Raw genomic sequence first — 53645 nt, forward strand, 5'->3', positions numbered from 1 at the left:
CATGGCGATCACCACCGCCGTCGTCAGCGCCACCATGCGCCATTCCCAAACACTGGAAGAGGCGCGAGACACCATCAAGAGGCGCATCGCCGCCCTCGGTAACGCCCAGAACTTCATGCATGCTTCCGGCAAGGGCACCGGCATCACCAGCCTCGTCTGCGATTCCGTTTATCCGCATCTCGATGACCGGGCGCGGGTGACGATTTCCGGCCCGGAGATGGACATCGCTCCGCAGCAGGCGCTCGGCCTGTCGCTCGCGGTCTACGAACTCGCCACCAATGCCCTGAAATATGGCGCGCTTTCCAATGAAAACGGCAGGGTCGAAATCGCCTGGATGCTGGGTGAGAATAACCGTTTCGAATTGCGCTGGCGCGAAACCGGCGGACCGCCCGTCCGGCCGCCGACACGCACGGGTTTCGGCTCGCGCCTCACCAACCAGATCGTCGCGGCTTATTTTTCCGGTGAGGGCCGCACCTTCTACCATCCGGGCGGGCTGGTGTTCGAGCTGGACGGCAAATACGAAACGGCGGCACGGGAACAGGCCGGCGGTTGAACTTTCTTTCGTCCCATTCGTTGCGTTTTCTGAACCAGAATAGCCGCAACGAAAGGAACGGGAATGACCGTCGTTGAAGCCATAAGCGCCGAGCCGGAAAGCGCCATCCGCACCCTCCACACCGACCTGCCGGTCAACGCCACCTTCCATGTGTGGCTGAAGGCAAAAAAAGACGCCGAACCCGGCGCCGTCTCCTTCTCCAACCAGAACGGAAAATTCGCCGAAGTTTCAAGCGTCAACACCGAAGAGTTCAGTTTTCGAATCTATCAGGTCTTCGGCGGCGGCCATGTGGAGCTGAGCTACGACACGGTGACCACCGCCGTTTCCGTCATCTACTGGTTCACCGCTTCGGATGTGCTGGAAACCGGCATCACCGTCGTCCATACCAAGCCCGACAATGCCGCACCCGAATTGCCGGGCAGCTATCACTTCCGCCCACCCTTCGGCTGGATGAACGACCCGAACGGTTTTGGCCGTTTCGAGGGCCGGCCGCATCTGTTCTATCAGCATTATTCACACGGGCTGCGCTGGAACACCATGCATTGGGGCCATGCGGTCTCTTCGGATTATCTGCGCTGGCGGCATCTGCCGATTTTCCTCTTCCCCTCCGAGGATCTGACGACGCGGCCGGACAAGCGCGGTGGCGCCTATTCCGGCTCGACCATTCCGCTGGTGGAGGGTTCCGGCATCCGCGTCTTTTTCACCGAACAGGTGCAGGACCGCATTCCCGAAGCACAGATTCAGCTCACCGCCACCTCCTCCGATCTCATCATGGCCGGGCAGGCCGAGGTTATTCTGGGCCAGCGCCCGGACGGACAGGGGCTGACGCCCGATTTTCGCGATCCGCATGTCTTTCGTGGTCCTGACGGCTTGTGGAAGATGGTGCTTGGCAGCCAGAGCGATGGCGGCGGCGTCATCCTGCTTTACGAAACGCTGGACCCCACCGCCGCCTCTGGCTGGACCTATGTGGGCAAGCTGTGGGTGGAAACGCGCTACAGGACGACCGCCATCGAATGCCCCTGTCTGTTGCCGCTCGATGGCCCTGCCAATGCCCGCTCCACCCGCTGGGTGCTGATCTACGGGCTGATGCATTCGGAAGACCCGGAGACCGGCCGCAAGAACCTGACCATGGCCGATGTCGGCTGGTTCGACGGCAAGGTCTTCACCAGGGAATTTGGCCAGGAACTGGATTTCGGCACCGACAATTACGCCTTTCAGGCCTTTCTCGATGGCGACAGCATCGTCGGCATCGGCTGGTTGGCAAACTGGGCGGATGCCAATCCCGAAATCGATTTCCCCACCTCCATGACCCTGCCGCGCCGGATTCACTACGCCAATGGCGAACTCCTGACCCCACCGATCGGCGCGGCGGAAAGCCTGCGCAGCCATATTCTCGACCGAACGCGGCTGGCCGCCGGCGAGCGCGTCACCTTCATCAACGGTGCGGTGGAAATATTGATCGAGCTTGCCTCACCCGGCGCCGCGTTCGAGCTGGCGCTCGATCATCCGACGGTCAGGCTCGGTCTCGTTTCCGATGAAACCGGCCTGTGGATCCGCCACGAGGATGGGCGCGAAGGCCCCTCGCCGCACTATATCGCCAGGGGCGCGAGGGCATCCCGCATCCGCATCTTCCTGGATTACGGCTCGCTTGAGGTCTTCGCCGATCGCGGCCGTTATGTCGGCACGAAACGCATCGAAGGTTTCGAACCGGTGCGCTCGGCGCTCCTCAGGGCAGCTCCCGGCGCGGTGGTGCATGCCACCGGCTGGGCGCTGAAACCGTGAGGAACCTTTTGACGGACTGGGCGGTTGATAGACCGAAACCGCCCAATCCACGGATAAGGAGAAACGGCATGACCAAAATCCGCGATACCAGCGATCCGATCCTGTTTCCGACCGAAGCCAACGAAAACAAGGCGGAAAAGAAACGCGCCGGCAAGGGCATCATCGTCATTATCGGCGCGATCGCCATCATGGCCTTCGTCGTTTATCTGGCGGCGATCACCATCGCCACCACCCAATCGTGACGGCGCGGGCGAGCGGCCTATCGGCGCGCGCCCCGCAAGCCCCTCGCGGTGATGATCGCCAGCAGCGACACGGCGGCACCCAGCCCATAAAGATAAAGCATTGGCATCGTCACATCCGCACGATCGATCTGCACGACAAGATCGGTCGCGGCGGCGACGGTGCCGCTGGCACCCGCACCCGCCGCAGCACCGAGGGTCGCGACCGTGGGCAGCAATGCGCCGGTCATCTTGCGCTCCTCTTCCGGGGCAGCTTCCATGGCCGCCTGGCTGATGCCGGCCCAGGACATGCCGAAGGCAGACCCTATCAGGATTTGCCCAAGCAGCATCTCTCCCCAGTTGCCCGTCGCAAGCCCGAGCCCAAGCAGGACGCAGCCCGGCACCATCTGGTAGGGGCCGTAATGCAGGCAGATTTCCCGCAGGCGGTTTGAGCGCAGGCTGCCGATCAGCATCGCCACGAAGCTCCAGGCGAGCGGCATGGTGACGACGATGAAACCGGCAAAGGTCGGTTCATGCTGCCAGAGATTGATGGCGACATAAGCAAGATAGACACTACCCAGTGCATGGGCATAGGACATCAGGAACAGCACCCAGAAGCCGCTGCCGAGCACCGTTTTCAGCCGGAAGGAATCCTTCGGGAACAGGCCGGAGGCAGGCTGGATACCTGCCCGCAGGGAAGCCCATAACAACGCCGCACCCGCCAGCAGGGAGATCGCCCGCAGGCTCGCATCCTCAAAGGCCGAAGGCGCGGAAAAGGCCAGTGCGCCGACAAGGCAGAGCAGCAGCGGCACCAGCGGCTTGCGCGTGGCCGCCACCGGCCGCTCGGCGGAAACGGCAACCACCGTATAGACCAGCAGCAGCAGGATCAGCGGCGCCGAGAGCAGGAAGGTGGCGCGCCAGGAGATGTGCTGGGTGGCGAAACCGCCGGTCAGCGGGCCGATGAAGGAAGCCACCGCCCAGATCGCCGCCTCGATGGCAAAGACCTTCGGCAACAGGCCGGAGCGGAAGCCTGCGGGAATGAGGCTGTAACACACCGCCACGATCAGCCCGTCAGCCACCCCCTGCAAAGCCCGGCCGACGACGACCCATAAAAAATCGCCGGCAATTGCCGAGAGAACCGAGCCGAAGGAAAAGATGAGGCAGCACAGAAGCAGGACGGCGCGGGCACCAAAGCGTTCACGAAACAGCACGGCGGTGACGCCGCCGGCCACGGAACCGACGAAATAGAGACTATAGGCCCAGCTATAAAAACCCGCACCGCCGATTTCATTGACGGCGACGGGCAATGCCGTCACCACCGCGAACTGATTAAAGGCGTGCAGACCTATGCCGGAGGAGATGACGGTCAGAAGCGAGAGGTTAGCCCCGCTCAGCAATTCGCCCCAGCCGTTTTTCTCCACCATTTCCATACTCGACAAAGCCGTATCCTTTCCATTTTTGCGATACGGCGGGCAAACTAGAACCTCAAGTGCCATTGAGGTCAAGCGGGCTTTTTCATCCGATCCGGACTGAATGAATGAGCGGCGGCAGGAACCCTCTGCCTTACCGACCGTTTGCCGGGTGAACCGATAGAAAGGATACCGCCATGGACGAAGATCTGCTCGATCTCGACATCGACGCCCTTCCCGATGACGCGGAGGAGCGAGTGATCAACCGCAATCCCTCGCGCGAGGGTGGAGCGTTCGACGAGGTTTAACCGCTTGGCTGGCCGGATACGAGGCGCTTCAGCATATGCCGCTGATGATCCTGCCCACCGAAGAAGACGGCGAGAATGCGCAACGTTTTCTCGCCTTCAACAACATCGAAATAAAAGATCGCCTGATTTTTTGTGACCCGACGAAGGCCGGGCAACAATTCGGGCATCAATGTACCCTGAAACGGCGCTTTGCCGAGGGTTAGCATATCCGCTTCGATGGCGCCGATGCGCAGGACGGCCCGCTCGAAAGCGTCCGGCAGGGTGTCGCCAAGATCGCGATAGGATTGAACGAGATGGTCGAGAATAAGGCCAAGGTCCTGATCCGTCTGCGCCGAACGCAGGACCTTAAAGGCCATAGCTGGCCTTCCTGGCTGCTATCATCGCCGCAGTTCTATCCTTGCCGTCCTTGAGCGACAAGAACTCCCCCTCACCACGCTCGGCCAGCAGGTCACGAAGCGCGGCAAGCTCCGCATCCTTTACTTCGGTTTCCTGACGAAGCAGATCCAGACCGCGCTGCACAACAGCGCTGAGACTGGCATAACGCCCTTCCTCCACCAGCCTGCGGGCGAAGCTGTCCTGCTGATCGGAAATGGACACTGATGCCTTGACGGACATTGGGGGCTCTGCCTTCGAAGGAAAGATAATGCTACTCAGTAGCACATCTTTCCTCCTCATTCCAGCGACGAGATGCGTCAGCCCGCCCGTTCCGGCGAATAACCAGCTTCGCGGATCGCCTCCTCCGCGGTTGCGGCATCACCCGTTACCGTGAGCCTGTGGGTGGAAAGGTCGATATTGACGGCGGCGTCCGGGAGCACGTCGGCGAGAGCGCCGCGCAGGGTCTTTTCGCAATGGCCGCAGGTCATGTCCGGGATCAGGAAGGTGGTTGCACTCATGGTTTTCTCCTTTTGGCCGACGCCGCTATTTTCGCGCCGGCTGTCAATGAATTCAGTGGGTTCTGGCGGGCTTGCCGTCTGTCTTGTCGGCACCCGCGAGATCATCGAGGATGGGGCAATCGGGCCGGTGGTCGCCGCCGCAACAATGAGCGAGATGGGAGAGCGTCTTCACCATGCTCTTCATCTCGGCGATCTTCTGCTCAAGATCGGCGATGTGGACGAGCGCGATTTCCTTCACCGCCGAACTCTCGCGGCTCTTGTCCTGCCAGAGCTTCAGCAGCGTCTCGGTTTCCTCCAATGAGAAACCGAGGGTGCGCGCCCGCTTGATGAAGCGCAGATTGTGCACATCCTGCTCGCCATAGACCCGATAATTATTGCCGGTGCGGGCGGCAGGCGTGATGAGGCCGATCTGCTCGTAATACCGGATCATCTTGGCGGAAACGCCCGATGCTTCCGATGCCTGGCCGATATTCACGACGTCACCTCCCGATGGGCCACCTTCGCCCGTTTCAACCGCAGCGCATTGGCGAGAACGAAGACGCTGGAGAGCGCCATGGCGCCCGCGCCGATCATCGGCGACAGTGTGATGCCGAAGGCGGGATAGAGCACACCCGCCGCAACCGGTATCAGCGCCACGTTATAACCGAAAGCCCAGAACAGGTTTTCCTTGATGTTGCGAATGGTCGCACGGCTCATCTCGATGGCGTTGACCGCACCCAGAAGATCGCCGCCGACCAGCACCACATCGGCGCTTTCGATGGCGACATCCGTGCCGGTGCCGACAGCAATACCGATATCGGCCTCGGCCAGCGCCGGCGCGTCATTGATGCCGTCACCCACAAAGGCCAGCACCTTGCCGCCTGCACGCATCTCGTGGATCGCCTTCACCTTGCCCTCGGGCAGCACTTCGGCCACCACGCGGGAAATGCCAACCTGCCGGGCAATGGCGTTCGCCGTGCGTTCATTGTCGCCCGTCACCATCGCTACTTCGATACCCATCGCCTGCAGCGCCTTGATGGCGGTGACACTCGAAGGTTTCAGCGGATCGGCAACGGCAATCGCAGCCGCCAGCCTGCCGTCAATGGCGGCATAAAGCGGCGTCTTGCCTTCGTCTCCCAGCCTTGCGGCGGCTTCAGCGAAGATGCCCACGGAATGGCCGAGTTTGGCCATGTAACGATCCGCGCCGACCTCGACCTTGCGGCCATTGACGGTTGCGGCGATGCCGTAACCCGTCACGCTTTCGAAGCTTTCGACAATCGCAGGTTCGAGTCCTGCAGGGGTCGCCACATTCCTTTCTTCCGCAGCCCGGACTATAGCCTCCGCGATCGGATGTTCCGAACGGCCTTCGATAGCGGCAACCAGCGCCAGAACCTCATTATCGGCAAACCCTTCCGCAACCACCAGATCGGTCAATTCCGGGCGGCCCTTGGTCACCGTGCCGGTCTTGTCGACCACGACGATCTGGGCCGAGCGCAGTTCCTGCAGGGCCTGTCCCTTGCGGAACAGCACGCCCAGCTCCGCCGCCCTTCCGGTGCCGACCATGATCGAGGTCGGCGTGGCGAGACCCATGGCACAGGGGCAGGCGATGATGAGCACCGCGACCGCATTGACCAGCGCGAATGTATAGGCAGGCTCGGGGCCGAAGATCGCCCAGACGATGAAGGTCAGCACCGCAATCGCGATGACGACGGGTACAAAGAGCGCGGTAACGCGATCCACCAAAAGCTGGATCGGCAGCTTGGAGCCTTGCGCCTCTTCCACCATGCGGATGATCTGTGACAGCATGGTATCCGCGCCGACCTTGGTTGCCTTGAACTTGAAGGCGCCGGTCTTGTTGATGGTGCCGCCGACAACGGTTGCGCCGACCATCTTTTCCACCGGCACGGGTTCGCCCGATATCATCGATTCATCGACATAGGACGAGCCCTCGACGACTTCGCCATCCACCGCCAGCCTTTCGCCGGGACGGATGACGACGATATCGCCGGCCACCAGATCATCGGGGGAAATATCGATGGTGGCGCCGTCGCGCTCCACCCGGGCGGTCTTCGCCTGCAGGCTCATCAGCTTGCGGATGGCGTCTCCCGTGCGGCCGCTGGCGCGGGCTTCAAGAAGCCGCCCGGTCAGGATCAGCGTCACGATGACGGTTGCCGCTTCATAATAGACGAACTGCGCTTCTTCCGGCAGCAGGCCAGGCGCGAAGGTCGCCACGACGGAATAGAGATAGGCGGCCGTGACACCCAGCGCCACCAGCGAGTTCATTTCCGGCGCGCCGCGCAAGAGTGCCGGAAAACCGGTCTTGAGGAAGCGCAGGCCCGGTCCGAAAATCACCGCGGTCGCCAGCGCGAAATAGATGTAATAGAGGTTCTGGGTCTCGATGATGCCCATCAGCCAGTGATGCATCGGCTCATAGAGATGGCCGCCCATTTCCAGCACGAAAAGCGGCGCCGTCAGGATGGCGGCAATCGTCAGGTCACGCTTCAGCGCACCCTCCTCACCGGCATGCTGCATATGGTCATGGCCGCCACTTTCACCGGCCGGCATCTGGCCGTGGCCCTGATGGTGGCCATGGTGCTGGCTGTGATCGTGATGGGCGGAGTGGTCGTGCGGTTTCGGTGTCTTCAACGCAAAGCCGGCGAGCTTCGCCGTTTCCACCAGCGCATCCCGCTCACGCCGGCCACCGATGGTTTCGACCGCGACCTTGCCGGCTGCAGCGTCGACCTTCACGTCGACGGTGGTGGCGACGGCTTCCAGAACGGCCTTCAACCGCGCGGCCTCCGCCTCACCCTGCAAACCGTCGACTGCGAATTCCTGCCGCTCCGGCGCGATATCGTAACCGACCTTCTTGATGGCGGCGCCGAGCGTTCTCGCTGAGAATCCTTCGGCCGGCTCGACGGTAAGCTTCTTCGTGGCGAAGTTCACGGAGCTCGAAGCAACACCCGGCACCTTGGCCGCGGCGGTTTCCACACGACGCACGCAGGAGGCGCAGGTCATGCCCTCGACGGGCACGGAAACCGGTTGATTTGAATGGGCGTGTCTGACTGTCTCGTTCATGGGAAATCCCCTTTCGAGACCTTATGTAGGGCTTCCCATGATGGGAAGGTCAAGGTACGGCAAGTTTTTTGTTGAACACGGAATCGTGAGCATAGGCATCGACCATAAAAGCAGGAATTTGCACGTCTTATCGCTGCGATCGGACGACCGCGCGGTCGCTTTTCAGGCCGCCACTCGTCTGGCGAGATAAACCGTCGCCCCACCGCATTGCGGATCGTTGACGATGTGATCGAGGAGCCGGAAACCGTGTGCGGCCAGCAGGCTTTCATAGTCTTCGCGCGCAAGGCTGGCGTGATAAAGCGGCCTGCCCTGAAAGGTGCCGATTGCTTCGCCTCGCCCCGGCCCGGCGGTGAACATCAGGGCCGCACCCTCATTGGCATGCTGGCGAAAGATACCGAACATCCGGTGCTGGTCCTCGGGGCTCAGGTGGAAAAAACTGTGCCAGGCAATCAGGCCGTCGAAGCGGCGGCCAAGGGCCAGTTCGCGCATATCCGCGACCGCCCAGAGATTTTCCGGAAACCGGCTGCGGCAAAGTTGGATCAACGGCAGCGAGGCATCGATACCCGTGACGTCATAACCGTTGGCGATGAAATAGCCGGCAATCGGCTCGCCTGAACCGCAGCCGATATCGAGTATGGAGCCGCGGTCGGGCAAAAGCGAGGTGAACCTGTCCAGCCAGGGTCTTTCGGCAAGGGAACGACCGCGCTCCCTGTCGAAATCGGCGCCGTGGTCCGTATAGAGCCCGATGACATCGCGGGAGGCGTTCGACATATCCCGACATCCTTTTCCGGGTTCAAGGCGCTCCGGCCGCGCGGTTCTTTACCGATGCACCGCCAGCCGCGGAATATCGCGCAGGAAGGCGTCGCGCACCGCCGGTCCGAGCGGCTCGTTCGATGGCTTGTCGGAGACGCGCAGCCTTGCGAAGACGATATGCTGACCTTCTCTTTCCGCCCAGCCAACGAACCAGCCGAAGGGGCGGTTGCGGTCGGGATTGCCCTTTTCGTCGCGCATGTAGCCGGTGCCTGTCTTGCCATGCACGCTCCAGCTTTCCGGCGCATCGAAGACAGGCACGATCGCCCTTGTCTTGGCCTGTGCATCGCGCGAGACCGGCAGATTGCCGGCCAGAAGGCGGCGGAGGAAGCCGACCTGCTCCACCGGCGAAACCGTGAGCGACGAGCCGAGCCAGGAATGGGTGAGCCCGTTATTCTTGCCCGGCTCACCGGACACATCGGCATTGCCATAACCGAGGCGCTTCACATAGGCCGCGAATTTTTCCGGGCCGAGGCGGCGGGTGATTTCGCGGGAATACCAAAGCACCGAATCCTGTTCCCATATCGAGGGATCGACCGTCTTGCGGTCCGAGGCGCGGGCTTCCGTGCCCGGCTTCCAGTCCCAGGCGGGCGACTTCTCATCCAGAAGTATGCCGGCATCGTAACCGATCAGCGCCAGCGGTACCTTGAAGGTGGAGGCCGGTGCCACGCGCTGGTCGCAGGCGCCCTGCTGGTTGATGATCGCCCCCGTTTCGATGGAGGTGACCAGCGTGCACTCGAAGGCCTGCGGTTGTTGCTGGGCAAAAGCGGAAAACGGCAGGAGGCCCGGAAGGGCAAGGCACGAAAGAACGATGGCGGGCAGCCGGTAGCGCATGCGTTTTGATGTCCCTTGTCCACATTTTGCGGATCATTTGCCGGAATGGTGAGAGCGGTTTAGGTAACGGATGGGGCAGGAATAGGACCAAAACGAAAATTGCCGCTTTCCGTCAGGTCCGCTCCTTTTCGCCCGCCTTCTCACCCACTGTCAGGGGCCAGTCGACCACATAATCCTCGAAGTCGTCAACATCCACGTCGGCCTCGCTGACGGTGCGCCCGCGCGCCGAAATGCCGGCCTGATGCACCGTCTGCGTATCGCCGGAAACGAGATAATGCCACCAGTAGAGGTCTCTTCCGTCACGCACCAGCGCATAGGCGCAGGTGGGCGGCAGCCAGCCGATCTCATGCACCTTCTTCAGGTCGAGCTGGATACAGTCCGGCACGGTGGCGCGGCGGTTTTCATAATCGGAGCATCGACAGCTTTCGCCATCCAGCAACACGCAGCGCACCGAAGTGAAGGCCACTTCGCCGGTGTCCCAGTCCTCCAGCTTGTTGAGACAGCACAGGCCGCAGCCGTCGCACAGGCTTTCCCATTCCTCGCCGGTCATCTCCGCGAGTGATTTGGTTTTCCAGAACGGCGCGTCATTCATCGTTAACATTTCCGTTTCATTTTGATCTCTTGGACGGGAGTATTTAACCGGTCCCTAATCCTTTATATCGTATCGCCAAGGGCTGGTTTGTACGATATTTTATGAAGATTGGCGGACGGCAGAGGGTCATTGGCCCGCAAGAAGCCGCCGCGTCAAGCAATTCCGACACAAGCATGCCATGGTTTTGCGTCGGGAATGGGTTGAAACGCAGAAATACCGACGTCCGCGTTGCGTTGAACAGGAAAACATCGCCAGGTGCAGGAAGAAAAAGACGATAAAAAAGGCCGTAAAAAACGGCATATCCTGCTCCGGATCGATAGCTTCATCGACTCCGGTCTGTGGACGGCTGCGGCACGGCTGGTGGATTTCTGGGAAGACGTCACCATCGCTTCACGCAAGCTGCATGTGCGCGGCTGGAGAAAGCTTCTCGTCAACCTCACCTGCGACGCGCTGACCTTCGGAACGGCGGGTTCCGTCGTGCTTCTGGCGCTCGCCATGCCGGCTTTCGAGGAAACCAAGAAGGACTGGCGTTACCGCGGCGATTTCGCCGTCACCTTCCTTGATCGTTACGGCAACACCATCGGCCACCGCGGCATCATTCATGAAGATTCCGTACCGATCGACCAGATGCCGGATCATTTCATCAAGGCGGTGCTGGCGACTGAAGACCGGCGTTTCTTCGACCATTTCGGCATCGATTTCATCGGCCTTGCCCGCGCCATGAGCGAAAACGCCCGCGCCGGCGGCGTGGTACAGGGCGGCTCGACGCTGACGCAGCAGCTCGCCAAGAACCTGTTCCTCACCAATGAGCGCTCGCTGGAGCGCAAGATCAAGGAAGCCTTCCTCGCGCTGTGGCTCGAGACCAACATGTCGAAGAAGGAAATCCTCAGCCTTTATCTCGACCGCGCCTATATGGGCGGCGGCACCTTCGGCGCGGCGGCGGCGGCGCAGTTTTATTTCGGCAAGAACCTGACCGATGTGACGCTGGCCGAATCCGCCATTCTGGCCGGCCTGTTCAAGGCGCCGGCCAAATATGCGCCACATGTGAACCTGCCGGCGGCCCGCGCCCGTGCCAACACCGTGCTTTCCAACCTGGTGCAGAGCGGGCTGATGACCGAGGGCCAGGTGATCGGTGCGCGGCGCAACCCGGCCACCGTCATCGACCGCGCCGATGTGAAGGCGCCGGATTATTTCCTCGACTGGGCTTTCGACGAAGTGCAGCGGCTGGCCGCCGAGGGCAAATTCAAGGACCACACCGTCGTCGTGCGCACCACCATCGATACCGGCCTGCAGCAGGCAGCCGAACAGGCGATGGAAATGGGCCTGCGCGAATATGGCGAAGGTTACCGCGTCAAGCAGGGCGCGATGGTGATGATCGAAAATGGCGGCGGCGTGCGCGCCATGGTCGGCGGGCGCGACTATGGCGAAAGCCAGTTCAACCGCGCCACGGCGGCGCTTCGCCAGCCGGGTTCCTCCTTCAAGGTCTATACCTACTCGGCCGCCATGGAAAAGGGCATGAAGCCCGAGACACTGATCTCCGACGCGCCGGTGACATGGCGCGGCTGGTCGCCGCAGAACTACGGCCGTTCCTATGCCGGCAAGGTGACGCTGCAGATGGCGCTCGCCAAATCCTACAATACCGTGCCGGTCCGGCTCGCCAAGGATGTGCTCGGCACGCAGGTGATCGTCGATACCGCCAAGGCGATGGGTGTCGCCACGCCGCTGCGCAGCGACAAGACCATTCCGCTCGGCACATCGGAAGTGACCGTGCTCGATCAGGCGACGGCCTATGCCGTATTCCCGGCCGACGGCATGCAGTCACGCCGCCACGGCATCGAGCAGGTGCTGGATTACGAGGGCAATGTTCTCTACGATTTCAGCCACAACGAGCCGCCCGCCAAACGGGTGCTTTCCGAAGAAGCCAATTCCAAGATGAACCAGATGCTGGTGACCATTCCCGTCATGGGCACGGCCCGGCGCGGCGCGCTGGAAAACGGCATCGTCTCCGGCGGCAAGACCGGCACTTCGCAGGCCTATCGCGACGCCTGGTATGTGGGCTTCACCGGCAACTACACGACCGCGGTCTGGTTCGGCAACGACGAATTCACGCCGATGAACAACATGACCGGCGGCGCGCTTCCCGCCATGACCTTCAAGCGGCTGATGGATTATGCCCATCAGGGCATGGAGCTGCGCCCCATCCCCGGCATCCAGAACCCGCTGCCGACGGGCGCCCGCCCGCAGCCTTCGGCGGAAGTGGCGGCCGCCTCCGCCAACACACCCGCCATGCCGGCGCTGACCCGTCCGCGCTCGCTTTCCGCCGAGGCGACGCGTGTGATCCGCTCGATCGGGCGGAAGATGAAGGAAGCCACGGCGTTGAGTGTGACGACGCAGAAGGTGGCGGATGCGACGTTGCGGGACGGCAAGGAGGATGCGGCTTGGCGGTGAAGTTGGGCCGCTTAAGAGGTTGCTTTCGGAGTGTGAGGCTTACCCCCCTCTGCCCTGCCGGGCATCTCCCCCACAAGGAGGGAGATCGGCAAGCGGCTTGCTCACCATGTTTGAAATCCGCCTAAGCCCCGTTGAGACGGCTGCGCGGGACTGAGGCAGAAGCCCCACCCGATCTCCCCCCTTGTGGGAGAGATGTCCGGCAGGACAGAGGGGGGTGAGCCACTTGCTCTACGGCTCCCGTCTCTCCAAATCGCAAAAACGTAATCCAGCGCGAGACGCCTCACCGCAACAACACCGCCCTCGCCGTTTCCACCATATGCGATGTCAGCGCGCCGAGGCGGTCGGCGGCCAAACGGTTCACCTGCCAATAAAGCGGAATATCGAGCGGCATGCCGGGTATCAGCTCAACCAGCCGTCCGCCGGCCAGATACTCGCCCACCAGCTGCACCGGATTGAGCCCCCAACCCATGCCGGCGAGGCTTGCCTTTACGAAACCATCGGTCGAAGGCAACCAGTGGGTGGGATAGGAGACATCCTCGCCCAGCGCCTGCCGGATCCAGCCCGCCTGCAACCGGTCTTTCTGGTTGAAGGTAAGCCCCGGCGCGCGGGCAAGCGCGGCGGGCGTCACGCCATCGGCAAAATGGCGGGCCATGAAATCAGGGCTGGCGGTGGCGTGATAGCGCAGCACGCCGAGCGGCGTCACCCGGCAGCCCTGCACCGGCTTGTCATGGGCGGTGACGGCGGCGAGTACCCTGCCGCCGCGCAGCCATTCCACCGTGTGATCCTGGTCGTCCACCGCGATATTGACGAGATAATCGCTGCCGCCGGTGAATTTCGACACCGCATCCAGAAACCAGGTGCCGAGGCTGTCGGCATTGGTGGCGATGTTGAGCGTCACCCGCTCCTGTGCCGATCCCGCTTCCGCCAATGCCGGAAGCTGGCGGAACAATTCGCTTTCCAGCATGCCGACATGGTCCATGTGCCGGCAGAGCCACTCACCCTTCTCCGTCGCCACGCAGGGGTTGCCGCGCACGATCAGCACCACGCCCAGCCGCTCCTCCAGCTGCTTGATGCGCTGGGAGACGGCGGACGGCGTGACGCACAACACCTGCGCCGCCTTTTCGAAACTGCCGGTCTGGGCGACGAGCGCCACGGCGCGCATGGAGGGGTAGTCGAGCATTACGGTACCGAATAATGAGGTTGGGGGGCGGTGAAGGTGGAGCGGAGGCAATGGCTCACGAGTTTCGTCTCTCGAATAGAGTTGCACTGTCGCGCATTAGCTTAGCTTATCCGAACTGAGTTTATTTAATTGGATTAAACCATCTTGGCGAAATATCCAAGCACTCGATCCGCAAGCAACGGCGTCCGCCATTCCGCATGGACAGAGACAAGAGGCCACCGACCCGCATGGACATCCAGATTTTCTTCACCGGTCTCACCATGGGCCTAAGCCTCATCGTCGCCATCGGCGCGCAGAATGCCTTCGTGCTGAAACAGGGGCTGGCGCGTTCGCATGTCTTTGCCGTCTGCGCCACCTGCGCCATTTCCGATGCGCTGCTGATCACCGTCGGCGTATTCGGTTTTCAGCGGATCAGCGCCATCATGCCGGCGCTCGATCCGATCATGCGATATGCGGGCGCCGCCTTCCTCATCTGGTATGGGGCCAAAAGCCTGCATTCGGCGCTGCGCTCATCCGAGGCGCTTTCGGTGGCCGAACGGCGGGAGGCAAGCCTGTGGCAGACGCTCGCCATCTGTCTCGCGCTGACCTTTCTCAATCCGCATGTCTATCTCGATACCGTCGTGCTGCTCGGCACCATTTCCACGCAGTTTCCCGGTTTCGAAAAGACCTTTGCGGCGGGTGCGGCCACCGGCTCGCTGCTGTTTTTCTTTTCGCTGGGTTATGGCGCGCGCTGGCTGCGGCCGATTTTCGAAAAGCCTTCCGCCTGGCGCATTCTCGAAGGTGTCATCGCCGTCACCATGTGGGCGATTGCCTTCAAGCTGGTGGCGGGCGCGTGAGCAACGGAATTAAAGCATCCGATCATTTTCACCAAGACTAAACAAGGCGCGCCATTTTCCAAATGGGGAATCAGTGATAGTCCTCGACCTGATCATAAACGGGAAAACAGCGTGTTCCGAGTTCCATTCCTTGTCGGCATCGCCCTTCTGGTCGCCTTTGGCGGCGGTATTGCCGTAACGCTCGCAGCGCTTGAGGCGACATCCGGCTTCGGCTCGATCCGCATCGGCTCGTGGGATGCCTTTCCCGAGGCGCAGACCATCGAAGCCGACCCCTACGCCAAATCGCACCGCGCCGATGCCGGCAAGCTGCTTTACGGAACAGCGGAAGGGCTGGCTTTCACCGCCTCCGTCGACAGCGATGGCCAGCGCCTGAGCGGTGAATGCCGCTACCGGCTGGCCGGCACCGTGCCGCCCGCACGGTTCTGGACGCTTTATACCGCCGACCAGCAGGGCAATGTGCTGGCCGAAGATGCCGGGCGGCCCTTCGCGCTGAATTCCCGCACGCTTCTGCGCAGCGCCGATGGCGGCGTCGACGTCACCATTGCCCCCGACGCCCAGCCCTACAACTGGCTGGCGGTGCCGCAGGGCCAGACCTTCAAGCTCGTCATGACGCTACTCGACACGCCGGTTGCCGGCAGTTCCGGCCTGATCGACATTTCCATGCCGCAAATCCGCAAGCTGGGGTGTGGCAATGCTTAGGATCCTACTCGCCATCGTCACCGGCCTCGTCGCCGCCGCCGTGCTGCATGTCATCATTCTTCTGGCGATACCGCATTTCAGCAATCGCGACGCCTATACGCGGGCCGTGGCGGAAGGAAAACCGCATCTGTTTCATCTGCTCGAGGAAACGACGGAGAAAAAGACGCTGGGCAGCGGCGACCCCTTCATGCGGGTGGCCGTGTGCACCTTCAACATCGAGGAAAAGCCGGTCAGGCTCACAGCCATCGGCGCGGTGCCCTTCTGGTCCGTTGCGGTTTACGACAAGGCCTCGAACGAGGTGTTCAGCATGAACGACCGCACCTCCGCCGGCGGCGAGATGGATATTCTGGTGGCTGATGCGGTGCAGATCGCCGCCATCCGCAAGGCGCAGCCGCCTTTGCTCTCGCAGGCCATTCTGGCGGAATCGGATCAGACGGAAGGGTATGTGGTGTTGCGGACCATGGTGCCGCAGCCGAGTTTCGGCGAAGAGGCGGAACGGTTCCTGAACGAGGCAAAATGCCAGCCGACGCCGTGGAAATAACGCCGGTCATTCTCATTAATCAGGATTTGAGGGCGGTTTCCGCTGCGGATTTGCCCTTGCGCGCGACCTTACCGGTCGGCTCGGTATCGCGTTTTTCATAACGCACGCCGGTAAACAGCACCACCTTCGCCGGGCCGAACACCTTGCCGACCACGCCGGCGGGGCGCAGGCTTCGTCGCGCGTCGCCAATTGGAATAATCTCTGCCATGCTCATCTCCTCTTCGGGACATGATTGTCAATGTTGCCCATGGGAACCGCGCAAGCCTCGTCTTGCGTCGGGAATGTCATCACCATCACATTGCGCATAGGCCAGTCCACAGACTGGTTTTCGCACGATCCAAAAATCCAAAGCGATTCGTAAACGGAGATCGTGCGCAGATTCAGGCTTCAGCATGCCATTTTCGCATTTTATTCCGTCAATCAGAATAACATGGAATCCTAATACTGCCCATGAAATTACAAACAGACAGAGGTTAATGATCCGTTAACCTTAATTGCCGGACGCCGGTTTATTCCTCCTCGCGCCAGATCCGTTGAAAACCAGGGCGAACCGACAGGGTTCCATGGCATTTCACCCGTCGTGAAGGTTTTAAAATTTCCTTGTTGATAGGTGCAGTTTCTCTCTTGCCCACCCCCATAGTTAACAGGACGTCAACGGATTTGCTCTAATTTGAGCCGATATTGTGTTTGCGTTTGTTGGGTAGTGCGTTGACCGACCGGTTTCGAGAACTTGAGAGGCCAAGAGCCGCGAGGAAGAAAGATGTGGTACTTATGGCCACTGTGACGAATTTCGAGAATGTGTCTCATCCGTCAAAAACGGACCTTCGGCAGTTCGCCGAGCTTTTCATGCCGCTCTTTGTTGCCTCCACCGACGAAGCCAAACGGGAAGCCATCGCCGCGCTCTCCCAGCACCCGAGCGTGCCTTCGGCCGTCGCCTTCTTCATCGCCTGCCAGCCGATTTCGCTTGCTGCCCCTTTCCTCATCGCATCGAAGAGCCTCGATGACGATACGCTGATCACCATCGCCCGCACGCAAGGGGCGGCCCATGCGCGTGCCATCGTCCGGCGCGAAGACCTGTCCCCCACCGTCATCGACGCGCTTGTCGGCCTGCGCCACGCGGAAGATCTGAAACGGCCAGAGGAAGAAACGGTTGCCGCCGAACCGCAGGCGGCGGCCAGCCCCGAAGAGCCGAAAGTGGAAGAAAAGACGGACAAGATCGCCGCCGTTTCCGCACTCGAGGAGGAAATGCGCCAGCGCATCAAGCAGATGGCGCATCACCTCAACCGCCCGGAAAGCGACACGCTCGGCCTTCGCCGTCTGAGCGAGGTGCAGGAGGCGCTGCTGGTGCGTTTCGCCCGCGAGCGCAATGCCCGGCAATTTGCGGTGGCACTGGCGGATTCTCTGTCTTCCAGCTACTGGCTGTCGGAGCGCATCATGCTCGATATTTCCGGCGCTCAGCTGGCGACGACGCTGACCGGCCTTGGAATGGAGTTTTCCGAAGCGGCCTTCGTCCTGCAATGCTTTTATCCGCATCTTGCCGCCGCCGAAGGCGACATGAGCCGCGCCGAAGCCCTGCTCGACCGCCTGGACATCATAGAAAGCGAAGAGCGGCTGGAAAGCTGGCGGCGGGCCGACAGCTATACACATGGCCGCGAACGGCCAGCCCGCAGCGCACCGGTTGTTCACCGAACCGGAACGCGGGGATAAAGCCAGCGGCCGACCATCCAAAGCGCGTCACGTTCAATCGAACACATTGACGCGCTTTGCATTTTTGCCTTTACGCAAACGCTTTATGCCTGCGGCTGGTCCACCAGCGTCAGGAGATTGCCGATCTCGTCCGTTTCTATCTCCACGACCCACAGATCGCTGTCGAAGCGCTGTTCCCTTTCCAGCAATGCGGCGCTTTCCTCACCCTCCACACCGGCCAGACGTGTTTCGAAACGGCGCTCGATACGGATATACTCGTCATCGGCAAAACTCTGCGGCGCGGGCCCATAGAGGTTCTCGCGGCCATCGCGCAGCCGCTGGCGAATGAAGATCGCCCCCGCCTCCTCCGCCCCCTTCTTTTCGACAGCGGCAAATCCACCGGCGGCAAAGACCCGGCGGATGAGGGCTGAGACGAACATTTCGGATTTGAGACGCATGGGTTGGCTTTCGATGAAAACGGTTGGACGTGCTCTCGATGTTGATTTTACGCGGCTGAAGGTCGTGGGGCTTCCCCCCTCTGCCCTGCCGGGCATCTCCCCCTCAAGGGGGGAGATCGATGTGCGGCAAGGTCGTGCCAATCTCAACATCAGCGAATGAGGTGGTGGTAGCGCCGCTTGCCGATCTCCCCCCTTGTGGGGGAGATGCCCGGCAGGGCAGAGGGGGGTAAGCCCCACGCACCCTCGGCCGCAGTCAAAGCCTCAAAGCGCCCCGATCGACTTCAGCTTCTTCAGCACCACTTCGCTCGGCTCGCCGGTTTCCGGCAGGCGATAATGTTTTTCGAAAGCGCGGATGGCGTTGCGGGTCTGGTCGCCGGCCACGCCGTCCACCTTCACGCCGGCATAGGCGATATTGATCAGGCCCTGCTGGATCTTGGCGATCAATTCGCGGTTTGCCGGCCGGAGAGCGGCTGCCGCGCTGTTGAGCGAGGCGGGTTCGGCCTTTGGGCGTGGTGTTTCCGCCTTGCGGATGGCGGCCGCGACGGGATCGATCTCCACGCCACCGCCAGTGTCGGAAGGCCGGTCTTTGGGAATTGCCGCAACCGTTGCGCCATCGATCCTGAGTGCGGCCAGCACCCTGGTCGTCGGCTCGCCAGTTTGTTCCATGCCGAGCGTTTCTTCAAAGAACATGATGGCGGCAGCGGTCTTCGGCCCCATGCGGCCATCCGCCTCGCCCTCGTAAAGCCCGCGCTTCTTCAGTTCGGCCTGAATATCGGCAACGATCTGCTGCGGCTTCTGGCTTTCGGCGGTGGGAAGTGCGGCGGTTTCAGCGGGCGGTGTCTGTGCCGTTTCGGTCTCGGCGGGGCGCTCTATACGGAAGGTCGTGACATTGCCCTGCGCGCCGAGATGTTCGGTCGGGCGATAACCGGCAATGCCGTTCGGATTTTCCGCATCGCGCGTGCGCAGGAAAGGCGACGGGTGCACGCCCGGCTGATACCAGAGCGCATTGGCGGCGACGAAACCGAAAACGACCACGAAGGCCCCGCAGCCGCCCACCATTCTCGGATGGCGCAGGATTTCGCGCCCGATGGCCGAAACCACCAAGGAAACAAGCCCGGCGCCGATCTGGGCCGTTGTTTTCTTAGGCGATTTTCGCTTTCGCGGAGCCATCGTCACCATCCTTCTTCATCTTCGCGGCCATGTCGCCGAGCTGCCGGATACGTGGGGGAAATTCCACCATGCTTTCGGTTTCAGCGCTTTCGCCGCCACCCGCCATGCCGGAACCGTCGGCAGGCAGGGTGATCGTTACGACCGTCCCCTCGCCGGGCTTGCTGGCGATGGCGAAAGTGCCGCCATGCAGTGCCACAAGCCCCTTGACCAGGGACAATCCCAGACCCGTGCCCTCATAGCGACGGGTATATTCATTCTGAACCTGCATGAAGGGCTGGCCCAGCAGGTCAATCTTGTCGGACGCGATGCCGATGCCGGTATCGCTGACCGTCAGCTTCAGCATCCCACCCTCACGCGCGGCGTCGATCGACACCACACCACCGGCATCGGTGAATTTGATGGCATTGCCGGCGAGATTGATGAGAACCTGCCGGATGGCGCGCTGGTCGGCCGAGATTTCGCCGATACCGCGCTGGATGCGGCTGGTCAATGTCAGGCCTTTTTCCTTCGCCTGCAGGCCGAGCATGGCCTCGCAGGACGAGATGGTTTCGGCAATCGGGAAGCTTTCCATCATCAGCTCGTAACGGCCGGCTTCCAGCTTGCTCATATCCAGCATGGTGTTGACGACGGACAGCAGATGCGCACCGGACTGGCGGATCAGGCCGACATATTCCCGCTGGCGGTCATTTTCCAGCCGGCCGAAATATTCGCCCGCCAGAATGTCGGAAAAACCGAGAACGGCGTTGAGCGGCGTGCGCAACTCATGGCTGACGGCGGCAAGGAAACGCGACTTGGCGTCATTGGCCGATTCCGCCTCCGCTGCCTTGCGGGCGACATCGCGGCGCAGGCGCTCCACCTCGGTGACATCGGAAAGCTGGGCGATGATGCGGCGCAGGCGGCCGCCGGCGCTGCGGATCGCCGTCATCTCGATACGCGCGTGCATGAACTGCGCCTGGCGCGACTTCGCGCCTGTTTCGAAGCGAAGCTCGGCGCCGGCCCTGTCCTCACCCTGCCGCAGCAGATCGAAAGCCTGCATCAGCTCGAGGCGATCGGAGACATAGACATATTCAACGATGGCATGGCCCTTGCTGGCCTGAAGATCGGCCGGGAAGGTTGCGCGATCGCGGCCGGAGACGTGTTCAACGAAGCCGGTTTCACCGATGACCAGCACGAGGCCCGGCACCTGCGAAGCGGCGATCAGGTCGTTATCGCCAGACGCCGTGGCAAACGGAGACGCACCGCGTGCGGGACGTGAAAAGGCAATCAGCAGCGCGGCGGCGGCCAGAAACAGCGCCAGCACCAGGGCAGCGCCGATGGGCAGCGCGATGGCGGGGCTGAAAACGAGGCTGAAGAGGGCTGGTACGACAAGAAGGCCGACGGCGCTGAAGGCGATCAGCCAGCGCAGGCGCGCAACGGTTCCGGCGCGCCTTTCGGCGTCCTCTTCCATGCGCGCAAGCCATCTGCCCGCGGCATGGTCGACCAATGCGACCGCTTTTTCTCTCATATTACGCAATACCAACACCGAATCCCTGAGGCGGTTCCAACGGCTCCGACAATAGAAGGCGGCGGCTTAAGGAATGGATAAAAAGAATGGCCTCAAAGGCCTCTCAAATGCGCCGCAGTCCCATTACGGGGCATTTATTCCAAGCTTTGCCAATCATGGTTAATGACGGGTAAGCGACGGATTTCGCTTCATTTTTGCCATCGCGTTAACCTTTGTGGCAAAGCGGGCGGCCGCTTTCGCCCGGAACGCGCGGCCTCTGTCGCAATTATGCTTAACATGGACTGTTAAAATGCGAATGAATTGATGGCAGGCGTCCCGATACGAGGAGAATAGATACAATTTGAATTAAATTGCGCCGCTTTTTGCAATCGGCTGTTCGCCGGTCGCGTGTAGCTTCTTCACAAGCCCGAAAAACGGGACAAAGGCCGATGACCCGAAACCGGGCGGGGCTTCAAGAAAACAAAGATCATCTGGCAGGGTGTCTGACAATGTGGTTTCTGATCAAAGGAACATTCTGGTTTTCGCTGGTGCTGGTGGCGCTGTCCTATTTCGGCAGCAGCAACGATCCGACCAAGGAACCTTCGGCCTTCGATATTCCCAGCGCCGTTTCGGCAGCGGGTGAGGCCTATCGTTATGTCAGCGCCATCTGCATCGAAAAGCCCGATGTCTGCGTCAAGGGCGCCGAAACCTTCCACGCGCTTGGTGAACGGGCCAAGGAAGGCGCAAAGGTTGCCTATGAACTGCTGGACAAGCAGCTTGCTTCCGGTGACAAACCCGCTCCCGCCGCTGAAATCGCCGCCGAGGCCGAAAAGCTTGTCGCAGCACCCGTCGTCAGCGTCGAATTTCCCGCTGAGGCCGATATGCTGAAGACCGGCACCGTCATCCCCCTGCCGCAGAAGCGCCCTGCCCCCTGATCTTGCCGGCTCCTTGATTTTCGAGGGCCGCCGCGACGCGCCATTCTTGCAGCCGAAGATATTCGGTTGCCGACTGCCTGCCTGACTTGCCCACGGAAACCTGTTTTCCGTGGGCTTTTTCTTGCAGATGGTTCAAAACCGCGCACACTTCCCCTATATCCTAGGAAAGACATTAAATAACGGATGATACGGCGCGCAAATGGCCTCTCTCGAAACGATCCTTGACGATTTCGCCTTCCTCGACGACTGGGAGGACCGCTATCGTTACGTCATCGAACTCGGCAAAGCGCTTCCCGAGCTGGCGGAAGACAAACGTACGGCCGAGAACAAGGTTCATGGCTGCGCCAGCCAGGTCTGGCTCGTCAGCCACAGCGACGGCGCCGAAGACCCTCTGCTGACCTTCGAGGGCGATTCGGATGCGCATATCGTGCGCGGCCTCGTCGCCATCGTTCTCGCCGTCTATTCCGGCAAACAAGCCTCCGAGATTGCCGATCTGGATGCCATCGAGGTGTTCAACCGGATCGGACTGGTGGAGCACCTTTCCGCCCAGCGGGCCAATGGCCTGCGCTCCATGATCAAGCGCATCCGCGAGGAAGCCCGGCTGCTGGCCGCCTGAGCCATCATCGCGTTGCCATCCCCGTTGCCAGAGAGGGACGATAATCCGCATCGCCCCAATGGTGATCCCTGCCTCGTTGACGGGCGGCGGGCGGGGCATAATGGCGGGCGAGTGAGAGCAGCGCGGCCCTGAGCAGCAATTTTGCCGAACGCGCCGGCCATAGTCTTTCCCGCTCCACCGTCTCCAGCCCCTTTTCGAAGCAGCATATGTCGATGGCGACGCCCGAAAGTTCCGGGCCCATCGCTTCCGCCGCGCGGGAAAACCGCGCCCTTGCGGCCATCGCTGCCTCGGTCAGATCGAGCGCGCCTCCCGCCTCCCCCCTGGTGCGGCTTGCAATACGCGGCTCCCACGTCGCCGTGACCCTGGGATTGAGGTGGCCGCGATGAAAATCCGAAGCAAGGCGCTCACCCGCCTCCAGCGCATCCGCCGGGAAAAATGCGCTGCCATCCCGCTCCTTCAGCCTTGAAAGGCTGGTCAGAGGAGAGGTGTTGAGGTTGCGCCTCGCCGGCTGCTTCGTCTCGCCGACATCCACAACGACCACCTGCATATCCCGGTGCTGTTCCTGAAAAACCTCGTCGCGGTCTTTCGCCATCGCCCGCTTCAGATAGGAGGCGAGCGGCGGCGCGGCGCAGAGGGTGTTTTCCCGTTGCTCGACCAGCCCGCAGGACACGGCAAGGCGCATGGTCGCGGCGGGAAAGCGCAGCGCCCTTTGCCCCGCCTGTGCCCGATGCAGAACGATATCGCCGCCCTCCTCCATCACCTCGGCCGCGCCGGCGGCGATGCAACGCAACAGCCGCAGGAGGACAGGATCCGGAGAAGCCGGGGCGCCTTTTGCCTCACTCATCCCGGATACCTTTCATCGCATTGAAAATGCTGCCGGTAAGCCGCTCCAGCGCCGCGACGAACTCATCGAAAGCCGGTTCGTCCCGCCGGTCCTCGACCACCTGGCAGGCATGCCCCACTGTCGTCCTGTCCCGGCCGAAACAGGGGCCGATATCCGACATGGGGATGCCAAGCTCCACATGGCAGACATACATGGCAATCTGGCGGATATGGCATTCCGTGCGCCGGTTGTCGCGGCGCACCAGCGAACGATCGCCCGTCAATTGCACCATCTCGCCGGTGAGCTGCCGCACCAGCCGGCAAAGACGGGAAACCTCCTCCCGCCCGGCAACCGACGGCCAGTGACGAAAGGGACGATTGACGGCCTGCATGCGGGGCCGCGCGGCGGCAGACAGAAGCGATGTATCCGACGGCATATGCAACTCCTCTACGAATAGGAATTAATTCATACACCTGCGGACAGATATGGGGAAGTGTGAATTTACCTCTGCAAATTCATCGATTGATTTTGCGTTGCTTTTTGGAAGAAAGCACCATCGGATAAGGATTTTTTTTCCTCAACCGAAATTCTGCGCGGCAACAAAAAAGCCGGTCGATAGACCGGCTGGGACATTTTTATGCGGAAAGAGACGGCGCCGAAGATACCCATATGGGCAAGCGTGAGAACCTTGCCGCCTTCTCCCGGCTGGGGAGAAGGTCGCGGCAGCGGCTTGAGGGGGCGAGACCAGCGATATTCGGAGAGCTGGCCCCCTCATCCGGCCCTTCAGGCCACCTTCTCCCCGGCGGGGAGAAGAACGGCCAAGCCGGACCGTCGTTACAATCAGCGGCTGGCCTTGCGGCGCTGACCGAGACCCATTTCCTTGGCGAGCCGCGAGCGGGCTTCGGCATAGGCAGGAGCAACCATCGGATAGTCGACCGGCAGGTCCCATTTTTCGCGGTATTCTTCCGGCGTCATGCTGTGATGCGTCGTGAGATGCCGCTTCAACGACTTGAACGAGCCGCCGCATTCCAAACAGACGATGTGATCGTCCTGGACCGACTTGCGGACCGAGACGGCAGGCTTCTGCTTTTCGACATTGACCGCCACCGATGCCGGTGCCGATGTTCCGCTGAGTGCCGTGTGAACATCCGAAATAAGGCCGGGAAGGTCTGTGACCGGAACGACGTGGTTGCTAACATAGGCAGCCACAATATCCGCCGTCAGTTCGACCAGCAGATCCTGGGCGTTACCGTATGCAGTTTCCGTCATTTAAGTATCTCCTGTTTATTAATCCCCTGAAGCGGGCAAGCGCCGCATCGAGCGATGTGAAGTTACCCGGTGCCCCACCTTCGCCTTGTTGAAACCAACGTGAAACCTACCCCTAGATTTCGAGCGAAAACCGGAAACGATTTAATCCGAGATTCAACTTATGGCCCCGAGACATGGGCAGCAATGGTCCGATGGACCATAGATTAGACATTAATAAAATGCCTATGCCGACTATGAAGAGGCTAGATGCAAATCGCGATTAGCAACTTTACACTTAATTTGGATAACAGCAAAACAGCAAAAGTCAAATTCCTAGTGTCAATTTTTCAGTTCAAAACAGTCTAATTTGAATACAAAAAATCACGGGTAATAAAATACTATGCCAAGTAGTAATTGAAAATGAATACCCCCAATTATTGGGGGGATTTTCAACTTCAAATTTTCTTCGTCTCATCAACTACCGATTTAACAGCCAGCGGATAACCTGCCTTGTGCGCGGCCATGGCAAGAAGATGTGCGGAGACCGGCGCGGTCAGGACAAAGAAGAAGAAACCGGCCAGAGCCCGCGCCAGGGTCGATAGCTCCATGGAGTGGATGCCGACGGCCAGAAGCAGCAGGCCGGACCCCACCGTTCCCGCCTTGGAGGCCGCGTGCATGCGCGTGTAAACATCGGGCAAACGATTAAGCCCGATTGCCGCGACCAGCGAAAAAAGGGCGCCCGAGACCGTCAATACCGCAACGAGAAGTGCCATAATCCAGCCCATCATCGCCTGCCCTTTCCGCCATTCACACCTGTTTCCATAGGTTTTTCAGAAGCTTCCGCCGCCCGCTCTCCATCGAGCACCGCCTTCGACCTCCGCCGGCCATCCGCGCCGCGCGACAGCACGAAGCGGGCGAAGGCGACCGTTGCCAGGAACCCGACCAGCCCCAGCGCAATGGCGATATCGACATAGAGGGTAAAGCCGGTGCGGATGGCGATCACCGCGATAAAACCGATGGCAATGCCGACCAGCATGTCTAGCGCAACGATGCGATCCGGCAAGGTGGGACCGACGACAACACGATAGACCGTCAGCAAAAACGCGGCCGAGAGGACAACCGATGCAAGTATAGTTGCAATTGAAACTATCTGTTCCGGCATCATGGCTGAAATGCCTCCATGATCTTTCTTTCGAAGCCGTTTTTAATGTCGTTTTTCGTGGCTTCAATATCGCTGCAATCGATCGCGTGTACGTAAAGCGTCTTTCTGTCCGCCGAAACATCGACAGAGAGCGTGCCCGGTGTGAGCGTGATGAGATTGGCGAGCAGCGTAATCTCGAAATCCGTCGTCACCGTCAGCGGATAGGCAAAAATGCCGGGCTGGACCTCGAGCTTCGGCCGCGTCACCAGCACCGCCACCTTCCAGGCCGAGAGCGCCAGTTCCTTGAAGAACAGCAGCACCAGCGACAGTACGCGGGAAAGCTTGAGCCAATGGTTCTGCCCGCCCGGCAGCTGGTGGCGGATCAGCCCCAGCGCCAGCGTCGAGACGATGAGGGCAAAGACGATGTTCGCCAGCGTGATGCTGCCCGTCACGGCAAGCCATACGGCAACGAAAAGCAATTGCACGACATAGAGGCTCATGGCTTGCCCCCTTGCGGAAAGACCGACTGAATATAGGCCTGTGGGTCACCAAGGCCCGCCGCGGCCTGCTGGCTGAGATTGAGCAGGCTTTCCGGAAACAGGCCGAAGAATACCACCAGCAGCGTCAGCCCCACCAGCGGCGCGAAAGACGGGGCGGCCGGAGGCGATGCAGGCTGCAAGGCGGGCCGGGCGGCGGATGCTGCAACCGGACGCCAGAAACACAACAGGAATATCCGCCCGAAGGCGATGGTGGCGATGAAACCGGAGACGAGGATGGCGGCGGCGAGCCACCAGGCGCCTATATCGATCGCCGACTTGACCAGAACTGCCTTTGGCCAGAAGCCGGAAAAGGGCGGCAGGCCGGAGCCGGCGAAGAACAGCGCCAGCGCCAGCGCGGAAAACCACGGGGCCTGCCGGTAAAGGCCGCCAAGCGTGGCAAGGCTGAAGCCGCCACCGAGACGGGCGGCATGGCCGGCGGCGAGATAAAGCGCCGTCATCAGCACCATGGAATGCAGCGCGTAGAAGATCGCGCCCGTGACGGCGGAGGGCGTGCCCATGGCGATGCCGGCCATCATGTAGCCGATGCCCGATATGACGATATAACCGAGCATGCGGCGGATATCGTTCTGGGCAAGCGCGCCCATGGCGCCCAGCACCATGGTGAGCGCAGCGGAAACGGCGATTACGATGCTGAGCTCTTCCCGCTCCACCGGAAACAGCATGACCATGACGCGCAGCAGCGAATAGATGCCGACCTTGGTGAGCAGGCCACCAAAGAGCGCGGAAACGACGATGCGCGGCGTGTGGTAGGAGGCGGGCAGCCAGAAATTCACCGGGAAGGCCGCCGCCTTCATGGCGAAGGCGAGCGCGAAGAGGCTCGCAAGCGTCATCAGCGGCGCGGTGCCACGCAACTCCGTCGCCTTGCGCGCAATATCGGCCATGTTGAGCGTGCCGAATATGGCATAGAGATACCCGACCGTGATCAGAAACAGCGTCGTGCCGATGAGGTTCAGAACGGCGTATTTCAGGGCACCGTCGATCTGTTCGCGGGTGGAACCGAGCACGATGAGGCCGAAGGACGAGATCAGCAGCACCTCGAACCAGACATAGAGGTTGAAGATATCGCCGGTCAGGAAAGCGCCGGTCACACCCGCCATCAGCAGCATCAGGAAAGGATAAAAACCGTAACGCCTGCCGCTGGCGTCGATATCGCTGCCCGCATGGATGGCGCCGGCCAGCGCCACGATGGCGGCGGCGAGCGACAGCAGCGCGCCGGTGAGATCGGCCGTGAAGGCAATGCCGAAGGGCGGCAGCCAGCGGCCCATGACCATGGTGAATGGGCCCTGCGTGGCAACCTTCCAGAGCAGCGCGGCATCGAGGATCACCAGCAGGGCAAGCGCGGCAACAGCGACAGCCGCATGGTGGCGGATGGCGTGGCGCATCATCATCAGCACCGCACCTGCGCCGATGCAGAGGGCGATGGGCAGGATGATCAGCCAGTCGGCAAGCGGCACGGGCGCCATGACGAGTGCGGCGGAAAGATCGGTCACTACGGAAGTGGTGGAAGAAGCCATGTCGTCTCAGCCTCGCCGCTCAATAACCGAGCGGCGGCAAGGGCTCGCCAGCGGGTTCTGCGGTGCGCATTTCATCCGTGTCGTCGGTCTGCAATTCCTGGAAGGCACGCCAGGTCAGAACCAGAAGGAAACAGAAGAAGGAAAAGGAAATCACGATTGCCGTGAGGATAAGCGCCTGCGGCAGCGGATTGGCGGCACCTGCCGGCAGCGTATCCATGCCCGCCGGAATGATCGGCGGCACTTCCCGTGTCAGCCTGCCGGCCGTGAACAGGAGCAGATTGACCGCATTGCCGAGAATGGCGATGCCAAGCAGCATGCGAATGCTGTGACGCGACAGCATGAGATAGATCGCCACCGAAAAGAAGATGCCGACGAGAATGGAGAAGACCGCTTCCATCAGTCGCTTTCCCTTTCTTCCAGCGCCAGCGCAATGGAGGTGATGGCGCCGACCACGACGAGATAGACCCCGATATCGAAGGACATGACGGTGGAAAGCGGCACCTCGACCCCGAACAGGCTCGGATAGACCCAGAGGCCGGTCATGAAGGGCACGCCGGCGGCCATGGAGACAAGGCCCGAGAGCATCGACAGCAGCAGCCCCGCGCCTGCAATGGCCAGCGGATGAAACAGGATGGCGCGCCGTACCGCCGTGACACCATAGGCGATGCCATAGATCGCCAGCGCCGAGACGGCGATCAGCCCGCCGATGAAGCCGCCGCCCGGCTCGTTATGGCCACGCAGCAGCACGAAGATGGAAAACAGCACCATGAGGCTTGTGACAACCGGCGCGACGGTGCGCAGGATGAGCGTGTTCATGCCCGCGCTCCCTTCTTTTTCGCCGTCTTCGCCGGTCCCTTGGGGACGGCGGCAGGGCGGATGCGGATGAGCGCGAGAATGGCAAGACCGGTAATCATCACCACCGCGATTTCGCCGAGCGTATCCGTGCCGCGGAAATCGACGATGATGACGTTCACTACATTCGCCCCATGGGCGATGACCTTGGAATAGGTGTTGTAGAAATCCGTCAGGCGGTTGTCGAAGCTCGCCTCGGTCGCGCGCATCAGGAACAGGGCAAAGCCCGCTCCGCAGGCAATGGCGATGGTGCTGTCCAGCAGCTTCTGGCCGAGGCCACGATGGTCCGATGGCGACAGGCGCAGCCGCGTCATCACCAGCGTCAGGATGACGACCGAGAGCGTCTCGACCATGAATTGCGTGAAGGAGAGATCGGGCGCGCCGAACAGCAGGAAGATAACCGCCACCGCAAAGCCCTGAATGCCGAGCGCGATGATGGCGGTGAGCCGGCTCGACGCCGTCAGGACGGCGATGAGGCCCGCCACGGCAATGGCGATGAAGGTCAGCTCATGGACCGGCATATCGCGCGGCCATGACGGCATGGATGGCAATTCGCCATAAAGGAACAGCGGCACGAGCAGCACGGCCGCGATGACGGCGAAGGTGGCGGTGACGTAAAATTCCAGCCGGCCCGGCTGGATGCGCCGGGTGATGTGGAACGAGACTTTCACCAGCATTTCGATGAAGACGTCAAAGCCCCTGTCCGGCCCGGCCCCCAGCGCCTTGAAGGTACGGTCGATCAGGCTGCGGACCGTGGAAAGCTGCGTGTAAAGGGCGATGCCGAGCGCGATTGTCAGCAGCGACAGGCCAAGCGGCACGCCGATATGGGGAATGAGAGAGATTTCCACCGGGCGCGGCTCACCTGCTATGGCGCTTGCCATGGGGGTGGAGATGTAAAAATGCGCGATGCCGGTAAAGAGAGCGATGGTGAGCCCCTTCAATGCCAGAAGCGCCGGGCCGAGCCAGAGCAGCAGCGGGCCCTCATGCGCCTGTTTCGGGGTTTTTACAGGCTTGCCGAGGAAGGGCTTCAGGGCCACGGCGAAGGCGATGGCGAACATCAGGCCGTTGCCGAGAATGGCGATGCCGGTGAACAGCACGGCGCGCGGATTGCCATGCGCCAGCGCGTAATAGATCTCTTCCTTGGCGAGGAAACCGAAAAACGGCGGCAGGCCGGCCATGGAGATGGCTGCCGCGAGCGCCGCTGCGAAGGTGATGGGCATGGCCTTGCGCAGGCCGCCAAGCTTCGTCACGTCGCGCGTGCCAGTCTCGTGGTCGATGATGCCGGCGACCATGAACAGCGCGCCCTTGAACAGCGAATGCGCCACCAGATAAAGCACCGCCGCCTCGATGGCATGATCCGAGCCGAAACCTGTCAGCATGACGAGCAGGCCGAGCGAGGAGACGGTGGTATAGGCAAGCATCAGCTTCAGGTCTGTCTGGCGCACGGCCAGCAGCGCGCCGGTGAGCATGGTCAAGCCGCCGAAGAAGGGCAGCAGGATCTGCCAGGCGGCGGTATCGCCAAGCACCGGGTTGAGACGCATCAGCAGATAGACGCCAGCCTTCACCATGGTGGCCGAATGCAGATAGGCCGAGACCGGGGTTGGCGCTTCCATGGCGTTGGGCAACCAGAAATGGAACGGAAACTGCGCCGATTTCGTGAAGGCACCGCCGAGGACCAGAAGCAGCGCCGCCAGATAAAACGGGCTGTCGCGCAGGATATCGCCGCCGCGCACCAGCATTGAGAGTTGCGTCATGCCGCTGATATCCCAGATGAAGATCAGCCCGGCGAGCAGCAGCAGACCGCCGCCGCCCGTCACCACCAGCGCCTGCAGCGCGGCCCGGCGCGAGGCGGCGCGCTCATGATCGAAACCGATCAGCAGGAAGGAGGTGATGGAGGTCAGTTCCCAGAAAACGAACAGCATCAGCAGGCTGTCGGAGACCACGACGCCCAGCATCGCGCCCATGAACAGAAGCAGGAAAGAGAGAAACCGGCCCTGCTGCGGATGGCCCTTCATGTAACCGCCGGCATAAAGCACGATCAGCAGGCCGATGCCGGTGATCAGCAGCGCGAAGGTGAGCGACAGGCCATCGAGGAACCAGGAGAAGCTGAGATTAAAGCTTGGCACCCAGGCATAACCGCCCGTCACCACGCCGCCCGCCGCGATCTGCGGCAGCATCAGCGCGAAATGCACGAAGGCGAGAGCCGGCGCTATCGCAACGATCCATGCGGCATTGTGACCGAATCTTTTCACCAGGGCCGGCGCGGCAAGCGCTGCCAGAAACGGCAGAAACAGCGACAGGAATGTCAGCGCCGTGACATCGGAGGTCATTCACATCTCCCGGGATGTCCCCCACCCCTGCGCGCCAATGAATGGCGTTCTCTTTCAAATCGATTTTTCAGTTAAGGCATAGATAAATGCATCTCAACCCAAATCGACATTCACGGCCCATAACGAACGCGTTATGACAGGCTGCCCCTTTCAATCGGCGGCGGCGATGACTATTTGAGGCGGGAACAGAAAGGATCATTCCATGAGCGATCTGACTTCCCCCAAAGTGACCAAGACCGATGCGGAGTGGCGTGAGCAGCTGACGCCGGAGCAATATCGCATCCTGCGCGAACACGGCACCGAGCGCGCCTTTACCGGCCCCTATTGGGACACATTCCAGAAAGGCCTCTACCGCTGCGCGGCCTGTGACGAACCGCTGTTCCTCTCCGATACGAAATTCGATGCCGGCTGCGGCTGGCCGAGCTATTTCGAGCCCGTCAAGCCCGGTGCCGTGACGGAATATCGCGATGCGAGCCACGGCATGGTGCGCACGGAAATCCGCTGCGCCAATTGCGACGGCCATCTCGGCCACGTTTTCCCCGACGGCCCGCCGCCCACCGGCCTGCGTTATTGCATCAATGGCCATTCGATGGTGTTCGAGCCGGTTTGATGAACGATGCGGTGAAAGGCCGGCTGCCCCTGCCGGCCTTTCACCGCTGAAAAGGTCGTCTCGACAGCCGGACCGGAGAGTGAGATCATCACCGTCTCACTCCTTCCGGATCATCACCATGGCGCTCGAAACCATCCTCATTTTTATTCCCGCCTGCTTTGCCCTGAACATGGCCTTCGGGCCGAACAATCTTCTGTCGATGACGGTGGGCGCGCGCTACGGCATGGCCACGGCGGTGATGGCGGCAAGCGGCAGGCTGGTCGCTTTCGCGGGGATGATCGCGATTGCAGCACTCGGGCTCGGCGCACTTTTGATGGCGTCCGAGATGATGTTCTCACTGATCAAATGGATCGGCGTTCTTTATCTGCTGTGGATCGGCTTCAAGCTCATCCGCTCAAAGGCTGAAGCTACCGCCCCCGATGTATCCTCGGCCAACGGCAATGTTCTCAAAACCTATCTGCGGCAGGAGTTTTTCGTCGCCTCCGGCAATCCCAAGGCTATTTTGATCTTCACGGCCTTTTTCCCGCAATTCATCCAGCAGGACGCCTATTGGCAGAGTTTCGCCACGCTCGGGGCGATTTTCCTTCTGCTCGAGGTGGTGGCCATTGCCGTTTATGCTTTTATTGGCTCACGCCTGTCCGGTCTCATGCGCAATGCGCGAGCCCTGAAGCGCGTCAACCGGATCAGCGGCTCGATGATGATGGCCTTCGGCGTCATGCTCGCCTTCGCCCGGCGTCCGGCCTGAAGGGAACCCGTCCAGCCTGCTAGCCTAATTTCAGCTCCATGCAGGTCAAATCCAGCCAGCGGCCGAACTTGGTACCGACTTCAGAGAACCGCCCGACGACCCTGAAACCGAGGCTTTCGTGCAGGCGGATGGAGGCGGTGTTTTCCGCCTCGATGGCGGCGATCAGAACGTGCACGTCGTTGCCGCTGGCATGGTCGATCAGCGCCTGCATCAGCCGCTTGCCGATGCCGTGACCGCGGGCATCCTTGTGCACATAGACCGAATGTTCGCGGGTGTGGCGATAACCGTCAAAGGCGCGCCAGTCGCCGTAGGAAGCATAACCGGCGACCTTGCCGTCGAGAATGGCGACGATGACCGGGAAACCGCGTGACTTGCGGGCGGCGAACCATTCCTTGCGGTTCTCCAGATCGACCACCACCTCGTTCCAGATCGCCGTCGTGTTCACGACGGCATCGTTATAAATCTCCATGATGCCGGAGAGATCGTCCACGGTCGCGTCGCGCAGTTCCACGCTCATATTGCTTCGCCCTCATATTTCCCAACGAGCGGCTGCGGAAAGGCGGCGGCTCCTGCAACGAGCCTTAAGCGATGACGCCGAGCAATGTCCAGTACGTCGAGCCTTACGACGCCAGGGGAACGAGGCTGAAGGCGGTGACCACGGCGAAATAATGAACCGCAGCGGCGGAAACGACGAAACCGTGCCAGATGGCATTCTGGAAGCGCAGCTTTTCCCAGACATGGAAGATCACGCCGAGCGAATAGATGACACCGCCGGCGACGATGAGCCAGAGCGTGACGGGGGCGAGATGCGACGACAGGGGCTCGACCACCATGACGCCACTCCAGCCCATGGCGAGATAAAGACCGATGGCCACCCGGTCATAACGGCCGGGAAACAGGCATTTCAGCAGGATGCCGCAGAGCGCCGCAACCCAGATGAGACCCAGCATGACGGCGATCAGCGGATCGTTGATGCCGCGCATCAGGAAGGGCGTATAGGTGGCGGCGATCAGGATGAAGATCGCCGAATGGTCGAGCCGGCGCAGGAACCATTTCACCCTGGAATGCGGCCAGATGTTGTAGGTGAAGGACACGGAGAGGCAGGCAACGAGACCGAGACCATAAATCCAGGCGGCGGCGATCGCGCTCAGCGTGCCCCAGGCGGTCGCGTAAAAAATCAGCGCCGTGGCGCCCACCAGCGCAAATACGATTCCAACGCCGTGGACGATGCCATCGGCGACGATCTCGTGAAAATCATACTGGCGCCCGAACCGCCACATCTCGCTCATTGGTCCAATCCCGTCTGCGTGCTTTCATCAAAGCATGGAGACAATATTAGACAGGAACAAGACAGCGGCCGGTTAACGGCAATCAAATTGCGTTCGAGGCTGTTGCGAAAGGAGAGGTCCGCCATAAGTCCCCCACACGAGAGCAATCGTCTGAGGGCGAGCGGATGCCGCTTGTTTCTTCTCCCCGCCGGGGAGAAGTCCGCGGCAGCGGGATGAGGGGCGACGGTAGCGATAGACCGAGAGGTTGCCCCTCATCCGGCCCTTCGGGCCACCTTCTCCCCGGCGGGGAGAAGAAAGGAGCGGCGACGTCGAACCCCTTTTCAACCGCGCTCACAAAGCCGCGGCACATTCCTGACAGAACGGCGTATAGGGCACCGCCTTCAGCCGATCTTCCGAAATCTTCTTGCCGCATTTGACGCAGGTGCCGAAGGTGCCGCTTGCGACGCGGTCCAGTGCCGCATCGATGGCGCGCAGCTCGTCCTGCCCCACCTGCCCCATTTCGTCGAGCACCTCGTCATTGTTGCGCTCGATGGCGCGATCCTCGTCGTCGGGATTGCGCGGCTCCTCGAAATCGGCCTCGATCCTGTGCAGGCGGCGATAAAGCTCGCGCTGGCGGTTTCTCAGGATTTTCTCGTAACTTTCAACATTCATGGTCTTTTCCTCCAGCCCGAGCGGGCGGAAAACCCGCCCGCAACCCTAGACATCACGCCTTTACCGATCGACCAGCACCGAGCATTTGGCGTGGCGCACCACACGGTCGGCGGTGGCGCCAATGAAATAATTGCTGAAATCCGGCGTGTGCGACGCGATGATGATGAGGTCCGCCTTGTGCTCCTCGGCGGCGGCGATGATCTCGCGGGCGGGTGCGCCGCTTCTGATTTCCTGGCTACCCTTGAAACCGGCCCTGGTCCTGAGGTCCGAAAGCTTGGCCTTGGCGTCCTTGATGGCGTTTTCGATGAGGTCGACAGGCAGGTCGATCGCCATGTAACCCGGCAGTTCCTCGACCACGTTGATGAGAACGATCTCGCCATCGGGGTCCAGCAGCGCCTTGGCCTTTTCGAGGATCTTTTCCCCCTTGTCGGTGGCGCTGAGGTCTACCGGTACGATGATCTTCTTGTACATGGCTGTCTCCTTTGGCTTGATCCGCCATTTAGCGTGTCGGGTTAGGCTTATATTTCCCCTTCGGCGCAGCCTTCACCTTGATCGAAGTCAAAGCTGGAGCCGCACCGCACCGGGGCATTGTCAACGAATAGTAGACGGTCAATCGCCACACCGCGATCTTTGCTGAACGACGAAACCAGCCCATATTCGCCTTCGACAAACGCCGCAAAGCGGCGTCGGCCGATATCATCGGCGACCGATCCGCCCCATGGCGCTTCGGATTCAATATGGAGATCATGATGAGTGAAATCAAACAATTCGCCCTGACGCGGCCGGCCTATGTCGGTCAGGCGCATCTCGTCGTTCACGATCTGCCGCGCGTTTCGGATTTTTACCAGAAGATCATCGGTCTTTCCGTTCTCGAAAAGAACCCGAGCGGCGAAGTGCTGGGGGTAAACGGCCAACCGCTTCTGACGCTGTCCACCTCCGACGTCGCCGAGCGCGCGCCGCGCAATGCCGCCGGCCTGTTCCACACCGCATTCCTGATGCCGAGCCGCAATGATCTCGCGCACTGGCTGGCCCATGCCGCACACAACAATGTCCAGCTTCAGGGCGCATCCGACCATCTGGTCAGCGAGGCGATCTATCTTGCCGACCCAGAAGGCAACGGCATCGAGGTCTATCGCGACCGTTCACCCGACGAATGGACCTACCAGCCGGACGGCACGGTGGAGATGGCAACGATCGGCCTCAACCTGCAGGCGCTTTACGACAGCGCGCCGAAAACGGCCTTTACGGGTGCTGCGGACGGCACCGCCATCGGCCACATTCACCTGCAGGTCGGCAATATCCCGCAGGCGGATGAATTTTATCAGGATGTGCTGGGGCTGAAGATCATGGCGCGTTATCCGGGCGCGAGCTTCTTCGGCTCGGGCGCCTATCACCACCATGTCGCCGCCAATATCTGGAACAGCCGCGGTGCTGCGGCCCGCAAGGACAACATGACCGGCCTTTCCGGCTATTCGCTGAAATTCAACGAGGCCGCAGCGCTCGACAGGGCAGTTGCCGCGCTCGACCGGCTGGAAATCGCCACCGAGCGGCAAAGTGACGGGATCGTTTTGAAAGATCCGTGGGGTATCGGGCTAAAGCTTTCCGCCTAAAGCAAAAAAGGGCAGCAGAAATTTACGCTGCCCCGGAACCGCCACATTCTTCGAACGTTTGTCACCTGATTGGGGAGCCGTTCGATGAATGAAAATGCCAGACCGGAAAAGACCGGCACTTTGGTTACCGGCGGAGCCACCGCCGGAACCGTTCCGGCAACAAGAGCGGACCCGCTGGAAACTCCGGTATCCGGCCCGCGCCGCGACGATGCGCGCAGCCAGCAGCCGCTTGGCCGGGAAGCGCTGGATGTGGTCGTCGCCTGGTCGGTGATCGGCATCTTCCTCATCATGCTGATGGCCGTCATCCACGAATTGTCGCTCATCCTCATTCCGGTGGTGATGGCGATCGTGGTGGGCATGATCCTCGGCATCGCCGCCGAAAAACTCGGCTCCTATGGCATTCCCGGTTTCGGCGTCGCGCTCATTCTTTCGAGCCTTGTCGCGGCGGTGATGTTTTTTGTCATCAATTCGCTGACCGAGCCGCTCTCGCTGCTGGCTTCGGAAGGCCCGGCGCTGGTGGAGCGCAGCATCGACCGTTTCCTGCCCTATCTGCAAAGTCTCAAATGGCTGAATATTTCGGCGGCCAGTTTCAGCATGGGGTCGATGTCGATGGAATCGCTGATTTCGCGCAGCGGCGAGATCATCTCCCTGCTCGGTTCCAACGTCACCCCCGCCATCGTTCAGGGCCTGATCTTCCTCGCCGCGCTGCTGATGTTTCTCTATAGCCGGCTACGGCTGCGCAAGGCGATCATCATGGCCTTTCCGGCCCGCCACCAAAGGCTGCGCACCATTCGCATCATCGGTTCGGTGGAAGAGGTGCTCGGCACCTATTTCGCCACGGCGGCGCTGATCTATGCCGGGCTTGGCGTGACGATGGTGATCATCGCCTATTTCGGCGGCCTCGCCATGCCGCTGTTGTGGGGGCTGTTCGCCTTCCTCTCCAGCTTCGTGCCGTTTCTCGGCATCACCGCCATGACGATCTCGCTGACGGTGGCGGGCATCATCACCCATGACAACATTGTTCTCGCGCTTCTGCCGGCCGCAATCTTCTTCACCATTCATCTTTTGATGGAAAACCTCGCCTTTCCGGCGGTTGTCGGCCGCAACATGGAAATCAACCCCTTCCTCGTCTTCGTGATGATCATCTTCTGGACGTGGATGTGGGGGGCTGCCGGCGCCATGCTCGCCCTGCCGCTATCGCTGATCGCCATGACGGTGACGCGGGAACTCTTCCCCTCGCGCCGGGTGGTGCCAAACCTGCCGGATTAAACACCGGCTTTCCGGCCGGAAATGCGACAAAAAAGGAGTTTGAGGGTTTTCGTGATTCGGAGAAAAGCGAAACCGCTCCGGGTTTGAGCTTTCAGGAGATTGTCCGTTGACGGCGGGCATTGGGGTTTACCCCACGCGCCCGCCGACAACCAACAACCTCTTGAAACCCAGCGGCCAGGCCGCTCAGGAAGCGAGCGGCATTCCCTGCATCTGTCCCTGCGCCATGCGGCGCTCGTGCTCGATCAGCCATTTCTTGCGCCACAAACCGCCGCCATAACCGGTGAGGCTGCCATCCGCCCTCAGCACCCGGTGGCAGGGAACGACAATCGCAATCTGGTTGGCGCCATTGGCGCGGGCCACGGCGCGCACGGCGGAGGACCTGTCCATGCTGGTTGCGAGTGAAGAATAGCTGACGATCTGACCCGTCGGGATTTCCCGCAGGTTCCGCCAGACATCGCGCTCGAAGGGCGTGCCATGGCCGGCAAGCCGGGTTTGGAAGGCCGCCGAACTGCCGGCGAAATACGCCTTGAGCTCCGCTTCAATCTGGCCTGTCACCGCCGTCCGGCCCAGCACCATATCCGCGCCGGTGCGGGTCTTCAGCCGTTTCAGCTCGGCCGGAAGGGCCGGCCGATCGGCGAATTCGAGGAGATGCAGGGCATGGTCATCGGCGATAGCGAGCATCGGGCCGATCGGCGTATCGATCCAGTCGCCCTTCAGGAAACCCCTGCCCTTCATGGCGGCGGGCGAGGTGCCGAAGAACTGGTTGATGGCCGAACGAAAACCGCTGCCGGATTCGTAACCGGCATCGATCTGCGCGCCGATCACCGCCTCGCCCGAGGCAAGGCTTTCCGCCGCGTCCCCCACCCGTCGCAGCCGGGCGATTTCCAGAAAGCTCATGCCGAAGCGGCGCTTGAAGGTGCGCCGCACGGTGGAGGGATCATGGCCGAGCGCCACCACATCCTCCTCGCGCCAGCGCCGCGCCGGTTCGTTTTCCAGCGCCGTCAGGAGCGAGGTGACGGTCTCATCGGCGGTGCCATAGGATAACATCGGCTTGCAGCGCTTGCAGGGACGGAAACCCGCCTCCAGACATTCGGCGATGGTCTCGCGGAACCGGCAGTTCTCGATCTTCGGCTTGCGCGCCGTGCAGGTGAAGCGGCAGAAGATCTTGGTGGACGTCACGCAGACATAGGCCACGCCTTCATAGGCGGGGTCCTTGTTCACAAGGGCGGAATAGAGGGTTTCGGTGTCGGGGCGTTTGAACAGCATCATGGGAGGATGCTAGCGCAAATTTCCAGCCCGCGCCGCCGAAAAACGGGCGTGGATGCGGGAGGATTTATCTTCGCCCCCCAGCCATGACGACCGCTGCTTCCAGTGGAGCGAGAGGGTGCGGCATATTTCTTCTCCCCGCCGGGGAGAAGGTGGCGCGCAGCGCCGGATGAGGGGGTTACGGTAAAGAGATGCGGAGAGCTTGCCCCCTCATCTGCCCTTCGGGGCATCTTCTCCCCGGCGGGAAGAAGAAAGAGGCGGCAACGTTTCGGATCAATTTCCCGGAGGCGCGAAGGATGGGTCGTCCAGCCGGGCGAAGATGACGCCACGGGCTTTCAGCGCCAGAAGGCCCTTCACCACACCCTCGCCCGCCTCATGCGTCGGCTGGTTGATGTGGGAGATGATGACATCGCCGTTCCTGGCGGAAGCGATGTGTTTTGCCGTCGCGGCAGCACCCAGAAGCGAGCCGCCATCGCCATTGACGGAATAACCCGCCACCCGCATGCCGAGCCGGTTGATGGTGGCCATGGAGGAATTAGTGTATTTCGCCGTCGCGCCACGGAACCATTGCGGCTGCAGACCGGTGGCCGCGACGATCGCCTGACGGCCACCTTCCACCTCCTGCTCGACCGCCGCTTCAGAACCGGCGGCGGCGATGCCATAGATCGAGACGGGCTTATCGACCGCCGGCACATGGTTTTCGCCGTGATTTTCGATCTCGAACAGATCGGGATGCGCCAGAAGCACGGATAGCGCTTCCCCATTGTGCTTCAGCCAGCGGGCGGTGACGAAGATCGTCGCGGGGATACGCTCCTTCACCAGCGTATCGAGGATGCGGTGGTCGGTCTTGCCCATGCAGGCATCGAGCGTCATCGCCACCCGCACCTTGCCATCATGCTGCGGCGTCATTTTCAGCGATGGCTCGACAAGGCCGTTCCCCGCAAAGGCGGCGGAGGCGGCAGAGGCGAACAGGGCAGCAAGGAGGAAGCGACGTATCATTTTCATTTTCCGCAGTGTCATGCAGTGTATTCCCGTGGCAATCCGCCCGCAAAGCGCCCGAATTATGGCGCGGTTTCCAGCACGGACAGCGCCTCCAGCGCCTCTTCCACCCGCTGGCGCTCCGCGCTGGTGAGCGGCAGGATCGGCCGGGGCGGCTCGCTCACCGTCAGCGAGAGAATATTGGCGGCGGCATAAATCACGCGGATGCTGCCGAATTCCTTGAACAGCGCCCAGAGCGGCTGGAAGGCCACATCGATGTTTTTGACCTCTTCCGCATTGCCGGCCTGGGCAGCGCGCATCAGCCGGAGCGCCGGAACCGGCAGCAGGCCGGCAACCACGCTGTACCAGGTGTCACCACCGGCAAGCGTGGCCTCGGCGCAGCCCCAGTCGCCGCTGTAGCCGATAGCGAAACCATCCGTCAGCTTCGGCTTGAGCCGCGCAAGCTCGCCGGCATAATCGGCATCGGCCGGCAGCGGCATCTTGATGGCGCGGATATTCGGGATATAGGCGAGCCGCACCAGAAGCTCGTCGCTGAAGGTAAGGCGGGTGGTCGTCGGGTTGTTGTAGATGGCGAGCGGCAGCGCCGTCGCACCGGCCACGGCAGCGAAATGGTGGTAAGCCTCTTCCTGCGTCAGCGGCGTATAGGAGACGGGTGCGAGCAGCAGCGCATCGGCGCCGGCCGCTTCCGCATCCTTGGCCAGCGCAACCGCCTCATCGGTGCGCAAGGCGCCGACGCCTGCCATCAGCGTGCGCCTGCCCTTGAGAATGGCGGCGGCGGCCTCGACGGCGCGGCGCCTCTCTTCGCGCGTGAGATACATATAGATACCGGTGCTGCCGAGAATGCCGACGGAATCGACCGCCGCCGCATCCAGCCGCGCGATCAGGGCGGAGAAGGCCTCGACATCGACCCGCCCGGCCTCGTCAGCCGGCGTGATCGGAAAAGCCGAAAGTCCCTTGAATCGTGTCGCCATATCCGTCTCCCTCGCTTCGATCAGCAGGCAGGGTTACAGAGCCGCCGGCGGAGCGGCAAGAAAAGCGGAGGCTAAACGCCTGCCGACAACCGAAAAAATCCTTGCTTAGTCATAAAGATACAACTTCTTCCACTGCTCTTCGGGAATCTTGTCGCCGACCCGGTAATCGAAGGACTGGATGCTGAGGCTGTCGCTCTTCAGCTGGCACTTGTATTTGAGCTTGTACCATTCGCCCGAGCTTCTGAAGACCGCGCCCGGCGCCCTGATGGAATTCTTGCCCACTTCCGGATCACCGAACGTATAGGCGATCACCTTGTCCGGCCGCATGCCCTTCTGCTCGGTCGCTATCCTCTCCATCGCCTCGATATCGCAGCGCTGCTCAAGCCGTTCTTCGGGAGCAAGCGCGTTCAGCTGCCGCATGACGCTGGCGTCGATCGCGAAAGCGGGGGTGAAGGCCTGCAGGCTGAGGAAAAAGGCAGAAAGGGCAGCGGGAAGAAGCTTTCGCATGGGGTCCTGTCAGTTTTTTCGTTTGTTCTTGGCAATTGTCTTAGCAGGTGCGGCAGGCCGGGCGACCGACGCACATCATCGCCGATTTGCCGGATATTGCCAAAATGTGATCGAAAGCTGACGAAATTGTGCCCGAGCTGCATTCCGCCTGTGGAGATTTGAAACTTGATCGGCCGGGAGGCGCGCTCTACATCTGGTGCGCATATCGATTTTCATACGAAAGCGAGTTTCCCTTGCCGATTTTCAAGAATCTCCCCGCTGCCCCGACCGCCGAAAAACGGCCCGTTCAGGACACGCATCACGGCATTACCCGCACCGACAATTATGCATGGTTCCGGGCCGATAACTGGCAGGCCATGTTCAAGGACACCTCCATCCTCGACCCCGCCATCCGCGCCCATCTGGAGGCGGAAAACGCCTATATGGAAGCGGCCATGGGCGACACCAAGGCGCTTCAGGAAAAGCTGTTCGAGGAGATGAAGGGCCGCATCAAGCAGGATGATTCCTCCGTGCCGGTCAATGACGGACCTTATGCCTATGGCACGCTGTTCGTGACCGGTGGCGAACAGCCGCATTATTTTCGCACCCCGCGCGGCGGCGGCGAAAAACATGTGCTGCTGAATGGCGACAAGGAGGCCGAGGGCAAGGATTATTTCCGCCTTTCCGGTCTCGACCAGTCCTCCGATCACAGCCACGGTATCTGGGGTTACGACGACAAGGGCTCGGAATATTTCACCCTGCGCATCCGCAACCTCGAAAGCGGCGAAGATCTTGCCGATATCGTTGAAAACACCGGCGGCGGTGGGGCCTGGGCGCCGGACGGCAAGAGCTTCTTTTATACGCTGCAGGACGAGAACCACCGTCCCTCGAAGGTCTTCCACCACATTATCGGCGAGCCGCAATCGACCGACCGTCTGGTCTATGAGGAAAAGGACCCCGGCTTCTTCATGGGCGTCGGTGCATCCGTGCTCGACGATTTCATCTTCATCGACATTCACGACCATGAGACCAGCGAATATCGCATTCTTTCCACCGGTGACCTGACGGCCGAGCCGAAGGTGGTGGCGGAGCGCGAAGAGGGCATCGAATATTCGATGTGCGAAGGCGGCGACGTCTTCTTCATCCTCACCAATGACGGCGACGCCAAGGATTTCCGCATCGTCGAAGCACCGGTCTCAGCACCGGGCAAGGAAAACTGGAAAGAAGTCGTGCCGCATGAGCCGGGCCGTCTCATTCTTTCCGTCGATGCCTATGCCCGCCATCTCATCTGGCTGGAGCGCCGCGATGGCCTGCCGCGCATCGTCATTCGCGACCGCCGCACGGGCGAGGAGCATTCCATCGCCTTTGCCGAAGAGGCCTATTCTCTCGGCCTGCATGGTGCGGCGGAATATGACACCGACGTCATCCGCTTCTCCTATTCCTCGATGACGACGCCGAGCCAGTTGTTCGATTACGACATGGTGACGCGCGAGCGCACGCTGCTGAAGACGCAGGAAGTACCCTCCGGCCACAATCCGGATGATTACATTACCCGTCGCATCATGGCCCCTGCCCATGATGGCGAGCTGGTGCCGGTCTCCCTGCTCTACCGCAAGGATGTGGCGCTCGACGGTTCCGCCCCCTGCCTGCTCTATGGTTATGGCGCTTACGGCATCACCATTCCCGCTTCCTTCTCCACCACGACGCTGTCGCTCGCCGACCGTGGTTTCATCTATGCCATCGCCCATATTCGCGGCGGCAAGGACAAGGGTTTCGAATGGTACGAGACCGGCAAGATGGAAGCCAAGCAGAACACCTTCAAGGATTTCATCGCCGCTGCCGATCATCTGGTGCAGGAAGGTTTCACCTCCTATGAGGGCATCATCGCCGAAGGCGGTTCTGCCGGCGGCATGCTGATGGGGGCTGTCGCCAATATGGCGCCGGAGAAATTCGCCGGCATCATCGCCGCCGTCCCCTTCGTGGACGTGTTGACCACCATGCTGGACGACACCCTGCCGCTCACCCCGCCGGAATGGCCGGAATGGGGTAATCCGCTGGAATCGGCGGAGGAATATCAGTGGATCGCCGCCTACAGCCCCTATGACAATGTCGGCGCCAAGGCCTATCCGCCGATCCTTGCGCTTTCCGGCCTCACCGATCCGCGCGTAACCTACTGGGAACCGACCAAATGGGTGGCGAAGCTGCGCGAGAACACGACGGGGGAAGCCCCGATCCTGCTCAAGACCAACATGGCGGCGGGCCATGGCGGCAAGTCCGGCCGTTTCCAGCGGCTGGAGGAAATAGCCTTCGAATATGCCTTCGCGCTGAAGGTGGCCGGCAAAGACGCCGTGTGACATCCTGACCGTGAAACGGGCGGCGACAGGGTGGCCGCCCGGACCTCAACAGTGCGAAAATACCCTCAAAAAACCTCTTTCTAAATATTTTTTCTACAAAATCACGAGTTTATTTTCTCTTTAAACTCAGACTTGATATCCATTGGTTTTCTATTTCATTTTACTGAATTACTAAATATACCCGCGTAAATGCGAAATACATTTTATGTATTACGCCAAATCTAAAAACGTTCCGAAAATCGATCGCATGGCTGCGATGCGCCATTTCGCGTTGCAATATCACTTTTTGGCCGTATTATGCCGGTCGTTGACATATTCATGCGCCTTTTCTCCGCCCTTCTCGCGGCAACCCCGCAGCACGTCTTGCGGATATTCTTTCTGCCGGATTTTTTCGGCTTCTCCACGCGCCATGTCAGTTCGCCCTTGGCAATCCGGGCTTTGCAGTGCTCCCGCTTTGCCAACTGAAAACACTGCATCAGACTTGGAGGTCTCCACATGAAGAAACTCCTGGCCTCGACCATTCTCGTAACGGGCTTTACCATCGCTGCCGGTGCAGCACATTCCGCCAAGGCCGCCGAAACGTGCGGCAGCATCACGATTGCCGAAATGAACTGGGCATCCGCCGGTGTCGCGGCTTACGTCGACAAATTCATCATGGAAAACGGCTATGACTGCACGGTCAATGTCGTGACCGGCGACACCATGCCAACCTTCGCTTCCATGAACGAAAAGGGCCAGCCGGACATGGCGCCCGAATTGTGGGTGAACGCCGTGCGCGAGCCGCTCGACGCCGCCGTCAAGGAAGGCCGCATGATCGAGGCTTCCAAGATTTTGAGCGAGGGCGGCATCGAAGGCTGGTGGATTCCGAAATTCATCGCCGACGCGCACCCGGATATCAAGACCGTCGAGGACGCGCTGAAACATCCCGAACTTTTCCCCGCCCCGGAAGACGCCAGCAAGGGCGCCGTGCACAATTGCCCGTCCGGCTGGAACTGCCAGGTAACCACCGCCAATCTCTACAAGGCGCGCGAAGGCGACAAAAAGGGCTTCACGCTGGTCGACACCGGCTCGGCCGCGGGTCTTGATGGCTCGATCGCCAATGCGTTCGAAAAGAAGCAGGGCTGGCTCGGCTATTATTGGTCACCCACCGCCATTCTCGGCAAATACGAGATGGTGAAGCTGGATGACGGCGTCGAACTCGACCGCGCCCATTTCGACGAGTGCACGGCGAAGGTCGATTGCGCCAGCCCGAAGGTGAACGCCTATCCGGTGGCCGATGTCTATACCGTCATTACCAAGGATTTCGAGGGCAAGGCCGGGGTGACGATGGACTACATCAAGGCCCGCAACTGGGACAACAGGATGGTCGCCGAAATCCTTGCCTGGATGAATGAAAACCAGGGCACCAACGAGGATGGCGCGGAATATTTCCTCGAGAACCACGAGGAAATCTGGACGAAGTGGGTTCCGGCCGAGGTGGCGGAGAAGATCAAGGCTTCGATGTGATTGATTGATGGGAGGAGAAGCTTCGGTGGTATCCGGGGCTTTACCCCCCTCTGCCCTACCGGGCATCTCCCCCACAAGGAGGGAGATCGGCTGGGCGCGCTTTCACGCTTCATCCTCAACCATCTAGATGGGCGAGACTTTGCCGCAGGTCGATCTCCCCCTTGTGGGGGAGATGTCCGGCAGGACAGAGGGGGGTGCCCCGCGCACCAACCTCCCCCCATCCCCAAACCCCAAACGGAAAACAACAACAATGCCCCTCTGCACTTACCTGCCGGACATGCTCTGCAAGTTCCCGGCAATCGACAACTCCACGATGCGTGTGGCACGCAAGACCATCGATGACGGTTTTCGCGATGTCGTACGCAATTACGGTGATGCGATCGACGTCATCGTGCATCCGCTGCAGCTTTTCCTTAATGCCTCGGAGCGGCTGTTCATCCAGACACCGTGGATCATCACGATGCTGGTCATTCTCGCCATCGTGCATCTGGCCGGACGCAGCATCAAGATCACCGGCGGCACCGCCATCTCCCTGCTGATGATCGGCGCGGTCGGCCTCTGGCGCGACGCCATGACAACGCTCTCCATCGTCGCCATTGCCACCCTGATCGCCATCGTCATCGGCCTGCCGCTCGGCATCCTGATGGGTCGTTCGGAGCGCCTGCAACGCCTCATCAATCCCGTGCTCGACGTGATGCAGACCCTGCCCAGCTTCGTTTATCTCATCCCCGTGGTGGTGATTTTCGGCATCGGCAAGGTACCGGGCCTGATCGCAGTGGTGATCTATGCCATTCCGCCCGTCATCCGCCTGACCAGCCTCGGCATTCGCCTCGTTGATCGCGAAGTGCTGGAAGCAGCCGATGCCTTCGGCTCCTCCAACGGCCAGAAGCTGTTCAACGTGCAGCTGCCGCTGGCGCTGCCCACCATCATGACCGGCATCAACCAGACCATCATGATGGCGCTCGCCATGGTCGTCGTCGCCTCCATGGTCGGTGTCGGCGGGCTCGGCAAGAACGTGCTGCAGGCCATCAACAACCAGTTCTTCACGGTGGGCTTCCTGAACGGTTTCGCTCTGGTCGCCATCGCCATCATGTTCGACCGGGCGAGCCAGGCTTTTGGCAAGCGCCTGCAGAAATACCGGGAGGTCTCCCATGGCTAAAAGCATCGAAATCAGGAATCTTTACAAGATCTTCGGCAAGCATCCCGAGAAATATCTCGAAGCGGTGCGATCCGGCATGGACAAGACCGAACTGAACGACAGGCACAACCACGTTCTTGGCCTCAACAACATCAACATCACCATGCCGGGCGGCAAGATTACCGTCGTCATGGGCCTTTCCGGCTCCGGCAAGTCGACACTGATCCGCCATATCAACCGGCTGATCGACCCAACGGCCGGTGAAGTTCTTTACGATGGCGAGGATATCTGCGGCATGAGCGCTTCGGCGCTCAGGCAGTTCCGCCGCCACAAAACGGCGATGGTGTTCCAGAAATTCGGCCTTTTGCCGCACCGCACCGTGCTGGAAAACAGCGTCTACGGCCTCGATATCCAGCGCGTACCGCGCAGCAGGAGCGAAGAAAAGGGCCGGTACTGGCTGGAGCGTGTCGGCCTTGCCGGTTACGAGGATTATTATCCGAACCAGCTTTCCGGCGGCATGCAGCAGCGTGTGGGCCTTGCCCGGGCACTTGCCAATGATGCCGATATTCTCCTGATGGACGAGGCCTATTCGGCGCTCGATCCGCTGATCCGCGTCGATATGCAGACCATGCTGCTCGATCTGCAGCAGGAGCTGAAGAAGACCGTGGTCTTCATCACCCATGATCTGGACGAGGCGCTGCGGCTCGGCGACCACATCGCCATTCTCAAGGACGGCGAGGTGGTGCAGCAGGGTGACGGCCAGAGCATCATCCTTTCCCCGGCCGATGGTTACGTCACCGACTTCGTGCGCGACGTCAATCGCGGCCGCGTGCTGCAGGCGACCACTGTCATGGAACCGCTCGAAAGCCGCCCGGAAGGCATGCCGGTGCCGGAAACGGCGACGCTGGAGACCATCGCCCGCGACATGTCCGAAGCCAACGAGACCCAGGCCCATGTGGTGAACGAGGACGGCAAGCCGGTCGGCAGCATCGGGCTTGAGACGCTGGTGGCAGCCATGGTGACGCCCGCACCGCAGGAGACGGTGGCGACGGGTGAGGTGGAGGAGAAGATGCGGGAGCCTGCTGCTCCGGCTGAGAAGGAAACGGCGTGAGCGTGAGTAGGAACCGACCGCGTTACTGCGTTCACGACGTCTAGTGTTTTCGTCATACCGGCCTTGAGCCGGTATCCAGCCAGCCCGGGTCCCTGGGCTGAAAAGACTCTTCGCGACGCGCGGACGCGCGTCGGCTGGATTCCGGCTCAAGGCCGGAATGACGGGAATGGGGTGCCTTTGCTGTCAGCAGCATGAAGCTGCAAGAACAAACACCCTGTGCACTTCTGCATGTTCCCCACGCAAAAACGAAGCACTACTTCGCCGGCTGTCAACCCTTGACCGTCGTTGCAATGCAGCAAGCGCAAGCTTCAGACAAGTCGCCGCCATTAACCATTCGTTAACTTTTGAACGCGGAATCACCAACATGCAGATCGAAAGCAATATTGGCGGATATAATTATCAGGGTCGCATCCGCGACATCGAAAAAGCCGGCGGCGCGCAGAACGCGCCGGAGGAACAGGCCGTGAAACATGGCCCCGGCAACCCCACCGTTTCCAGCACCATTCTCTCCCAGTCGCTGGCCAATGTGTTGTGGGCCGTCGGCAATGGCAGCGCGCCCGCTTATCAGGACACCCCGGCCGCCTCCGCCGAAGACAGGGCGGAAGCACAGGCCGAATGGGTGCGCGGCGCCTATTCGGAATATACCGAATAAGCGATTCCGATCAGACCCTTGCCGGGCTGACTTCCACCGTCACATGCGAGAGTTCATGTATGGCGGCAAGTTTCTGCTTGTAAAAGGCCGGCGCCTTCGGCGCCTGCGAATGGATGGCGACGATGGCTGCGTGATGCCCCGGCCCCACCTGCCAGACATGCAGATCGGTGATGCGGTCCTCTTCCGTCTCCACGCTCTCACGGATTTCCTGCGGCAGATATTCCGTCGGCGGCACCGCATCGAGCAGGGTCGTTGCCGTCGAGCGGATCAGCCCCCATGACCAGCGGGCGATGACCAGACCGCCGACAATGCCCATGGCCGGATCGAGGAAGGACCAGCCGTTCCACTTGCCGAGCAGCAGCGCGACGATGGCGAGAACCGAAGTCAGCGCATCGGCAAGCACATGCAGATAGGCCGCCCGCAGATTACTGTCCCTGCCGCCCTTTGCGCCGTGCTCACCATGATCCGCGTGCGAACCGTGATCGTGATGGGCGTGGCTGCCATGGTCGTGATGGGCATGTGAACCGTGAGCATGACCGTGGCCATGATCGTGGTGATGGTCATCCTTCAAAAGCACGGCGCTGACGAGATTGACGGCAAGGCCGATGATGGCGACGAGGATCGCCTGGTTGAAATCGATCTCGACAGGATTGACGAGGCGCATGCCGCTTTCAACGGCGATGAGCAGCGCCACCACCGCCAGCACGATGGCGCTGGCAAAACCCGCCAGATCACCGAACTTGCCGGTGCCGAAGGTGAAGCGCGGATTGCGTGCCTCGCGCCGCGCATAAAGATAAGCGAGCGCCGAGATCAGCATCGCGCCGGCATGGGTGGACATGTGCCAGCCATCCGCCGTCAGCGCCATGGAGCCGAACCAGTGGCCGGCGACGATTTCGGCCACCATCATCGCGGCGGTCAACGCAATCACCATCCATACGCGTCTTTCGTTGCGTTCATGGTCCTGGCCGAGAAAAACATGCTCATGGCCGGCTGTGGCGGGAAATTCGGATGTCGTCGTCATGTCGCTGATCCTGTTCGTTTTTAGAGCGGTTTATTGCGCGCGCCTCTTCCTCGGAAAAGCGCGCTTTTGGAGACTTGCTAGCGAATGTAGGTCTTCAGCACCTGGGCCAGCTCTTCCGCCGCCCGCGCCCGTTCGTCTTCGTTTTCGGCATGCACCACATGTTCGTGCAGATGCTCCTGCATCACCTCCCCGGTCAGGCCGGAAAGCGCGCCGCGCACCGAAGCCAGCAATTGCAGCACCTCACCGCAGGGCTTGGCCTCGTCCAATGCGCGCTCCACCGCCTCCATCTGCCCCTTCAGGCGGCGGATGCGGGCGAGAAGCTTTTCCTTGTTGCGGATCGTATGGGACATGAGCACCTCATATACTATAGGGGGGTATACTATATTGCGATGATTTTCCGTTCAAGTCCCGACTGGCGCAATCTTCGCGAATGTTTCGGCTCCTAAAAGGACCCTCAGAACCTAGGGGGACTCAGTCATGACGACTATCGCAGCAACCAGCAGCAGCCTTTATGCCATTCCGACCCGGAGCCTTGAGCCCGCAAAGGGCAAGCAAACCCAATCCGCCACCGAGGCCCTGCTGGAGCTGACCCAGACCGCGCATCGCGCCATTTCAAGCGTCGAAAGCGTCACCACGGCTGTTGCGCCCGCCGCCAGCGTTTCCGCCAGCCTTGCCGCCGCCCTGTGGAACCTCGACAGCGGCGCATCCACCACGACCACGCCCGCCGCTGAGATGGCCGCCGCACAGCCGGAAGCCGCGCCCAACCTAGAGAATGAGGTTCTCAAGGCGCTGGCACAGGCGCTGGGTGTGGAAGAGACCGCCTGAACCCCATTGAACCGCGGGCGGAAAAGCCATATCTCTAGAGACTAGAGCATCGGACCCCGGAGCGGCGGAACCACCCCGTTCTCCCGCCGTTGCGCCACGGATATGGAGAAAGCCATGCTGTCCATCGGTGAACTGTCGAAACGCACCGGCGTCAAGGTGCCGACGATCCGCTATTACGAGCAGATGGGCCTCATCCGCGAGGCGGACCGTTCGGACGGCAACCAGCGCCGTTATGAAAAATCCGACCTCGAAAGACTGGCCTTCATCCGCCATGCGCGCGATCTCGGGCTCAATATCGAGGCCATCCGCGAGCTGATCGCACTTAGCCAGCATCGCCAGATGCCCTGTGAAGGCGCGGACCGCATCGCCGCCGAACATCTTGCCCATGTGCGCGAAAAAATCGCCAGCCTCAAAAAGCTGGAGCACGAGCTGGAACGCATCGTCTCCCATTGCCATGGCCATTCGATCGAGGATTGTTACGTTATCCGCGCGCTGTCCAACCACGGCATGTGCGAGGGTGAGCACTAGAGCCGGCCCGGAACGGGGCTGACATTCAACTGTCATCCGTGCCCTGTATGCGCCTCCCACCCGCTTGAAGAAGGGATGCCGGATGGCCGCGATATTTCCCCAAATCACCCCGTTCGAGACCGTTTTCCTTGAGGTTTCCGAAGGACACCGGCTGCATGTGACGATTGCCGGTAATCCGGCGGGTCGCGATGCGATCCTGTTGCATGGCGGTCCCGGTTCGGGACTGTCGGCGACGGCGCGGCGCTATTTCGATCCGGCCCTTTTCCGCATCATCCAGTTCGACCAGCGCGGCTGCGGCAAAAGCACGCCCAACGCCGCCGAGAGCCTCGAACACAACACCACACATCATCTGATCGCTGACATGGAAGCCATCCGTTCCGCGCTCATGGTCGATGACTGGCTGGTTTACGGCAGCTCCTGGGGAGCCTCACTTGCGCTGGCCTACGCCCAGCGCCATCCGAAACGGGTGCGCGCCGTGGTGCTGGCGGGCGTCACCACCACGCGGCGGAAAGAGATCGACTGGCTCTACAAGGGGCTGGCGATGTTCCTGCCGCAGCAATGGCAACGCTTTATTGCCGCGATACCGGATCATCTGCCGAAGGATGACCCGGTTGCCGCCTATCACCAACTTCTGCACGACCCCGACCCTGCCATCCGCGCGATGGCCGCCTTCGAATGGCATCTGTGGGAGGCGGGTTCCATTACCGCGGAAAGCACCTCAGCCTTCCCGGAAAAATGGCGCGACAGCGGCTATATTCTCGCTCGCGCCCGCCTCTGCGCCCATTATTTTCACCACGCCGCCTGGCTCGAGGATGGCGCGCTTCTCCGCAATGCCGGTAGTCTGGCGGGCATTCCCGGCGTGCTCGTTCAGGGCATGCGCGATTTGCAGGGACCGCCCGTCACCGCTTATGAACTCGCAGCCGCATGGCCGGGAAGCGAGCTGATCGCCATCGACGGAGCCGGGCATTCCACGGGCGATGCGGGGATGGAAGACGCCATTGTTTCAGCAATCGCACGCTTTGCCTCCTGAAGCCGCTTGACAGATTGCGGATTCGGGCGCATTGCATTTTCCATGATCAACGAACGCGCACCCATCTCCTGCTCGTACTTTTGGGCCTACCTCTAAGAGGCGGCTCGACAGATCATATTGTCAACAAGCCGCCGTCAGGCGGCTTTGTTGTTTTCAAACGTCCTGACGGCACCGATAAGACCAAAGGACCAAAAAAATGACCGAAGATAGCTCCCTCACACTGGAAAGACCGCCCGTCGTCATCATTCGCGGCGCGCGCAAGTCGGATTTGCCCGAACTCAACGAGATGATCACGCTGCTTGCCTCCTACCACGGCGATGCGGCGGCCATCACGCCCGCAAAGCTGGAACGCGACCTGTTCGGCCCCCTTCCCTGGGTGCATGGCCTTGTGGCCGAGGCCGATGGCGCGCTGATCGGCTACGCACTGCTTCTGCCGCTCTACAGGGCGCAGGAAGGCCGGCGCGGGCTGGAGCTGCACCATCTCTTCGTGCGTGACGGCCATCGTGGCCATGGCACCGGCCAGCATCTGGTGTCCCGCGCCCGCGATATCGCCAAGCGCCTCGGTTGCGACTATCTTTCCGTCAGCGCCACGACCGGCAATGTCGCGGCGCATCGTTTCTACGAAAACATGGATTTCGCACCGCGGCCGGTCACCGGCATGCGCTACATGCAGTCCATCGCCTGATTAAAACCGACGGAGACCACCATGACACGGATCGCCATTGCGCTGGCACAGGATTTTGCTGACTGGGAGCCGGCGCTGCTTGCTGCGGCAGCGCGCGGCTATCTCGGTGCCGAGATCATTCACGCCACACCTGATGGCAGGCCGGTGACCTCGATGGGCGGGCTGAAGGTGACGCCGGACACCTCCTATGACGCGCTCGATCCCGCTGATATCGATGCGCTCGTCATTCCCGGCGGTCTCAGCTGGGAAAAGGGAACGGCTGCCGATCTTGGCGGGCTGGTCAAGCGGTTTCGCGAGCAGGACCGGCTGGTCGCCGGTATCTGCGCGGCGGCAAGCGCGCTGGCGGGCACGGGTATCCTGAACAATGTCGCCCATACCGGCAATGCGCTGGCATCGCACAAGGCCTATCCGGCGTACAACGGTGAGGCGCTTTATCGCGACCAGCCGAAAGCGGTCAGCGATGGCGGCATCATCACGGCGGCCGGCAGCGCGCCGGTGAGTTTTGCGGTGGAAATTCTGAAAAGCCTCGGCCTCTTTGGTCCGGAAGCCGAGGCGGAACTTCAGGTTTTTGCGGCGGAGCATCGGTGAGGCGCATCCGCCTCAATGCTTTACAACCCTCCACTTCCCCGTCATTCCGGCCTTGAGCCGGAATCCAGCCAGCCCAAGTCCTTGGGCTGAAAAAGACTCTTCTCGCCGCCGCGCAGACGCGCGTCGACTGAATCCCGGCTCAAGGCCGGGATGACGGAGGTGGGAATATCGAGCCAGTCAAGATCGATCAAGCACCCGGCAAACGCGAGGCGCCGACGCATCGCCCTCACCCGCTATCGCCCGGCGAATATCGCGGCTGTTCAGATGCAGGCTGCGGCCGGCGGGTAAATTCGAGCGTTTTATCTTGCTGAGCGCCGCAGCGGTAAAGGCGGCCTCATGATCATGAAAACAGGCGAGAGCCGCCTCGCGTCCCGGGGTTGCCCCGAGGATTGCCTTGAAGGCAAGCCGGTGCACGGCGCAGGGCGCGCCGTGACCGGGAACGGCAAAACGCAGCGCATCGAGTTCCTCACTCCATTCCGCTGCGTCCTGCATGGGCTTATGCCTGCTGGAAGCGCTTCAGGAAAAACGCGCTCAATGTGCCGAGCAACGCCCAGAAGACGAAGCTGGTGATGGTGGCGGCAACGATGAACTGACGCTCCAGCGGCAGCGGTGCCAGCGCATGTTCACCTTCCGGCGGCAAGGGCGCACCCACCACATGCGGCGCGACGATCAGCACCAGCGCCAGCACAATGGCCCAGGGTTCGCGGCGGAAGGCGATGAGCGCAATGCCGCCCGCGGTTGCGGCAACGGTTGCGAGCCACCAGATCTGCCGTGCCTCAAGTGCGGCGGCCGGGCTTCCCGGCAGTTCCGGCGGCAGGCCGATCATCGGGGCCAGCATGACGGCAGCAAAGCCGGCGACGCCCCACAAAAGCCCTTCACGCCAGCCGGTATTGGTGCCGCGCAAGGAGATGAGGCCGGTCAGCACCAGCGCATAACCGATGGCGGTCAGCACATTGGCGGCAACCGTATAGGCGGTGCGCTCGAAACCATCGGCCGGAGCCCAGGCCTCGTCATTATGCTCATGGGCGGGAACGGCAGCGCCGGGCGCCGGCGCATCATGGCTATGCGGCGCTTCGCCGGCGCTTTCATAGGTTTCCGCCTGCAGGATGAGCGGCGTGGTGCCGAAAGCCTGCATGGCAGACACGGCGAAACCGCCGAGAATGCCGACGAGAATGGCGGTAAAGACGATATTGCGAAAAGATGACATGCCGTTTCCCCTCAATGGCAGGGGAAGGCATTGGCATGGCGCGTGTCATGCGCGGCATTGTGAACGGCTTCCACATGGGAAAAGCCGACAAAACCGACGACGAACAGGCCAAGCACGATCGCCGTCAGCGA

Annotated in this window: 64 protein-coding genes (2 of these 64 running past the window's edge); 25 read left to right on the forward strand and 39 right to left on the reverse strand. The window is 61.2% G+C overall.

Going from position 1 to position 53645, the window contains the following annotated elements; all coding sequences use genetic code 11:
• The 3 genes from O3S81_RS14745 to O3S81_RS14755 form a co-directional block, all read left to right on the forward strand.
• A protein-coding gene (locus O3S81_RS14745; RefSeq protein ID WP_269344253.1) for a sensor histidine kinase crosses the window boundary here: on the forward strand, window positions 1-553 show its 3' portion. It extends 488 nt beyond the left edge of the window; the window shows 553 of its 1041 coding nt (coding positions 489-1041); the start codon falls outside the window, past its left edge; it ends in the stop codon at window positions 551-553.
• Between the two features lie 63 nt (window positions 554-616).
• A complete protein-coding gene (locus tag O3S81_RS14750; protein WP_269344255.1) occupies window positions 617-2335 on the forward strand; it encodes a glycoside hydrolase family 32 protein in 1719 nt (572 codons plus the stop codon).
• Between the two features lie 68 nt (window positions 2336-2403).
• A complete protein-coding gene (locus tag O3S81_RS14755; protein WP_269344256.1) occupies window positions 2404-2577 on the forward strand; it encodes a hypothetical protein in 174 nt (57 codons plus the stop codon).
• A 17-nt stretch (window positions 2578-2594) separates the two neighbouring features.
• Here the strand turns inward: O3S81_RS14755 and O3S81_RS14760 are convergent, their stop codons facing one another.
• The 9 genes from O3S81_RS14760 to O3S81_RS14800 form a co-directional block, all read right to left on the reverse strand.
• On the reverse strand, window positions 2595-3983 hold the full coding sequence (locus O3S81_RS14760) for an MFS transporter (protein WP_269344460.1): 1389 nt from the start codon (window positions 3981-3983) through the stop codon (window positions 2595-2597).
• A 283-nt stretch (window positions 3984-4266) separates the two neighbouring features.
• Window positions 4267-4626: a type II toxin-antitoxin system RelE/ParE family toxin gene (locus O3S81_RS14765; RefSeq protein WP_269344258.1), complete on the reverse strand. Its 360-nt coding sequence runs from the start codon at window positions 4624-4626 to the stop codon at window positions 4267-4269.
• Entirely contained in the window at window positions 4616-4885 is a 270-nt protein-coding gene (locus O3S81_RS14770; RefSeq protein WP_269344260.1) for a ribbon-helix-helix domain-containing protein, read from the reverse strand. The genes O3S81_RS14765 and O3S81_RS14770 overlap by 11 nt, the downstream gene beginning before the upstream one ends.
• 77 nt (window positions 4886-4962) lie before the next feature.
• Window positions 4963-5163 (reverse strand): heavy-metal-associated domain-containing protein, encoded by a 201-nt coding sequence (locus O3S81_RS14775; RefSeq protein WP_269344261.1) that lies wholly within the window; start codon window positions 5161-5163, stop codon window positions 4963-4965.
• A gap of 52 nt (window positions 5164-5215) precedes the next feature.
• Window positions 5216-5638, reverse strand: coding sequence for a Cu(I)-responsive transcriptional regulator (gene cueR, locus O3S81_RS14780; RefSeq protein ID WP_006311241.1), 423 nt, complete (start codon window positions 5636-5638; stop codon window positions 5216-5218).
• The gene (locus tag O3S81_RS14785) at window positions 5635-8217 is read right to left on the reverse strand and encodes a heavy metal translocating P-type ATPase (RefSeq protein WP_269344265.1); all 2583 of its coding nucleotides are present in this window, start codon (window positions 8215-8217) and stop codon (window positions 5635-5637) included. The genes cueR and O3S81_RS14785 overlap by 4 nt, the downstream gene beginning before the upstream one ends.
• A 162-nt stretch (window positions 8218-8379) precedes the next feature.
• Window positions 8380-8988, reverse strand: a complete 609-nt coding sequence (locus O3S81_RS14790) for a class I SAM-dependent DNA methyltransferase (RefSeq protein WP_269344267.1) — start codon at window positions 8986-8988, stop codon at window positions 8380-8382.
• A gap of 48 nt (window positions 8989-9036) precedes the next feature.
• Window positions 9037-9861 carry a class D beta-lactamase gene (gene blaOXA, locus O3S81_RS14795; RefSeq protein ID WP_269344269.1) on the reverse strand — a complete coding sequence of 275 codons (825 nt, stop codon included), beginning with the start codon at window positions 9859-9861 and terminating at the stop codon, window positions 9037-9039.
• 112 nt (window positions 9862-9973) lie between these two features.
• Window positions 9974-10453 carry a YcgN family cysteine cluster protein gene (locus O3S81_RS14800; RefSeq protein ID WP_269344271.1) on the reverse strand — a complete coding sequence of 160 codons (480 nt, stop codon included), beginning with the start codon at window positions 10451-10453 and terminating at the stop codon, window positions 9974-9976.
• Window positions 10454-10708: 255 nt separating this feature from the next.
• On the opposite strand from O3S81_RS14800, the gene O3S81_RS14805 reads away from it, so the two are divergent.
• Window positions 10709-12901: a transglycosylase domain-containing protein gene (locus tag O3S81_RS14805; protein WP_269344273.1), complete on the forward strand. Its 2193-nt coding sequence runs from the start codon at window positions 10709-10711 to the stop codon at window positions 12899-12901.
• A 280-nt stretch (window positions 12902-13181) separates the two neighbouring features.
• Here O3S81_RS14805 and O3S81_RS14810 read toward each other — a convergent pair whose 3' ends face one another.
• On the reverse strand, window positions 13182-14081 hold the full coding sequence (locus O3S81_RS14810) for a LysR family transcriptional regulator ArgP (protein WP_269344274.1): 900 nt from the start codon (window positions 14079-14081) through the stop codon (window positions 13182-13184).
• 227 nt (window positions 14082-14308) lie between these two features.
• Here O3S81_RS14810 and O3S81_RS14815 point away from each other — a divergent pair, with 227 nt between their 5' ends.
• The 3 genes from O3S81_RS14815 to O3S81_RS14825 all read left to right on the forward strand — a co-directional run bounded on the left by O3S81_RS14815 (window position 14309) and on the right by O3S81_RS14825 (window position 16157).
• Window positions 14309-14917 (forward strand): LysE/ArgO family amino acid transporter, encoded by a 609-nt coding sequence (locus O3S81_RS14815; protein ID WP_269344275.1) that lies wholly within the window; start codon window positions 14309-14311, stop codon window positions 14915-14917.
• A 111-nt stretch (window positions 14918-15028) separates the two neighbouring features.
• A complete protein-coding gene (locus O3S81_RS14820; RefSeq protein WP_269344277.1) occupies window positions 15029-15616 on the forward strand; it encodes a DUF1214 domain-containing protein in 588 nt (195 codons plus the stop codon).
• A complete protein-coding gene (locus O3S81_RS14825; RefSeq protein WP_269344279.1) occupies window positions 15609-16157 on the forward strand; it encodes a DUF1254 domain-containing protein in 549 nt (182 codons plus the stop codon). The genes O3S81_RS14820 and O3S81_RS14825 overlap by 8 nt, the downstream gene beginning before the upstream one ends.
• A gap of 19 nt (window positions 16158-16176) precedes the next feature.
• On the opposite strand, the gene O3S81_RS14830 is transcribed toward O3S81_RS14825, so the two are convergent.
• Entirely contained in the window at window positions 16177-16365 is a 189-nt protein-coding gene (locus tag O3S81_RS14830) for a hypothetical protein (protein WP_269344281.1), read from the reverse strand.
• Window positions 16366-16928: 563 nt separating this feature from the next.
• Here O3S81_RS14830 and O3S81_RS14835 point away from each other — a divergent pair.
• A complete protein-coding gene (locus tag O3S81_RS14835) occupies window positions 16929-17864 on the forward strand; it encodes a DUF2336 domain-containing protein (protein ID WP_269344462.1) in 936 nt (311 codons plus the stop codon).
• 83 nt (window positions 17865-17947) lie between these two features.
• Here the strand turns inward: O3S81_RS14835 and O3S81_RS14840 are convergent, their stop codons facing one another.
• Window positions 17948-18301 carry a DUF1491 family protein gene (locus O3S81_RS14840; protein WP_269344282.1) on the reverse strand — a complete coding sequence of 118 codons (354 nt, stop codon included), beginning with the start codon at window positions 18299-18301 and terminating at the stop codon, window positions 17948-17950.
• A gap of 13 nt (window positions 18302-18314) precedes the next feature.
• On the opposite strand from O3S81_RS14840, the gene O3S81_RS14845 reads away from it, so the two are divergent.
• Window positions 18315-18461 (forward strand): hypothetical protein, encoded by a 147-nt coding sequence (locus O3S81_RS14845; RefSeq protein WP_269344283.1) that lies wholly within the window; start codon window positions 18315-18317, stop codon window positions 18459-18461.
• Between the two features lie 101 nt (window positions 18462-18562).
• Here O3S81_RS14845 and O3S81_RS14850 read toward each other — a convergent pair whose 3' ends face one another.
• Together O3S81_RS14850 and O3S81_RS14855 are read right to left on the reverse strand one after the other, a co-directional pair.
• Window positions 18563-19471 (reverse strand): peptidoglycan-binding domain-containing protein, encoded by a 909-nt coding sequence (locus O3S81_RS14850; RefSeq protein WP_269344284.1) that lies wholly within the window; start codon window positions 19469-19471, stop codon window positions 18563-18565.
• On the reverse strand, window positions 19443-20975 hold the full coding sequence (locus tag O3S81_RS14855) for a sensor histidine kinase (RefSeq protein ID WP_269344286.1): 1533 nt from the start codon (window positions 20973-20975) through the stop codon (window positions 19443-19445). Before O3S81_RS14855 ends, O3S81_RS14850 begins: the two co-directional genes overlap by 29 nt.
• A 488-nt stretch (window positions 20976-21463) precedes the next feature.
• Between O3S81_RS14855 and O3S81_RS14860 the strand changes: the two genes are divergently transcribed.
• Window positions 21464-21889 (forward strand): DUF5330 domain-containing protein, encoded by a 426-nt coding sequence (locus O3S81_RS14860; RefSeq protein ID WP_269344288.1) that lies wholly within the window; start codon window positions 21464-21466, stop codon window positions 21887-21889.
• Between the two features lie 199 nt (window positions 21890-22088).
• Window positions 22089-22505, forward strand: coding sequence for a SufE family protein (locus O3S81_RS14865; protein WP_269344289.1), 417 nt, complete (start codon window positions 22089-22091; stop codon window positions 22503-22505).
• Between the two features lie 4 nt (window positions 22506-22509).
• On the opposite strand, the gene O3S81_RS14870 is transcribed toward O3S81_RS14865, so the two are convergent.
• From O3S81_RS14870 to O3S81_RS14915, 10 genes are all read right to left on the reverse strand, one after another.
• A complete protein-coding gene (locus tag O3S81_RS14870; RefSeq protein ID WP_269344291.1) occupies window positions 22510-23349 on the reverse strand; it encodes a DUF6456 domain-containing protein in 840 nt (279 codons plus the stop codon).
• Window positions 23342-23764 (reverse strand): helix-turn-helix domain-containing protein, encoded by a 423-nt coding sequence (locus tag O3S81_RS14875; RefSeq protein WP_269344293.1) that lies wholly within the window; start codon window positions 23762-23764, stop codon window positions 23342-23344. The genes O3S81_RS14870 and O3S81_RS14875 overlap by 8 nt, the downstream gene beginning before the upstream one ends.
• Window positions 23765-24168: 404 nt before the next feature.
• Window positions 24169-24597, reverse strand: coding sequence for a MucR family transcriptional regulator Ros (ros, locus tag O3S81_RS14880; protein ID WP_003497181.1), 429 nt, complete (start codon window positions 24595-24597; stop codon window positions 24169-24171).
• Between the two features lie 434 nt (window positions 24598-25031).
• Entirely contained in the window at window positions 25032-25364 is a 333-nt protein-coding gene (mnhG, locus tag O3S81_RS14885) for a monovalent cation/H(+) antiporter subunit G (protein WP_269344296.1), read from the reverse strand.
• On the reverse strand, window positions 25361-25741 hold the full coding sequence (locus O3S81_RS14890; RefSeq protein ID WP_269344298.1) for a cation:proton antiporter: 381 nt from the start codon (window positions 25739-25741) through the stop codon (window positions 25361-25363). The genes mnhG and O3S81_RS14890 overlap by 4 nt, the downstream gene beginning before the upstream one ends.
• A complete protein-coding gene (locus O3S81_RS14895) occupies window positions 25738-26217 on the reverse strand; it encodes a Na+/H+ antiporter subunit E (protein WP_269344299.1) in 480 nt (159 codons plus the stop codon). The genes O3S81_RS14890 and O3S81_RS14895 overlap by 4 nt, the downstream gene beginning before the upstream one ends.
• A complete protein-coding gene (locus O3S81_RS14900; protein WP_269344300.1) occupies window positions 26214-27791 on the reverse strand; it encodes a Na+/H+ antiporter subunit D in 1578 nt (525 codons plus the stop codon). The genes O3S81_RS14895 and O3S81_RS14900 overlap by 4 nt, the downstream gene beginning before the upstream one ends.
• Before the next feature lie 19 nt (window positions 27792-27810).
• The gene (locus O3S81_RS14905) at window positions 27811-28188 is read right to left on the reverse strand and encodes a Na+/H+ antiporter subunit C (protein WP_003497192.1); all 378 of its coding nucleotides are present in this window, start codon (window positions 28186-28188) and stop codon (window positions 27811-27813) included.
• Complete coding sequence (locus tag O3S81_RS14910; protein ID WP_269344301.1) at window positions 28188-28607, reverse strand: Na(+)/H(+) antiporter subunit B; 420 nt, start codon at window positions 28605-28607, stop codon at window positions 28188-28190. The genes O3S81_RS14905 and O3S81_RS14910 overlap by 1 nt, the downstream gene beginning before the upstream one ends.
• Entirely contained in the window at window positions 28604-30973 is a 2370-nt protein-coding gene (locus tag O3S81_RS14915; RefSeq protein ID WP_269344302.1) for a putative monovalent cation/H+ antiporter subunit A, read from the reverse strand. The genes O3S81_RS14910 and O3S81_RS14915 overlap by 4 nt, the downstream gene beginning before the upstream one ends.
• A gap of 202 nt (window positions 30974-31175) precedes the next feature.
• On the opposite strand from O3S81_RS14915, the gene msrB reads away from it, so the two are divergent.
• Window positions 31176-31583, forward strand: a complete 408-nt coding sequence (gene msrB / locus O3S81_RS14920; protein WP_269344304.1) for a peptide-methionine (R)-S-oxide reductase MsrB — start codon at window positions 31176-31178, stop codon at window positions 31581-31583.
• Window positions 31584-31701: 118 nt separating this feature from the next.
• Complete coding sequence (locus O3S81_RS14925; protein ID WP_269344463.1) at window positions 31702-32328, forward strand: LysE family translocator; 627 nt, start codon at window positions 31702-31704, stop codon at window positions 32326-32328.
• Between the two features lie 19 nt (window positions 32329-32347).
• Here the strand turns inward: O3S81_RS14925 and O3S81_RS14930 are convergent, their stop codons facing one another.
• From O3S81_RS14930 to O3S81_RS14950, 5 genes are all read right to left on the reverse strand, one after another.
• Window positions 32348-32845, reverse strand: a complete 498-nt coding sequence (locus O3S81_RS14930) for a GNAT family N-acetyltransferase (RefSeq protein WP_269344306.1) — start codon at window positions 32843-32845, stop codon at window positions 32348-32350.
• A gap of 103 nt (window positions 32846-32948) precedes the next feature.
• Window positions 32949-33617 (reverse strand): PAQR family membrane homeostasis protein TrhA, encoded by a 669-nt coding sequence (trhA, locus tag O3S81_RS14935; RefSeq protein WP_269344308.1) that lies wholly within the window; start codon window positions 33615-33617, stop codon window positions 32949-32951.
• A 330-nt stretch (window positions 33618-33947) separates the two neighbouring features.
• On the reverse strand, window positions 33948-34268 hold the full coding sequence (locus O3S81_RS14940; protein WP_269344309.1) for a TraR/DksA family transcriptional regulator: 321 nt from the start codon (window positions 34266-34268) through the stop codon (window positions 33948-33950).
• A gap of 60 nt (window positions 34269-34328) precedes the next feature.
• The gene (locus O3S81_RS14945) at window positions 34329-34739 is read right to left on the reverse strand and encodes a universal stress protein (protein ID WP_269344310.1); all 411 of its coding nucleotides are present in this window, start codon (window positions 34737-34739) and stop codon (window positions 34329-34331) included.
• 47 nt (window positions 34740-34786) lie between these two features.
• On the reverse strand, window positions 34787-35035 hold the full coding sequence (locus O3S81_RS14950) for a hypothetical protein (RefSeq protein ID WP_269344312.1): 249 nt from the start codon (window positions 35033-35035) through the stop codon (window positions 34787-34789).
• Here O3S81_RS14950 and O3S81_RS14955 point away from each other — a divergent pair.
• Entirely contained in the window at window positions 35018-35878 is an 861-nt protein-coding gene (locus O3S81_RS14955) for a VOC family protein (protein WP_269344315.1), read from the forward strand. The genes O3S81_RS14950 and O3S81_RS14955 overlap by 18 nt on opposite strands.
• Before the next feature lie 84 nt (window positions 35879-35962).
• Window positions 35963-37147: an AI-2E family transporter gene (locus O3S81_RS14960; protein WP_269344317.1), complete on the forward strand. Its 1185-nt coding sequence runs from the start codon at window positions 35963-35965 to the stop codon at window positions 37145-37147.
• A gap of 183 nt (window positions 37148-37330) precedes the next feature.
• Here the strand turns inward: O3S81_RS14960 and O3S81_RS14965 are convergent, their stop codons facing one another.
• From O3S81_RS14965 to O3S81_RS14980, 4 genes are all read right to left on the reverse strand, one after another.
• Entirely contained in the window at window positions 37331-38416 is a 1086-nt protein-coding gene (locus O3S81_RS14965) for a bifunctional transcriptional activator/DNA repair enzyme AdaA (protein WP_269344320.1), read from the reverse strand.
• A 270-nt stretch (window positions 38417-38686) separates the two neighbouring features.
• Window positions 38687-39412 carry a polysaccharide deacetylase family protein gene (locus O3S81_RS14970; RefSeq protein ID WP_269344321.1) on the reverse strand — a complete coding sequence of 242 codons (726 nt, stop codon included), beginning with the start codon at window positions 39410-39412 and terminating at the stop codon, window positions 38687-38689.
• 62 nt (window positions 39413-39474) lie between these two features.
• Window positions 39475-40383 (reverse strand): dihydrodipicolinate synthase family protein, encoded by a 909-nt coding sequence (locus O3S81_RS14975; RefSeq protein WP_269344322.1) that lies wholly within the window; start codon window positions 40381-40383, stop codon window positions 39475-39477.
• Between the two features lie 105 nt (window positions 40384-40488).
• Window positions 40489-40890, reverse strand: a complete 402-nt coding sequence (locus O3S81_RS14980) for a DUF930 domain-containing protein (protein ID WP_269344323.1) — start codon at window positions 40888-40890, stop codon at window positions 40489-40491.
• A 233-nt stretch (window positions 40891-41123) separates the two neighbouring features.
• Between O3S81_RS14980 and O3S81_RS14985 the strand changes: the two genes are divergently transcribed.
• Window positions 41124-43223, forward strand: a complete 2100-nt coding sequence (locus O3S81_RS14985; RefSeq protein WP_269344324.1) for a S9 family peptidase — start codon at window positions 41124-41126, stop codon at window positions 43221-43223.
• Window positions 43224-43502: 279 nt separating this feature from the next.
• On the opposite strand, the gene O3S81_RS14990 is transcribed toward O3S81_RS14985, so the two are convergent.
• Complete coding sequence (locus O3S81_RS14990) at window positions 43503-43718, reverse strand: hypothetical protein (protein ID WP_269344325.1); 216 nt, start codon at window positions 43716-43718, stop codon at window positions 43503-43505.
• Between O3S81_RS14990 and O3S81_RS14995 the strand changes: the two genes are divergently transcribed.
• From O3S81_RS14995 to O3S81_RS15010, 4 genes are all read left to right on the forward strand, one after another.
• Window positions 43719-44729: an ABC transporter substrate-binding protein gene (locus O3S81_RS14995; protein WP_269344326.1), complete on the forward strand. Its 1011-nt coding sequence runs from the start codon at window positions 43719-43721 to the stop codon at window positions 44727-44729.
• Between the two features lie 250 nt (window positions 44730-44979).
• Window positions 44980-45888 (forward strand): ABC transporter permease, encoded by a 909-nt coding sequence (locus O3S81_RS15000; protein ID WP_269344327.1) that lies wholly within the window; start codon window positions 44980-44982, stop codon window positions 45886-45888.
• Window positions 45881-46978 carry a quaternary amine ABC transporter ATP-binding protein gene (locus O3S81_RS15005; protein WP_269344328.1) on the forward strand — a complete coding sequence of 366 codons (1098 nt, stop codon included), beginning with the start codon at window positions 45881-45883 and terminating at the stop codon, window positions 46976-46978. The genes O3S81_RS15000 and O3S81_RS15005 overlap by 8 nt, the downstream gene beginning before the upstream one ends.
• A 364-nt stretch (window positions 46979-47342) precedes the next feature.
• Window positions 47343-47630 carry a hypothetical protein gene (locus O3S81_RS15010; RefSeq protein ID WP_269344329.1) on the forward strand — a complete coding sequence of 96 codons (288 nt, stop codon included), beginning with the start codon at window positions 47343-47345 and terminating at the stop codon, window positions 47628-47630.
• Between the two features lie 10 nt (window positions 47631-47640).
• Here the strand turns inward: O3S81_RS15010 and dmeF are convergent, their stop codons facing one another.
• Window positions 47641-48651, reverse strand: a complete 1011-nt coding sequence (dmeF, locus tag O3S81_RS15015; protein ID WP_269344330.1) for a CDF family Co(II)/Ni(II) efflux transporter DmeF — start codon at window positions 48649-48651, stop codon at window positions 47641-47643.
• A 77-nt stretch (window positions 48652-48728) separates the two neighbouring features.
• Window positions 48729-49001 (reverse strand): Ni(II)/Co(II)-sensing transcriptional repressor DmeR, encoded by a 273-nt coding sequence (gene dmeR / locus O3S81_RS15020; protein ID WP_269344331.1) that lies wholly within the window; start codon window positions 48999-49001, stop codon window positions 48729-48731.
• 127 nt (window positions 49002-49128) lie between these two features.
• Between dmeR and O3S81_RS15025 the strand changes: the two genes are divergently transcribed.
• The 5 genes from O3S81_RS15025 to O3S81_RS15045 all read left to right on the forward strand — a co-directional run bounded on the left by O3S81_RS15025 (window position 49129) and on the right by O3S81_RS15045 (window position 52307).
• Window positions 49129-49476, forward strand: coding sequence for a hypothetical protein (locus O3S81_RS15025; protein ID WP_269344332.1), 348 nt, complete (start codon window positions 49129-49131; stop codon window positions 49474-49476).
• A 114-nt stretch (window positions 49477-49590) separates the two neighbouring features.
• The gene (locus tag O3S81_RS15030) at window positions 49591-50004 is read left to right on the forward strand and encodes a MerR family transcriptional regulator (RefSeq protein WP_269344333.1); all 414 of its coding nucleotides are present in this window, start codon (window positions 49591-49593) and stop codon (window positions 50002-50004) included.
• A gap of 82 nt (window positions 50005-50086) precedes the next feature.
• On the forward strand, window positions 50087-51034 hold the full coding sequence (pip, locus tag O3S81_RS15035) for a prolyl aminopeptidase (protein ID WP_269344334.1): 948 nt from the start codon (window positions 50087-50089) through the stop codon (window positions 51032-51034).
• A gap of 196 nt (window positions 51035-51230) precedes the next feature.
• On the forward strand, window positions 51231-51719 hold the full coding sequence (locus O3S81_RS15040) for a GNAT family N-acetyltransferase (RefSeq protein ID WP_269344335.1): 489 nt from the start codon (window positions 51231-51233) through the stop codon (window positions 51717-51719).
• A gap of 21 nt (window positions 51720-51740) precedes the next feature.
• On the forward strand, window positions 51741-52307 hold the full coding sequence (locus O3S81_RS15045; RefSeq protein WP_269344336.1) for a type 1 glutamine amidotransferase family protein: 567 nt from the start codon (window positions 51741-51743) through the stop codon (window positions 52305-52307).
• Between the two features lie 177 nt (window positions 52308-52484).
• Here the strand turns inward: O3S81_RS15045 and O3S81_RS15050 are convergent, their stop codons facing one another.
• The 3 genes in view from O3S81_RS15050 to O3S81_RS15060 are tightly spaced (at most 11 nt apart) and all read right to left on the reverse strand, a layout consistent with a single transcriptional unit that may run on beyond the window.
• A complete protein-coding gene (locus O3S81_RS15050; protein WP_269344337.1) occupies window positions 52485-52799 on the reverse strand; it encodes a hypothetical protein in 315 nt (104 codons plus the stop codon).
• Between the two features lie 4 nt (window positions 52800-52803).
• Window positions 52804-53514, reverse strand: a complete 711-nt coding sequence (locus tag O3S81_RS15055) for a CbtA family protein (RefSeq protein WP_269344338.1) — start codon at window positions 53512-53514, stop codon at window positions 52804-52806.
• 11 nt (window positions 53515-53525) lie between these two features.
• Window positions 53526-53645: the 3' portion of a CbtB domain-containing protein gene (locus O3S81_RS15060; RefSeq protein ID WP_269344339.1), read on the reverse strand. The gene runs 63 nt beyond the window's last position; only the last 120 of its 183 coding nucleotides appear in the window; its start codon lies off the right edge, out of view — the gene reads right to left on this strand; it ends in the stop codon at window positions 53526-53528.

The organism is Agrobacterium sp. SOY23 (assembly GCF_027212525.1).
Classification (GTDB): Bacteria; Pseudomonadota; Alphaproteobacteria; order Rhizobiales; family Rhizobiaceae; genus Agrobacterium; species Agrobacterium tumefaciens_I.

Excerpts from the sequence above, each read along its gene's own strand:
- O3S81_RS14800 (WP_269344271.1), bottom strand. The coding sequence starts at position 10,453 with ATGAATGACGCGCCGTTCTGGAAAACCAAATCACTCGCGGAGATGACC.
- O3S81_RS14770 (WP_269344260.1), bottom strand. The coding sequence starts at position 4,885 with ATGTCCGTCAAGGCATCAGTGTCCATTTCCGATCAGCAGGACAGCTTC.
- O3S81_RS14815 (WP_269344275.1), top strand. The coding sequence starts at position 14,309 with ATGGACATCCAGATTTTCTTCACCGGTCTCACCATGGGCCTAAGCCTC.
- O3S81_RS14945 (WP_269344310.1), bottom strand. The coding sequence starts at position 34,739 with ATGTACAAGAAGATCATCGTACCGGTAGACCTCAGCGCCACCGACAAG.
- O3S81_RS14765 (WP_269344258.1), bottom strand. The coding sequence starts at position 4,626 with ATGGCCTTTAAGGTCCTGCGTTCGGCGCAGACGGATCAGGACCTTGGC.
- O3S81_RS15000 (WP_269344327.1), top strand. The coding sequence starts at position 44,980 with ATGCCCCTCTGCACTTACCTGCCGGACATGCTCTGCAAGTTCCCGGCA.
- O3S81_RS14860 (WP_269344288.1), top strand. The coding sequence starts at position 21,464 with ATGTGGTTTCTGATCAAAGGAACATTCTGGTTTTCGCTGGTGCTGGTG.
- O3S81_RS15010 (WP_269344329.1), top strand. The coding sequence starts at position 47,343 with ATGCAGATCGAAAGCAATATTGGCGGATATAATTATCAGGGTCGCATC.
- O3S81_RS14925 (WP_269344463.1), top strand. The coding sequence starts at position 31,702 with ATGGCGCTCGAAACCATCCTCATTTTTATTCCCGCCTGCTTTGCCCTG.
- O3S81_RS14940 (WP_269344309.1), bottom strand. The coding sequence starts at position 34,268 with ATGAATGTTGAAAGTTACGAGAAAATCCTGAGAAACCGCCAGCGCGAG.
- msrB (WP_269344304.1), top strand. The coding sequence starts at position 31,176 with ATGAGCGATCTGACTTCCCCCAAAGTGACCAAGACCGATGCGGAGTGG.
- O3S81_RS15050 (WP_269344337.1), bottom strand. The coding sequence starts at position 52,799 with ATGCAGGACGCAGCGGAATGGAGTGAGGAACTCGATGCGCTGCGTTTT.
- dmeR (WP_269344331.1), bottom strand. The coding sequence starts at position 49,001 with ATGTCCCATACGATCCGCAACAAGGAAAAGCTTCTCGCCCGCATCCGC.
- O3S81_RS14955 (WP_269344315.1), top strand. The coding sequence starts at position 35,018 with ATGAGTGAAATCAAACAATTCGCCCTGACGCGGCCGGCCTATGTCGGT.
- O3S81_RS14785 (WP_269344265.1), bottom strand. The coding sequence starts at position 8,217 with ATGAACGAGACAGTCAGACACGCCCATTCAAATCAACCGGTTTCCGTG.
- O3S81_RS15025 (WP_269344332.1), top strand. The coding sequence starts at position 49,129 with ATGACGACTATCGCAGCAACCAGCAGCAGCCTTTATGCCATTCCGACC.
- ros (WP_003497181.1), bottom strand. The coding sequence starts at position 24,597 with ATGACGGAAACTGCATACGGTAACGCCCAGGATCTGCTGGTCGAACTG.
- O3S81_RS14790 (WP_269344267.1), bottom strand. The coding sequence starts at position 8,988 with ATGTCGAACGCCTCCCGCGATGTCATCGGGCTCTATACGGACCACGGC.
- O3S81_RS14970 (WP_269344321.1), bottom strand. The coding sequence starts at position 39,412 with ATGATACGTCGCTTCCTCCTTGCTGCCCTGTTCGCCTCTGCCGCCTCC.
- O3S81_RS14845 (WP_269344283.1), top strand. The coding sequence starts at position 18,315 with ATGAAAACGGTTGGACGTGCTCTCGATGTTGATTTTACGCGGCTGAAG.
- O3S81_RS14760 (WP_269344460.1), bottom strand. The coding sequence starts at position 3,983 with ATGGAAATGGTGGAGAAAAACGGCTGGGGCGAATTGCTGAGCGGGGCT.
- O3S81_RS14825 (WP_269344279.1), top strand. The coding sequence starts at position 15,609 with ATGCTTAGGATCCTACTCGCCATCGTCACCGGCCTCGTCGCCGCCGCC.
- O3S81_RS14835 (WP_269344462.1), top strand. The coding sequence starts at position 16,929 with ATGGCCACTGTGACGAATTTCGAGAATGTGTCTCATCCGTCAAAAACG.
- blaOXA (WP_269344269.1), bottom strand. The coding sequence starts at position 9,861 with ATGCGCTACCGGCTGCCCGCCATCGTTCTTTCGTGCCTTGCCCTTCCG.
- mnhG (WP_269344296.1), bottom strand. The coding sequence starts at position 25,364 with ATGATGGGCTGGATTATGGCACTTCTCGTTGCGGTATTGACGGTCTCG.
- O3S81_RS14960 (WP_269344317.1), top strand. The coding sequence starts at position 35,963 with ATGAATGAAAATGCCAGACCGGAAAAGACCGGCACTTTGGTTACCGGC.
- dmeF (WP_269344330.1), bottom strand. The coding sequence starts at position 48,651 with ATGACGACGACATCCGAATTTCCCGCCACAGCCGGCCATGAGCATGTT.
- O3S81_RS14850 (WP_269344284.1), bottom strand. The coding sequence starts at position 19,471 with ATGGCTCCGCGAAAGCGAAAATCGCCTAAGAAAACAACGGCCCAGATC.
- O3S81_RS14900 (WP_269344300.1), bottom strand. The coding sequence starts at position 27,791 with ATGGCTTCTTCCACCACTTCCGTAGTGACCGATCTTTCCGCCGCACTC.
- O3S81_RS14980 (WP_269344323.1), bottom strand. The coding sequence starts at position 40,890 with ATGCGAAAGCTTCTTCCCGCTGCCCTTTCTGCCTTTTTCCTCAGCCTG.
- O3S81_RS14775 (WP_269344261.1), bottom strand. The coding sequence starts at position 5,163 with ATGAGTGCAACCACCTTCCTGATCCCGGACATGACCTGCGGCCATTGC.
- O3S81_RS14840 (WP_269344282.1), bottom strand. The coding sequence starts at position 18,301 with ATGCGTCTCAAATCCGAAATGTTCGTCTCAGCCCTCATCCGCCGGGTC.
- O3S81_RS14750 (WP_269344255.1), top strand. The coding sequence starts at position 617 with ATGACCGTCGTTGAAGCCATAAGCGCCGAGCCGGAAAGCGCCATCCGC.
- O3S81_RS14890 (WP_269344298.1), bottom strand. The coding sequence starts at position 25,741 with ATGATGCCGGAACAGATAGTTTCAATTGCAACTATACTTGCATCGGTT.
- O3S81_RS14855 (WP_269344286.1), bottom strand. The coding sequence starts at position 20,975 with ATGAGAGAAAAAGCGGTCGCATTGGTCGACCATGCCGCGGGCAGATGG.
- O3S81_RS15055 (WP_269344338.1), bottom strand. The coding sequence starts at position 53,514 with ATGTCATCTTTTCGCAATATCGTCTTTACCGCCATTCTCGTCGGCATT.
- O3S81_RS14865 (WP_269344289.1), top strand. The coding sequence starts at position 22,089 with ATGGCCTCTCTCGAAACGATCCTTGACGATTTCGCCTTCCTCGACGAC.
- O3S81_RS14810 (WP_269344274.1), bottom strand. The coding sequence starts at position 14,081 with ATGCTCGACTACCCCTCCATGCGCGCCGTGGCGCTCGTCGCCCAGACC.
- O3S81_RS14915 (WP_269344302.1), bottom strand. The coding sequence starts at position 30,973 with ATGACCTCCGATGTCACGGCGCTGACATTCCTGTCGCTGTTTCTGCCG.
- O3S81_RS14965 (WP_269344320.1), bottom strand. The coding sequence starts at position 38,416 with ATGATGCTGTTCAAACGCCCCGACACCGAAACCCTCTATTCCGCCCTT.
- O3S81_RS14875 (WP_269344293.1), bottom strand. The coding sequence starts at position 23,764 with ATGCCGTCGGATACATCGCTTCTGTCTGCCGCCGCGCGGCCCCGCATG.
- O3S81_RS14930 (WP_269344306.1), bottom strand. The coding sequence starts at position 32,845 with ATGAGCGTGGAACTGCGCGACGCGACCGTGGACGATCTCTCCGGCATC.
- O3S81_RS14895 (WP_269344299.1), bottom strand. The coding sequence starts at position 26,217 with ATGAGCCTCTATGTCGTGCAATTGCTTTTCGTTGCCGTATGGCTTGCC.
- trhA (WP_269344308.1), bottom strand. The coding sequence starts at position 33,617 with ATGAGCGAGATGTGGCGGTTCGGGCGCCAGTATGATTTTCACGAGATC.
- O3S81_RS14830 (WP_269344281.1), bottom strand. The coding sequence starts at position 16,365 with ATGGCAGAGATTATTCCAATTGGCGACGCGCGACGAAGCCTGCGCCCC.
- O3S81_RS14910 (WP_269344301.1), bottom strand. The coding sequence starts at position 28,607 with ATGAACACGCTCATCCTGCGCACCGTCGCGCCGGTTGTCACAAGCCTC.
- O3S81_RS14995 (WP_269344326.1), top strand. The coding sequence starts at position 43,719 with ATGAAGAAACTCCTGGCCTCGACCATTCTCGTAACGGGCTTTACCATC.
- pip (WP_269344334.1), top strand. The coding sequence starts at position 50,087 with ATGGCCGCGATATTTCCCCAAATCACCCCGTTCGAGACCGTTTTCCTT.
- O3S81_RS15045 (WP_269344336.1), top strand. The coding sequence starts at position 51,741 with ATGACACGGATCGCCATTGCGCTGGCACAGGATTTTGCTGACTGGGAG.
- O3S81_RS14870 (WP_269344291.1), bottom strand. The coding sequence starts at position 23,349 with ATGAGTGAGGCAAAAGGCGCCCCGGCTTCTCCGGATCCTGTCCTCCTG.
- O3S81_RS14905 (WP_003497192.1), bottom strand. The coding sequence starts at position 28,188 with ATGGAAGCGGTCTTCTCCATTCTCGTCGGCATCTTCTTTTCGGTGGCG.
- O3S81_RS14975 (WP_269344322.1), bottom strand. The coding sequence starts at position 40,383 with ATGGCGACACGATTCAAGGGACTTTCGGCTTTTCCGATCACGCCGGCT.
- O3S81_RS15005 (WP_269344328.1), top strand. The coding sequence starts at position 45,881 with ATGGCTAAAAGCATCGAAATCAGGAATCTTTACAAGATCTTCGGCAAG.
- O3S81_RS15040 (WP_269344335.1), top strand. The coding sequence starts at position 51,231 with ATGACCGAAGATAGCTCCCTCACACTGGAAAGACCGCCCGTCGTCATC.
- O3S81_RS14755 (WP_269344256.1), top strand. The coding sequence starts at position 2,404 with ATGACCAAAATCCGCGATACCAGCGATCCGATCCTGTTTCCGACCGAA.
- O3S81_RS15030 (WP_269344333.1), top strand. The coding sequence starts at position 49,591 with ATGCTGTCCATCGGTGAACTGTCGAAACGCACCGGCGTCAAGGTGCCG.